53 protein-coding genes and 1 pseudogene (2 of these 54 running past the window's edge) are annotated in these 57054 nt (G+C 71.2%); 26 read left to right on the top strand and 28 right to left on the bottom strand.

Features of this window, described 5'->3' with window-relative positions:
- From ACH4FH_RS18600 to ACH4FH_RS18590, 3 genes are all read left to right on the top strand, one after another.
- A protein-coding gene (locus tag ACH4FH_RS18600) for a glycosyl hydrolase (protein ID WP_398556929.1) crosses the window boundary here: on the top strand, positions 1-408 show its final stretch. Its footprint begins 897 nt before the window's first position; the window shows 408 of its 1305 coding nt (coding positions 898-1305); the start codon falls outside the window, past its left edge; its stop codon occupies positions 406-408.
- A 277-nt stretch (positions 409-685) separates the two neighbouring features.
- Complete coding sequence (locus tag ACH4FH_RS18595; protein WP_398556928.1) at positions 686-967, top strand: hypothetical protein; 282 nt, start codon at positions 686-688, stop codon at positions 965-967.
- 63 nt (positions 968-1030) lie between these two features.
- Positions 1031-4081 (top strand): alpha-mannosidase, encoded by a 3051-nt coding sequence (locus ACH4FH_RS18590; protein ID WP_398556927.1) that lies wholly within the window; start codon positions 1031-1033, stop codon positions 4079-4081.
- 70 nt (positions 4082-4151) lie between these two features.
- Here ACH4FH_RS18590 and ACH4FH_RS18585 read toward each other — a convergent pair whose 3' ends face one another.
- A complete protein-coding gene (locus ACH4FH_RS18585; RefSeq protein WP_398556926.1) occupies positions 4152-4430 on the bottom strand; it encodes a hypothetical protein in 279 nt (92 codons plus the stop codon).
- 320 nt (positions 4431-4750) lie between these two features.
- Between ACH4FH_RS18585 and ACH4FH_RS18580 the strand changes: the two genes are divergently transcribed.
- Together ACH4FH_RS18580 and ACH4FH_RS18575 are read left to right on the top strand one after the other, a co-directional pair.
- Positions 4751-4945 (top strand): antitoxin, encoded by a 195-nt coding sequence (locus tag ACH4FH_RS18580; RefSeq protein WP_398556925.1) that lies wholly within the window; start codon positions 4751-4753, stop codon positions 4943-4945.
- A gap of 135 nt (positions 4946-5080) precedes the next feature.
- A complete protein-coding gene (locus ACH4FH_RS18575) occupies positions 5081-5656 on the top strand; it encodes a GNAT family N-acetyltransferase (protein ID WP_398556924.1) in 576 nt (191 codons plus the stop codon).
- A gap of 90 nt (positions 5657-5746) precedes the next feature.
- Here the strand turns inward: ACH4FH_RS18575 and ACH4FH_RS18570 are convergent, their stop codons facing one another.
- The 5 genes and pseudogenes from ACH4FH_RS18570 to ACH4FH_RS18550 all read right to left on the bottom strand — a co-directional run.
- Positions 5747-5950: a cold-shock protein gene (locus ACH4FH_RS18570; RefSeq protein WP_398556923.1), complete on the bottom strand. Its 204-nt coding sequence runs from the start codon at positions 5948-5950 to the stop codon at positions 5747-5749.
- A gap of 333 nt (positions 5951-6283) precedes the next feature.
- Positions 6284-7534: a D-alanyl-D-alanine carboxypeptidase family protein gene (locus ACH4FH_RS18565; RefSeq protein WP_398556922.1), complete on the bottom strand. Its 1251-nt coding sequence runs from the start codon at positions 7532-7534 to the stop codon at positions 6284-6286.
- 172 nt (positions 7535-7706) lie between these two features.
- Positions 7707-8567, bottom strand: coding sequence for an endonuclease I family protein (locus tag ACH4FH_RS18560; RefSeq protein ID WP_398556921.1), 861 nt, complete (start codon positions 8565-8567; stop codon positions 7707-7709).
- Between the two features lie 377 nt (positions 8568-8944).
- Positions 8945-9097 (bottom strand): hypothetical protein, encoded by a 153-nt coding sequence (locus ACH4FH_RS18555; RefSeq protein ID WP_398557122.1) that lies wholly within the window; start codon positions 9095-9097, stop codon positions 8945-8947.
- Between the two features lie 163 nt (positions 9098-9260).
- Positions 9261-9635 (bottom strand): annotated as a pseudogene (locus ACH4FH_RS18550) (class I SAM-dependent methyltransferase); the annotation flags it as partial.
- Positions 9636-9898: 263 nt separating this feature from the next.
- Here ACH4FH_RS18550 and ACH4FH_RS18545 point away from each other — a divergent pair.
- A complete protein-coding gene (locus ACH4FH_RS18545; protein WP_398556920.1) occupies positions 9899-10483 on the top strand; it encodes a hypothetical protein in 585 nt (194 codons plus the stop codon).
- A gap of 15 nt (positions 10484-10498) precedes the next feature.
- On the opposite strand, the gene murJ is transcribed toward ACH4FH_RS18545, so the two are convergent.
- Together murJ and ligD are read right to left on the bottom strand one after the other, a co-directional pair.
- Positions 10499-12067 (bottom strand): murein biosynthesis integral membrane protein MurJ, encoded by a 1569-nt coding sequence (murJ, locus tag ACH4FH_RS18540; protein WP_398557111.1) that lies wholly within the window; start codon positions 12065-12067, stop codon positions 10499-10501.
- A 264-nt stretch (positions 12068-12331) separates the two neighbouring features.
- A complete protein-coding gene (ligD, locus tag ACH4FH_RS18535; protein WP_398556919.1) occupies positions 12332-13222 on the bottom strand; it encodes a non-homologous end-joining DNA ligase in 891 nt (296 codons plus the stop codon).
- Between the two features lie 30 nt (positions 13223-13252).
- On the opposite strand from ligD, the gene ACH4FH_RS18530 reads away from it, so the two are divergent.
- A complete protein-coding gene (locus ACH4FH_RS18530) occupies positions 13253-14395 on the top strand; it encodes a Ku protein (RefSeq protein ID WP_398556918.1) in 1143 nt (380 codons plus the stop codon).
- A gap of 50 nt (positions 14396-14445) precedes the next feature.
- Entirely contained in the window at positions 14446-14820 is a 375-nt protein-coding gene (locus tag ACH4FH_RS18525; protein ID WP_398556917.1) for an RNA-binding S4 domain-containing protein, read from the top strand.
- A 40-nt stretch (positions 14821-14860) separates the two neighbouring features.
- Here the strand turns inward: ACH4FH_RS18525 and ACH4FH_RS18520 are convergent, their stop codons facing one another.
- Entirely contained in the window at positions 14861-15283 is a 423-nt protein-coding gene (locus ACH4FH_RS18520; protein WP_398556916.1) for a YchJ family protein, read from the bottom strand.
- Positions 15284-15479: 196 nt separating this feature from the next.
- On the opposite strand from ACH4FH_RS18520, the gene ACH4FH_RS18515 reads away from it, so the two are divergent.
- Positions 15480-15674 (top strand): hypothetical protein, encoded by a 195-nt coding sequence (locus ACH4FH_RS18515; RefSeq protein WP_393896812.1) that lies wholly within the window; start codon positions 15480-15482, stop codon positions 15672-15674.
- A gap of 131 nt (positions 15675-15805) precedes the next feature.
- A complete protein-coding gene (locus ACH4FH_RS18510) occupies positions 15806-17419 on the top strand; it encodes a hypothetical protein (protein WP_398556915.1) in 1614 nt (537 codons plus the stop codon).
- Between the two features lie 94 nt (positions 17420-17513).
- On the opposite strand, the gene ACH4FH_RS18505 is transcribed toward ACH4FH_RS18510, so the two are convergent.
- Positions 17514-19019: a PLP-dependent aminotransferase family protein gene (locus tag ACH4FH_RS18505; RefSeq protein WP_398556914.1), complete on the bottom strand. Its 1506-nt coding sequence runs from the start codon at positions 19017-19019 to the stop codon at positions 17514-17516.
- 194 nt (positions 19020-19213) lie between these two features.
- Between ACH4FH_RS18505 and ACH4FH_RS18500 the strand changes: the two genes are divergently transcribed.
- The 4 genes from ACH4FH_RS18500 (at position 19214) to ACH4FH_RS18485 (ending at position 22723) form a co-directional block, all read left to right on the top strand.
- On the top strand, positions 19214-19804 hold the full coding sequence (locus ACH4FH_RS18500; RefSeq protein WP_398557110.1) for a YitT family protein: 591 nt from the start codon (positions 19214-19216) through the stop codon (positions 19802-19804).
- A complete protein-coding gene (locus ACH4FH_RS18495; protein ID WP_398556913.1) occupies positions 19801-20601 on the top strand; it encodes a glycerophosphodiester phosphodiesterase in 801 nt (266 codons plus the stop codon). Before ACH4FH_RS18500 ends, ACH4FH_RS18495 begins: the two co-directional genes overlap by 4 nt.
- A gap of 52 nt (positions 20602-20653) precedes the next feature.
- Complete coding sequence (locus ACH4FH_RS18490; protein ID WP_398556912.1) at positions 20654-22042, top strand: MFS transporter; 1389 nt, start codon at positions 20654-20656, stop codon at positions 22040-22042.
- Between the two features lie 303 nt (positions 22043-22345).
- Positions 22346-22723 (top strand): RNA polymerase-binding protein RbpA, encoded by a 378-nt coding sequence (locus ACH4FH_RS18485; protein ID WP_026170122.1) that lies wholly within the window; start codon positions 22346-22348, stop codon positions 22721-22723.
- Between the two features lie 87 nt (positions 22724-22810).
- On the opposite strand, the gene fxsA is transcribed toward ACH4FH_RS18485, so the two are convergent.
- From fxsA to ACH4FH_RS18460, 5 genes are all read right to left on the bottom strand, one after another.
- A complete protein-coding gene (gene fxsA / locus ACH4FH_RS18480) occupies positions 22811-23383 on the bottom strand; it encodes an FxsA family membrane protein (RefSeq protein ID WP_398556911.1) in 573 nt (190 codons plus the stop codon).
- A 113-nt stretch (positions 23384-23496) separates the two neighbouring features.
- The gene (locus tag ACH4FH_RS18475) at positions 23497-24255 is read right to left on the bottom strand and encodes a polyprenol monophosphomannose synthase (RefSeq protein ID WP_398556910.1); all 759 of its coding nucleotides are present in this window, start codon (positions 24253-24255) and stop codon (positions 23497-23499) included.
- Complete coding sequence (lnt, locus tag ACH4FH_RS18470) at positions 24252-25925, bottom strand: apolipoprotein N-acyltransferase (RefSeq protein WP_398556909.1); 1674 nt, start codon at positions 25923-25925, stop codon at positions 24252-24254. The genes ACH4FH_RS18475 and lnt overlap by 4 nt, the downstream gene beginning before the upstream one ends.
- Positions 25926-26487: 562 nt before the next feature.
- Entirely contained in the window at positions 26488-28128 is a 1641-nt protein-coding gene (locus ACH4FH_RS18465) for an amidohydrolase (RefSeq protein WP_398556908.1), read from the bottom strand.
- A 56-nt stretch (positions 28129-28184) separates the two neighbouring features.
- Complete coding sequence (locus tag ACH4FH_RS18460) at positions 28185-28625, bottom strand: Lrp/AsnC family transcriptional regulator (RefSeq protein ID WP_026170119.1); 441 nt, start codon at positions 28623-28625, stop codon at positions 28185-28187.
- Positions 28626-28833: 208 nt separating this feature from the next.
- Between ACH4FH_RS18460 and ACH4FH_RS18455 the strand changes: the two genes are divergently transcribed.
- A complete protein-coding gene (locus ACH4FH_RS18455) occupies positions 28834-29262 on the top strand; it encodes a hypothetical protein (RefSeq protein ID WP_398556907.1) in 429 nt (142 codons plus the stop codon).
- 39 nt (positions 29263-29301) lie between these two features.
- On the opposite strand, the gene ACH4FH_RS18450 is transcribed toward ACH4FH_RS18455, so the two are convergent.
- The 3 genes from ACH4FH_RS18450 to ACH4FH_RS18440 form a co-directional block, all read right to left on the bottom strand.
- The gene (locus ACH4FH_RS18450) at positions 29302-30393 is read right to left on the bottom strand and encodes a phosphotransferase family protein (RefSeq protein WP_398556906.1); all 1092 of its coding nucleotides are present in this window, start codon (positions 30391-30393) and stop codon (positions 29302-29304) included.
- On the bottom strand, positions 30390-31562 hold the full coding sequence (locus tag ACH4FH_RS18445) for a hypothetical protein (protein WP_398556905.1): 1173 nt from the start codon (positions 31560-31562) through the stop codon (positions 30390-30392). Before ACH4FH_RS18445 ends, ACH4FH_RS18450 begins: the two co-directional genes overlap by 4 nt.
- 346 nt (positions 31563-31908) lie before the next feature.
- The gene (locus ACH4FH_RS18440) at positions 31909-33081 is read right to left on the bottom strand and encodes an acyl-CoA dehydrogenase family protein (RefSeq protein WP_398556904.1); all 1173 of its coding nucleotides are present in this window, start codon (positions 33079-33081) and stop codon (positions 31909-31911) included.
- Between the two features lie 345 nt (positions 33082-33426).
- Here ACH4FH_RS18440 and ACH4FH_RS18435 point away from each other — a divergent pair, with 345 nt between their 5' ends.
- Positions 33427-34704, top strand: a complete 1278-nt coding sequence (locus ACH4FH_RS18435; RefSeq protein WP_398556903.1) for a glycoside hydrolase family 18 protein — start codon at positions 33427-33429, stop codon at positions 34702-34704.
- A 124-nt stretch (positions 34705-34828) separates the two neighbouring features.
- Here the strand turns inward: ACH4FH_RS18435 and ACH4FH_RS18430 are convergent, their stop codons facing one another.
- Positions 34829-35479 (bottom strand): TetR/AcrR family transcriptional regulator, encoded by a 651-nt coding sequence (locus ACH4FH_RS18430; protein WP_398556902.1) that lies wholly within the window; start codon positions 35477-35479, stop codon positions 34829-34831.
- A 315-nt stretch (positions 35480-35794) separates the two neighbouring features.
- Between ACH4FH_RS18430 and ACH4FH_RS18425 the strand changes: the two genes are divergently transcribed.
- The 6 genes from ACH4FH_RS18425 to ACH4FH_RS18400 all read left to right on the top strand — a co-directional run bounded on the left by ACH4FH_RS18425 (position 35795) and on the right by ACH4FH_RS18400 (position 42013).
- Entirely contained in the window at positions 35795-36304 is a 510-nt protein-coding gene (locus ACH4FH_RS18425; RefSeq protein ID WP_398557109.1) for a DUF6230 family protein, read from the top strand.
- The gene (locus tag ACH4FH_RS18420; RefSeq protein WP_398556901.1) at positions 36295-37305 is read left to right on the top strand and encodes a DUF6114 domain-containing protein; all 1011 of its coding nucleotides are present in this window, start codon (positions 36295-36297) and stop codon (positions 37303-37305) included. The genes ACH4FH_RS18425 and ACH4FH_RS18420 overlap by 10 nt, the downstream gene beginning before the upstream one ends.
- 43 nt (positions 37306-37348) lie before the next feature.
- Positions 37349-37900, top strand: coding sequence for a putative immunity protein (locus tag ACH4FH_RS18415; RefSeq protein WP_398556900.1), 552 nt, complete (start codon positions 37349-37351; stop codon positions 37898-37900).
- A 124-nt stretch (positions 37901-38024) separates the two neighbouring features.
- Positions 38025-39341, top strand: a complete 1317-nt coding sequence (locus ACH4FH_RS18410; protein ID WP_398556899.1) for a GAF domain-containing protein — start codon at positions 38025-38027, stop codon at positions 39339-39341.
- Positions 39342-39409: 68 nt separating this feature from the next.
- Positions 39410-40933: an aldehyde dehydrogenase family protein gene (locus ACH4FH_RS18405; RefSeq protein ID WP_398556898.1), complete on the top strand. Its 1524-nt coding sequence runs from the start codon at positions 39410-39412 to the stop codon at positions 40931-40933.
- Between the two features lie 429 nt (positions 40934-41362).
- Positions 41363-42013, top strand: a complete 651-nt coding sequence (locus tag ACH4FH_RS18400; protein WP_398556897.1) for a hypothetical protein — start codon at positions 41363-41365, stop codon at positions 42011-42013.
- A gap of 37 nt (positions 42014-42050) precedes the next feature.
- Here the strand turns inward: ACH4FH_RS18400 and ACH4FH_RS18395 are convergent, their stop codons facing one another.
- From ACH4FH_RS18395 to ACH4FH_RS18380, 4 genes are all read right to left on the bottom strand, one after another.
- Entirely contained in the window at positions 42051-44894 is a 2844-nt protein-coding gene (locus ACH4FH_RS18395; RefSeq protein ID WP_398556896.1) for a SpoIIE family protein phosphatase, read from the bottom strand.
- Positions 44895-45322: 428 nt separating this feature from the next.
- On the bottom strand, positions 45323-45616 hold the full coding sequence (locus ACH4FH_RS18390) for a putative quinol monooxygenase (protein ID WP_398556895.1): 294 nt from the start codon (positions 45614-45616) through the stop codon (positions 45323-45325).
- A 396-nt stretch (positions 45617-46012) separates the two neighbouring features.
- A complete protein-coding gene (locus ACH4FH_RS18385) occupies positions 46013-46690 on the bottom strand; it encodes a class F sortase (RefSeq protein ID WP_398556894.1) in 678 nt (225 codons plus the stop codon).
- Between the two features lie 20 nt (positions 46691-46710).
- The gene (locus ACH4FH_RS18380) at positions 46711-47535 is read right to left on the bottom strand and encodes a hypothetical protein (protein WP_398556893.1); all 825 of its coding nucleotides are present in this window, start codon (positions 47533-47535) and stop codon (positions 46711-46713) included.
- Between the two features lie 648 nt (positions 47536-48183).
- On the opposite strand from ACH4FH_RS18380, the gene ACH4FH_RS18375 reads away from it, so the two are divergent.
- Positions 48184-48630, top strand: a complete 447-nt coding sequence (locus ACH4FH_RS18375; RefSeq protein ID WP_398556892.1) for a GNAT family N-acetyltransferase — start codon at positions 48184-48186, stop codon at positions 48628-48630.
- A 157-nt stretch (positions 48631-48787) separates the two neighbouring features.
- On the opposite strand, the gene ACH4FH_RS18370 is transcribed toward ACH4FH_RS18375, so the two are convergent.
- The 4 genes from ACH4FH_RS18370 to ACH4FH_RS18355 form a co-directional block, all read right to left on the bottom strand.
- On the bottom strand, positions 48788-49330 hold the full coding sequence (locus ACH4FH_RS18370) for a PE-PPE domain-containing protein (RefSeq protein WP_398556891.1): 543 nt from the start codon (positions 49328-49330) through the stop codon (positions 48788-48790).
- A 36-nt stretch (positions 49331-49366) separates the two neighbouring features.
- A complete protein-coding gene (locus ACH4FH_RS18365; RefSeq protein WP_398556890.1) occupies positions 49367-49543 on the bottom strand; it encodes a hypothetical protein in 177 nt (58 codons plus the stop codon).
- 181 nt (positions 49544-49724) lie between these two features.
- Positions 49725-50462 (bottom strand): DUF6585 family protein, encoded by a 738-nt coding sequence (locus tag ACH4FH_RS18360; RefSeq protein WP_398556889.1) that lies wholly within the window; start codon positions 50460-50462, stop codon positions 49725-49727.
- Positions 50459-51526 carry a BTAD domain-containing putative transcriptional regulator gene (locus ACH4FH_RS18355; protein WP_398556888.1) on the bottom strand — a complete coding sequence of 356 codons (1068 nt, stop codon included), beginning with the start codon at positions 51524-51526 and terminating at the stop codon, positions 50459-50461. Before ACH4FH_RS18355 ends, ACH4FH_RS18360 begins: the two co-directional genes overlap by 4 nt.
- Positions 51527-51740: 214 nt before the next feature.
- On the opposite strand from ACH4FH_RS18355, the gene ACH4FH_RS18350 reads away from it, so the two are divergent.
- On the top strand, positions 51741-54071 hold the full coding sequence (locus ACH4FH_RS18350) for an NACHT domain-containing protein (RefSeq protein WP_398557108.1): 2331 nt from the start codon (positions 51741-51743) through the stop codon (positions 54069-54071).
- A gap of 341 nt (positions 54072-54412) precedes the next feature.
- Here ACH4FH_RS18350 and ACH4FH_RS18345 read toward each other — a convergent pair whose 3' ends face one another.
- Complete coding sequence (locus ACH4FH_RS18345) at positions 54413-54868, bottom strand: MarR family winged helix-turn-helix transcriptional regulator (RefSeq protein ID WP_398556887.1); 456 nt, start codon at positions 54866-54868, stop codon at positions 54413-54415.
- A 227-nt stretch (positions 54869-55095) separates the two neighbouring features.
- Here ACH4FH_RS18345 and ACH4FH_RS18340 point away from each other — a divergent pair, with 227 nt between their 5' ends.
- A complete protein-coding gene (locus ACH4FH_RS18340) occupies positions 55096-56937 on the top strand; it encodes a flavin-containing monooxygenase (protein ID WP_398556886.1) in 1842 nt (613 codons plus the stop codon).
- Between the two features lie 32 nt (positions 56938-56969).
- Positions 56970-57054, top strand: the 5' end (the start) of a protein-coding gene (locus ACH4FH_RS18335; protein ID WP_398556885.1) for a hypothetical protein. The gene runs 1649 nt beyond the window's last position; only the first 85 of its 1734 coding nucleotides appear in the window; the start codon lies at positions 56970-56972; its stop codon lies off the right edge, out of view.

Genomic DNA, 57054 nt, shown 5'->3' with positions numbered 1-57054 from the left:
TGGTGGTGTTCGCACGATGTCTCGCGGTCCCTCGCCGACTTCCCCGAGCTGGAGTACGGGCTGGGCCTGCTCGGCAACGACCGTACGCTCAAGCCCGCGGGAAAGGCGATCGCGGCGCTGGTCGAGGAGTGGCGCGGCCGCGAGCACCGGCCACCGGTACGCAGTACCGCGCTGGTCGTCGACACCGGTGGCGCGGAGGACGCACCACGCCGTTCGGTGTGCGCGCCCGGTGGCGCGGTCTTCGAAGCGTGGGCGCGGCTCACCGCCCAGGGGGCGCGTCCGACCCTCGTGCTGGCCGAACTCGCGCAGGACGCGGCCCACTTGACGTCCCGCGGGATCACCGAGGTCCATAAGGCCGACGAGGTGTGCCAGGGCCTGCCGTCGGGGCCGGGGCCGGGCGCCTTGTAGAAGCCGTCGGCACTCGCGCCCCCACCGTCCGTCATCGGAGGAGCACCTCAATGCCCCCACCACCCCGCCCGCTGTCCCGCCGCCGTGTGGTGCTCGCCGGGGCGGGCGCCGCGGCCGCCCTGCTCGGCCCGGCGGCCGGAGCCGGCCGGGAGTCCGGCGCCGCCCCGACCGGGCCGCGTGCCCCCGGCCCCTTGCAGCCCTGTGCGTCGTACTGGTTCCCCGACTCGCTGCCGTCGGGCGAACCCGGGAACGGGATCACCTGGCGGAGCCTGGCCGCGTGGACACCGGAGAACGACCGGGATCTGGCGTTCAACAGGGCGACGGCACCGCCGCTCTGCGACAGAACTGGCGGCCCGCTCCCGGCGCGGTGCGGCACTACACGCTGCACCGCCGGCTCCCGGACGGCGGACGGCGCCATCTCGGCGGCACCTGCGGAACGGCGTTCTACCTTCCCGAGCTGCGCCGCGAGCAGAACGAGAAGGCGGCCGCGCTCGAAGTCCGTGCGGTGGACGAGCTGTTCACCGCCTCGGAGCCCGCCCTGACACAGCACCACTGGTAACGCAGCACCGGACGGCCCCTGTTGCCGCCCGCCACCCTCCCCGATCCGACGGAGCGACCTTTCATGCATGACGATCGCGCACTGGTCGAGGCCCGCCTCCAGCGTGTGCTGGACGAGCGCATCCGGCCCGCCCTCTACCCCCGATCGGTTCCCCTGGAGGTCGCGGCGTGGGTCGCGCCCGGTGAACCGGTGTCCGTCGCCGAGGGCCTGGCCGCCCGGCACACCCCCGTCGCGGTGGGTGACGCCTGGGGCGCTCCCTGGGCGACCACCTGGTTCAAGGTGGTGGGGACGGTGCCGGAGGAATGGGCCGGCCGCACCGTGGAGGCGGTGCTCGACCTCGGTTTCGACGAGCGGATGCCGGGCTTCCAGTGCGAGGCGCTGGTCTACACGCCCGACGGCACGCCCGTGAAGGCCATCAACCCACGCAACCAGTGGGTACGGGTGGGCGCGCCGGTCAAGGGCGGTGAGCAGGTCACCTGGCACGTGGAGGCCGCGTCCAACCCCGTCATCCTGGATGTGCATCCGTTCCTGCCGACGCCATTGGGCGACCGCGAGACCGCGGGCAGCGAGCCGCGCTACCGCCTGGCCAGGATGGACCTGGCGGTGTTCGACACCACGGTCTGGGAACTCATCCAGGACCTTGAGGTGCTGGGCGAGCTGATGGCGGAGCTCCCGGTGGACGCCCCGCGGCGCTGGGAGGTGCTGCGGGCGGTGGGCCGGGCGCTGGACGCGGTCGATCTCCAGGACGTCAACGGCACGGCGGAGGCGGCCCGTTCGCAGCTGCGGGCGGTGCTGGCGTCGCCCGCCGGAGCGTCCGCGCACCGGATCAGCGCGGTGGGGCACGCGCATATCGACTCGGCATGGCTGTGGCCGCTGCGCGAGACCGTCCGCAAGGTCGCCAGGACGGCATCGAACATGACGGCGCTGTTGGAGGACGAGCCGGACTTCGTCTTCGCGATGTCGCAGGCGCAGCAGTACGCCTGGCTCAAGGAGCACCGGCCGGAGGTCTACGCCAAGGTCAAGAAGGCCGTCGCGGACGGGCGGTTCGTGCCGGCGGGCGGTATGTGGGTGGAGTCGGACACCAACATGCCCGGCTCGGAGGCGATGGCCCGGCAGTTCGTGCACGGCAAGCGGTTCTTCCTGGAGGAGTTCGGCGTCGAGAACGACGAGGCGTGGCTGCCGGACACCTTCGGGTTCGCCGCCGGCCTGCCGCAGATCATCAAGGCCGCGGGCGCGAAGTGGCTGCTGACGCAGAAGATCTCCTGGAGCCAGATCAACGCGTTCCCGCACCACACCTTCCGCTGGGAGGGCATCGACGGGACTCGGATCTTCACCCACTTCCCGCCGGTGGACACCTACAACTGCCAGATGGCCGGGCGGGAGATCGCCCATGCGGCACGGAACTTCAAGGACAAGGGGGTGGCGCGGCATTCGCTGGCGCCGACCGGCTGGGGCGACGGCGGGGGTGGCACCACCCGCGAGATGATCGCCAAGGCCCGCCGGCTGCGTGACCTGGACGGCTCGCCGGTGGTGGTCTGGGAGAAACCCGCCGACTTCTTCGCCAAGGCCGAGGCGGAGTATCCGCAGGCACCGGTGTGGGTGGGCGAGTTGTATCTGGAGCTGCACCGCGCGACGCTCACCAGCCAGGCGAGGACCAAGCGCGGCAACCGCCGCAGCGAGCAGTTGCTGCGGGAGGCCGAACTCTGGTCGGCGACGGCAGCCGTGGCGGCCGGGCACCCGTATCCGTACGCCGCGCTCGACCGCATCTGGAAGACGGTGCTCCTGCACCAGTTCCATGACATCCTGCCCGGCTCCTCCATCGCCTGGGTGCACCGCGAGGCGGAGAAGACCTACGCCACGGTGGCCGCGGAACTCGAAGACCTCATCGCCGCCGCGCTCACCGCGCTCGCCGGCAGCGGGGACACCGAGCTGGTGGCGAACTCCGCGCCGCACACCCGCGAGGGAGTGGCCGCGGGCGCCGTCGCCACCGTGTCGCGGGAGGGCGCGGCGGTACGCGCCGAGGACCGTGACGGCGGCGGATTCGTCCTCACCAACGGCCTGTTGCGCATCGAGATCGACGAGCGCGGTCTGGTCGTCTCCGCGTACGACCTCGCGGTCGAGCGGGAGACCGTCGCGCCCGGCGGAGCGGCGAACCTGCTGCAGATCCACCCGGACTTCCCGAACATGTGGGACGCCTGGGACGTGGACTCCTTCTACCGCAACGTCGTGACCGACCTGACCGCGGCGGACGAGGTGGCGCTCGGCGAGGTCTCGCAGGGCGCGGCGACGGTGCGCGTCACCCGCTCCTTCGGCGATTCACAGGTGGTCCAGTCGCTGACCCTGGCGCGGGGGCAGCGACGCCTGGACATCGACACCGAGGTCGACTGGCACGAGACGGAGAAGTTCCTGAAGGTCGCGTTTCCCCTGGACATTCACGCCGAACGGTACGCCGCGGAAACCCAGTTCGGGCACCTGTACCGGCCCACCCACACCAACACCAGCTGGGAGGCCGCCAAGTTCGAGGCCTGCGCGCACCGGTTCGTGCACGTCGAGGAGCCGGGCTGGGGCGTCGCGCTGGTCAACGACGCCACCTACGGCCATGACGTCACCCGCACCGTCCGGGAGGAGGGCGACCGCGGCACCACCACGACCGTCCGGCTCTCCCTTCTGCGCGCCCCGCGCTTCCCCGACCCGCAGACCGACCAGGGGCTGCACCGCTTCCGCTACGCGCTCGCGCCGGGCGCCGCGATCGGCGACGCCGTCCGCGAGGGGCACCGCATCAACCTGCCGGAGCGCCGGATCACCGGGACCGGCGCGGTGGCGCCGCTGGTCACGGTCGACAACGACGCGACGGTGGTCACCGCGGTCAAGCTCGCCGACGACGGGAGCGGCGATGTGGTCGTCCGCCTTCACGAGGCACACGGAGGGCGGGCCAGGACCACCCTGACCGCGGAGTTCGACCTGGCCGGCGCCCACGCCACCGACCTCCTGGAACGGGCGACGGCTGACGGCCCGGTGATCGAGCGGCACGGCAACACCGTACGGATGGCGCTGCGCCCCTTCCAGATCGTCACTCTGCGGCTGGCCGTGGCGGGAAGCCGCACGGACGGCTAGGGGTGCCGGGCCGTGTCGGTCGGAGGCGTCCGACACGGCCCGGCATGCGCGGCCGGGGTGGGGTGCGGCGTCAGCCTGGCCCCGGTGACCACGAGCGCGCGTCGCGGCAGGTGTCGCGGCGCGACTCGTGCCGGCGCTCGCGACCGCCGCCGCGCCCGGCGTCGTGGCCGCGCGCCGCTTCGTGGCGGGCGTCCTGCGACGGATCCAGGTCCAGCATGTCCATCAGCAAGGAGAGTTCTTCGGCGTTCCGCGCCCGGCCTGCCAGCGCCTTTCTGGCAAGCCTTCGCTCCTCGTCACACGGCGGGGGGCGCGGCGTGTTGTCGTCGGCACTGCGTTGGTCATCGCTCACCGCTGCATTCTCGGCCGGACCACCGCACCCTGCCCGTCGAGCGGGCCTGCGGGCGCCCGCAGCGGCGCGGACACTGATCCGAACGGGTGAGCGCCGTGGACCGCCCGGCTTTCCGCGCCGGTGGCTGCGGCAGGCGAATTCCTGACTCTGCGGCCGCTTCGGCGTCGAGGCCCGCGGACCGCCTCCGCGGGCGCCCGGATTCCGTACGGGCGGACGCGGCGGAAGCGGTGCCGGGGCGGCCGTCCCGACGCGCGGATGCACATCGTGCGACCAGGGGCGATGCTGGATGGTGCGGGGGAACCCGGCGAGGAGGATGACCTATGTCCATGATGGACAAGCTCAAGAACATGCTGAAGGGCCACGAAGCCCAGACCTCCAAGGGCATCGACAAGGCCGGCGACTTCGTCGACAGCAAGACCCAGGGCAAGTACAAGGGTCAGGTCGACTCGGCCCAGGAAAAGCTCAGGCAGCAGTACGGGACGCCGGGCGACCAGGACCAGCCGCCGCAGTCCTGACGGTCGAGCCGCCGGGTGCGGCGGAGTGGCTTACCCGCCGTCCGTCTCCGCGCGGGCGCAGCCGAGGGAGCCCACGCGAAGCTGCGACCCGCAGCTTCAGCACCCGCCCCGGCCCCCCGTCCTTAGGCTGAGCGGATGACCCGCGCGCCCTTCCAGATCACCCCCGACGTCTCGCTGCGGCCCCCGACACCGGAGGACGCGGCCGGCCTCGCCCGGGCCTACCTGCGCAGCCGTGAACATCTCCGGCCGTGGGAGCCGGACCGGGACGAGGCTTTCTTCACGCCCGCCGGGCAGTCGGCGCGCTTGCGCATGCAGTTGGCCGAGAAGAGCGCCGGGCGTCTGATGCCGTTGCTCATGGTCCGCGAGAGCCAGGACGCCGCCGGGTCGTCCGACGTCGTCGGAGCGATCAACCTCACCAACATCACGCTGGGACCGTTGCGGAGTGCCACCGTCGGCTACTGGATCGACGCGAGCCACCTCGGCCGCGGGCTCGCCACGGCCGCGCTGAAGGCGGTGTGCACGGCGGCCGACGCGCAGCTGGGTCTGCACCGGCTGGAGGCGGGCACCCTCCTGGAGAACGCGGCCTCGCAGCGGGTGCTGATCAAGTGCGGTTTCGTGCCCTTCGGCGTCGCCGAGAAATACCTGCACATCCACGGTGCCTGGCGCGATCACCGGCTCTTCCAGAAGATCCTCAACGACCGTCGCCCCTGAGCGGCGGACGAGTGCCTCGTACTCGGCACGGGCGCCCTCGCACGCGACGGCGCCCGCCCCCGTCGGGAGCGGGCGCCGTGTGGGCGGCGATCAAGCCGGGCGGATGTTCTCCGCCTGGGGGCCCTTCTGGCCCTGGGTGACCTCGAAGCTCACCTTCTGGCCCTCCTGCAGCTCACGGAAGCCCTGGGCGTCGATGTTCGAGTAGTGCGCGAAGACGTCGGCGCCGCCGCCGTCCTGCGCGATGAAACCGAAACCCTTTTCCGCGTTGAACCACTTCACCGTGCCGGTAGCCATACCTGTCTCCTTCGTTCAATGGGCTTGAATCGGCTTCCGCGTACTGCGGAACCCGGAGGTGATCGCCCTGGTCCGGAGAGGCACAGCACAGCAAGGACGCCCGTGAATGCGACACGGGCGCCCGGCACTTCGGAACCACGACAGCTGATCAGGACGCTACACCGAGCGACGCCCGGCAGTCACCACAACTGCGACAGACGCGTCGCCCTTCACCGGGCGGGGTCGTCGCGCCGTCCCCGGTTTCCGGACCGTTCATACAGATGTGCGACGGACGACCCGCTCCGGTCGCGCCGACGCCTCCGGGGGCGCCGGCGCGGGCGGAGCCCCTCCGGCTCAGATCAGCGGCGCAGGCGGGGTGTTGCGCTGCTTGCGGCGGCGCCACCACAGTCCGGCACCTGCGAGGGCGGACGCCCCGACCGCGGACAGGGACCACACGTACACCGTGCGCCGTTGGGCGTCCCGCTCTCCGGCCAGGGCCATTCCGTGCGCCGCGTCGGCTTTTGCCGGCTTGTTCAGCAGGGCGGCGGGCTGGGACTTGCGCACCGCGCTGTGGGTGTCGCCATCCAGCTCGATGGGGCCCGTCGCCGGCAGGGTGCCCACCCCCGCGGCCCGGGGCGCCGCGGAGAACCCCCAGTCCAGCAGGGTGCGTGTCTCCTCGTACACGGCGTTGTCGGAGCTGGTCTGCGGGTTCATGACGGTGACCAGCAGGGTCCGCCCGTTGCGCTTGGCGGCGGCGACCAAGGTGTTGCCCGCCTGGCTCGTGTAGCCGTTCTTCACCCCGATCAGGCCGGGGTACGGGACCACGCCGTGCGAGCCGACCAGCAACCGGTTGGTGTTCTGGATGCCGAAGGCTCGCGTGCCCCCGGACTCGGGGAATTTCGCCGTCTTCGTCGAGGCGAGCCGGGCGAAGTCGGGGTTGGCCAGACCGGCCCGGCCGAAGACGGACAGGTCGAAGGCGGAGGAGAACTGCCCCTCGCTGTCGAAACCGTCCGCGGAGCGCACCGTGGTGTCGTTGGCGCCGAGGCGGCGCGCCACCGCACCCATGTCGGCGACGGTCTTCTCCCAGCCGCCGTTCATCGCGGCAAGGGTGCGCACCGCGTCACTGCCCGAGCTGAGGAAGACGCCGCGCCAGAGGTCGGCGACGCTGTAGCGCACATCCTCCTTGATGCCGACGAGCGCGCTGCCCGGCAGGATGCCGGCCAGTTCGGCATCGGTGACGGTGTGCGCTGCCTGCTGCGGGAACTTCGGGAGCACCGTCAGCGCGAACAGCGTCTTGAGGGTACTGGCGGGAGGCAGACGGCGGTGGGCGTCCTTCGCCGCGAGGATCCTTCCGCTCTGCGCGTCCGTCACGGCCCAGGACAGTGCCGTGACGGCGGGTGGACTGGGTACGCCCGGTCTGGGGAGGAACTGCACTCCGGGCTGGTGCAGCCGGCTTCCGGTGGCGGGGCCCGAGCGGACGCTTCGCGCGTCGTCGATGCCGTGCGGACCATCGGCGACGGCCGGTCCGCACGCGACCAGCAGGCTCGCGGCACAAACCACCAAGGCGGTACCGACTCTGACGGGGGGCCAACTTGCTGACGACATGCGTCCACGCTAAAAACGACCGCGCCGGCTCGCCGGTTGACCTACTCCATCCGGTGTGTCCGCCGTCCCGCAGCCGTCATGGGCACCCGGCCGCCCGCCCGCACGCGGACGGCCCGGGCCCGCTTCGGGCCGGGCGCGACACGCGCGCCGACCCGACCTGAGCAGGCGTCAGCTACCAGATCTCGTTGACCCATTCGGGGTGGTCGATGAACGGGTTCCGGTTGTGCTGGTACTTGTCGAAGATCACCTGGTTGCGGTGCTGCTCGAAGGTGTCCGGCGCGTCCTCCTCGCTCCACTGCTTCAGGACGGAGAGCCGGCCGATGTTCGGCTGGGAGCCGTTGTCGACGTTGTCGTTGGGCTCCAGGTCGGCGAAGCCGTCGTCGCCGTCGTAGCGGACGGCCATGTAAAGGATCATGCGGGCGACGTCGCCCTTGACCGCGTCGCGGGGCTCGAAGGAGTCATCGTCGGTGTAGTTGCCGGGCGCCTCGCCGACCTCCGTGCCGCCCTTGTCGAAGTCCTTGTTGCCGCGGGTGCTGTTGACGGACACGTCCGTCGGACGGAGGTGGTGGATGTCCGTGCCGGGCCCGGTGGCGGTGCCGAAATCGCCGTGGGATTTCGCCCAGACGTGCTCACGATTCCAGTCGTCCGGATTGCCGCCGTTGGTGTTCTTGCTCTGCGAACGCCCCGTGTAGAGCAGGAGGACGTTCGCGCTGTTGGCCGGGTCCTCGTCGGTCTCCTTGAGGGCGTCCCAGACCTGGTCGTAGGAGAGTTTTCCGGTCTGGGTGGTGCTGATGATCCGGTGCAGCGAATCCTTCAGCTCCTGACCGGTCTTGCCGATGGCGTCCTTGTAATACGTGTCGTCGTACGCGCCGACGGACGGGTGCCGGGCGGCCGACGCGGCACCGGATCCGGAGTGGGCGGCAGGGGCGGTCGTGGCGGTCGCCGGGATCTGTGCGCCGACGGCGACCAGAATCGTTCCTGCGGCCACGGCCAGCGCGGTCCTGCCGCGACGGGTCACGCGGGTGTTGTCCACGGATGGTGTCCTCTCCCCGAAATGTGGCACTCGACCGCGAGATGTGGGGCACGGCCGGTACCGGCCGTTGGGTGTACGGCCGCAGGCAGCTTTCCACCGCGGTAATCACCACAGTGTGAACGTCGGGAAACGATTGTGTGTTTACCCCGTGACGGCACCCGAATCAGCGCCCGGAAACCGCCTCCCGGCCCACCTCTTGCCCGCTCCTTTCCAGTATTTCCAGCCCAATCCCCGTTATGCGATACCAGGTGCATCTAAAGGCATTGAAGGTCCGTCAGAAGGCGCGAGAGTTCCGCGAGAGCGGCTAATCGGCAAGAAGGGGATGGAATATGGGATTCCTTTTCGCCGGTCGTGTGCGCTGCGCATGCGTCGTTCCGTCAGCCCACCCGTTCGCAGTCCCCGCCGCGCGGTTTGTCCCACACCACTGAGTAGCGCCACAACAGGTGACGGCGGAAACGGCAGCCCGGCAGCCGGTCCCGGGCGGCGCGCCGCACCTCGCCCCAGTCCATGTCGGGGTCCCGCACGGGCATCCCCGACGGGTCGTGCTTGCCCCCGTACCGCAGGGCGAGGAAGCGGGCCGCGGGTACGCCTGCGCCCGCTGAGGAGCCAGTCCCAGGGTGTCCGGTTGTTCGCCAGTCCGACGAGGACGAGGCGGCCACCGGGCGCGAGCAGCCCGGCCATCCGGTCCACCGCGGCGGCGAAGTCCAGGTGGTGGACGACGGCCACCGCGCTGAGGAAGTCGTACCCGCCCGCAGAGGTGACCGCTCGGGGCCCGCCGGCTTCGCCGCCGCGGCCGGCCCCGTCGTCCACCGCCATGAAGTCCGCCTCGACGAAGTCGACGTTCCGGATCCCGGCACTCTGCTCGCGCGCCACGGCGACCATCTCGGACGACCGGTCCACCCCGGTCACCGTGCCCGCGCGTCCGGCCAGTTTGCGGACCAGCAGCCCGTCACCACAGCCGACGTCCAGCGCCCGGCCGCACCCTTCCGGCACCGATTCGAGCACCAGTCGGTGGTGGTGCACATTGTGATTCCAGTACGGATCCGCAGGGCGGCCGGAGTGCGACATCGGGTCACCGTAGCGAACCGCCGTATGCCCGGGGCGGGCCGTACCGATGGCCGCCGGCAGCGGAGGAGTGGCCGGAGCCGACCGTCCGCCTCCCTACGGCCGCAACGGGCCTGCCGATGCTCCCTTCGGGTGAACCCCCACAGTTCACGCAACCGCGAGGGGCCCGCCGCGCTTCCGAACAAGCGAGACCGAATGCGGGTGTTGCGACCGCTCCGGATCTTCGGATCTTTCGGATTCCCCGATCACGTGTGGTGGAGGCCCTGATGTCGACGTACTGCGAGCAGACCCCTTTGGGCGCGGCCCCCTGGACGGACGGCGCTCCCGCTCGCCCCGCATCCACGGCATACCGCGCCACGACGGACTACACCCTCGCTCCCCCGCGCGCCGAGGACCGCCTCGCCACGGCCTCGTTCCCGGCCGGATACCTCGTGCCGGCCGTGTACCCGAGTCGCCTGCTTTCGCCGCCGCGTCCCGAGGACCGCGTGGCGGCCGGCCCGCACACGGGGGACATCGGACGGGCTTCCCGCCCGGAGACGTGCCGGCCGAGCACCCCGCCGCCGGCCGACCACCGGTACGCGTATCCGGAGCACCGGCAGCAGCCGCCGCGCCGCGACGACCTCGCTCCCCCGCACCCCGAAGCCCGGCGCCAACCCCCCGTGAGCACGCCCGATCGCCGACGGCTGGAGATGCAGGCCGCCCTCACGGCGGCAGGTGTCGCCCCGATGGCGGGGGACGGCGCCGCCGTCCACAGGCTCGCCCAGCTCGACGACGCGACGGTCGGCGCGGTCATCCGCTGGATCGGCGCCGCCGCGCAGCGACCCTCGTGGCCCCGCCCGCAGGCGGTGTGACCCGCGGCCCCACCGTCATCGCAGACCGGGCAGGCTCCGCAGTTCCCCGATCTTCAGGAGGCGGGCGGACAGCACGAAGACCAGCGCCATGGTGAGTCCGCCCGCGGACAGGGTCAGGGCCGGGGTCCGCAGCGCCGCGGCGGGCACGTCGGAGCAGACGCGTGCGACGGCCCAGCCGAGGGTGCCGGCCGTGGCGGCGGCCGCGGTCAGCTTGCCGTAGGTGCGGCACAGCCGACGGCCGTCGAGCCTCCCGGCGAGCCGGCGGCGCAGCAGCAACGCGGTGGCGAGCAGTCCGATGCCGTACGCGACGGTGTAGGCGGCGGCCATGCCGGTGACCGACCAGCGCGCGGGCAGCAGGAGATGGCACGCGGTGGCGAGGGCGACATTGACGGCGGCGATCGCGCCGGCCATCCAGAACGGCGTACGGGTGTCCTCGAAGGCGTAGAAGCCCCGCAGCAGGAGGTACTGCGCGGAGAACGGGATGAGGCCGAGGCCGAACGCCTGGAGCATGTGCCCGGCGGGTTCGGCCGACGCGGCGTCGACCGTGCCGTGGGCGAAGAGCAGTTGTGCGGTCTGCGGGCCGAAGACGAGGAAGAAGAATGCGGCCGGGACGATGACGACGCCGCTGACGCGCAGCGCGCGGGAGAGGTCGGCACGTAGGTCGTCCAGACGGTGGGCGGCAGCCGCCCGGCTCATCCTCGGCAGCAGGGCCGTCACCAGGGAGACGGTGACGATCGACTGCGGAAGCATCCAGATCGTCTGGGCGTAGGAGTAGGCGGTGTATCCGACGCCTGCCGTGGGGAGTCGCTGGTCCGCGGCGTTGGCGTAGTGCGTGACGACGGTCATCGCGGCCAGGTTGGCGACGACGAAGAGCAGGGTCCAGCGGGCTGCCGCGATGCTCTTGCGCAGGCCGGTGCCGCGCCAGTCGAAACGGGGCCGGAAGCGGAAGCCGGCGGCGCGGACGAACGGGATGAGCGCGACGCCCTGGAGGACGATGCCCAGGGTGGTGGTGAGACCCAGCAGGTGAATCTGTCCGCGAGTGATGTCCTCGATCCGGTCGGGGCCGGTCAGCAGGCCGACGTAGACGCCGAACATCGCTATCAGTACGAGGTTGTTGAGGACGGGGGTCCACATCATCGCGCCGAACTTGCCGCGTGCGTTGAGGACTTGTCCGAGGACGAAGAACAGGCCGTAGAAGAAGATCTGCGGGAGGAGGAAGCGGGCGAAGACCACGGTGAGTTCGAAGGCTGCGTGCGTGCGCGGGGTGTCCGGCGTGTAGACGGCGACGATCTGCGGCGCTGCCCACACCGCGAGCAGCGTGCCGGCCGCGAGCACGCTCAGAACAAGGGTGACGAGCCGCTGTTCGTAGGCGCGTCCGCCGTCCGCGTGCTCCGCCCTGGCCCGGACGAGCTGCGGCACCAGCACCGAGTTGAGCGCGCCGCCGATCAGCAGGGTATAGAGGCTCATCGGGACGACGTTGGCGGTGTTGTACGTACTCGCCAGCAGGCCGGTGCCCAGCGCGCCGGCCTGGAGCACCTGCCGGATGAGCCCGGTTCCCCGGGAGGCGACGGTGCCCAGCGCCATCAGCAACGAGGCACGCAGCAGGCCGCCCTTGCGGCCGCCCTTCGGCGCGGCATGCCGGCGCCGCCGTGCGCCCGGTCCGCCGTCCGGCGGCTCGACGCGGCCGGCAGCCTCCCCGGATAAGCGCCGGTCCGGCGATCGCAGCGGCATCGTGTCGTCCGTTGTTCTCTCCACCATGGTGGTCAACCTATGACGCGTCCCGGCGAGGTTCGGGCCCCTCGGACGACGCTCCGGTGCGGGAAAGATCACGCCTCTGGGACGGAACGCTCAGGCCGTCGGGAGCGGGCGGGCCCGTCGGGCGTCGAGGAGCGGCGCCAGCAGATCGCCGTGGCGCTCGTGCCGGGGAGCGATGTCGCTGAACAGGAAGGACAGTTGATCAGGTGCGGTGCAGTCGGCGACCTCGTCCCAGGTGACGGGGGTGGAGACAGTGGGCGTGGCGCGGGCCCGCAGTGTGTAGGCGACCGCGGTCGTCTTGGCGGCGGCGTTCTGGGAGAAGTCGATGAAGACCTTGCCGGGGCGCAGCGCCTTGGTCATCTTGTGCACGACGAGATCCGGCAGCGCCGTCTGCGCCTCGACGGCGAGCGTCTTGGCGTAGGCGGTGGCGTGTTCCGAGGACGTGTGCTCGATGGGGACGACGAGGTGCAGGCCCTTGGACCCGCTGGTCTTGGCGTACGCGTGCAAGCCGTCGGCCGCCAGCCGGTCGCGCAGCCACCGGGCGGCGGCGCAGCACTCGACGATGGTGGCCGGTTCACCGGGGTCCAGGTCGAAGACGAGCCGGTCCGCGGAGCCCGGGGCGTCGCAGGTCCATTGGGGTGCGTGCAATTCGACCATCAGGTTCGCCGCCCAGACCAGCGAGGAGAGGTCCGGCAGCAGGACCTGCTGGGTGGACTCCCCACTCGTATGGGGCACCTCGCAGGTCTTCACCCAGGAGGGCGTCCCGGGCGGCAGGTTCTTGGTGAAGAAACGGAGGCCGTCGGGCCCGTCGGGGAAGCGCAGGAAGGACAGCGGCCGGTCGCGGAGGTGCGGGAGGATCACGTCTGCGGTGGTGGTCCAGTAGTGCAGCACCTCGCCCTTGGTGGTGCCGGTCTCGGGATAGAGGACCTTGTCCAGATTGGTCAGCGAGAGGCGCCGCCCCTCCACGACGGTGATCGGCGACATACGATGAGAATCCCACACAAGGGATGAAGTATGCGATCTATCTGGAATGGGTCCATCTCGTTCGGCCTGGTCACCATCCCCGTCAAGACCTACAGCGCCACCGACCGCACATCGTCGGTGTCCTTCGTGCGCATCCACGAGAAGGACGGCGCGCAGGTCCAGTACCGGAAGATCTGTGAGCTGGACGGGAACGAGGTCCTCAACGAGGAGGTCGGCAAGGGCTACCAGGTCCCCGGGGACGACACCATCGTGCCCATCACCGACGAGGACCTGTCCCGGCTGCCGCTGCCGAGCTCGAAGACGCTGACGATCCTGTCGTTCGCCGACCCCGACGAAGTCGATCCCCTCCAGATGGACAAGTCCTACTACCTGGGCCCCAACGGCGCGGCCGCGGCCAAGCCGTACACGCTGCTGCGGGAGGCGCTGGAGCAGCACGGGAAGGTCGCGATCGGCAAGGTGGCGATGCGGGGGCGGGAGACGCTGGCGATGCTGCGTCCGCACGACGGGGCACTCGTGATGCACGCACTGCTGTGGCCCGACCAGATCCGGCCCGCGACCGGGATCGCGCCCGAGGACGTCGCGATCCGGGAGAACGAGCTAAAGCTCGCCGAGACCCTGATGGACTCCCTGGGTGAGCTGGACCCCGCCGAACTCCACGACGACTACCGCGAGGCCGTCGAGCAGCTGGTCAGCGCGAAGCTGGAGGGCGGTGAGCCGGTCGCGCCCGAGAAACCGGCCGGTGGGCAGGTCATCGACCTGATGGCGGCCCTGGAGAAGAGCGTGCGGGCGGCCCAGGGCGGGGCGGATGGCGATGAGGCCGCATCCTCCGCCGGGGGCGGGGAGGCGGCGTCGGCCTCGGTGACATCCCTTCGGGGCCGCAAGACGGCGAAGAAGAGCCCGGCGGACACGGCCGGGAAGAGCGGGGCGAAGAAGTCCGCGGCGAAGCGGACGACAGCGGATGCGGGACCGGCCCGCAAGACCACCGGCTCCACGGCGAAGAAGACGGCGTCCGCCCCCAAGGCGTCCGGCGGCCGGGCGAAGGCCACGTCCTCCGCGGGCGGCGCCGCGTCCGGGACATCCGGCGCCAAGAAGAGCACGGCCAAGAGCACCGGCAAGAAAACAGCGGCGAAGAAGACCACGCCCAAGAAGTCCGGAAAGAAGACATCCGCCTGAGAACATCCGCCGGAGCCACCGGCGCCGCCGCGAGGTTCTAGAGTTTTGTCATGGCTTCAGACGAGGGCACCACCCGCATCGACAGCTGGATCTGGTCGGTGCGGCTCACCAAGACGCGCTCGGCAGCCGCCACGGCCTGTCGCGGGGGGCACGTACGCGTCAACGGCGAGCGGGTGAAGCCGGCCCACGGGGTGCGCATCGGCGACGAGGTCCGGCTGCGGCACGCCGGTCGGGAGCGGATCGTGGTCGTCTCTCGCCTTGTGCGCAAGCGGGTGGGCGCGCCGGTCGCCGCCGAGTGCTTCGTCGACAACAGTCCGCCGCCCCCGCCGCGCGAGGAGGTGCCGGTCATCGCGCACCGCGATCGTGGCGCGGGCCGCCCGACCAAGCGGGACCGGCGCGAGATCGAGCAGTTGCGCGGCCGGTAGCGGGCCTGGCACGGCCGGGCCGCCGACGCTCCAGCGACCGCTAGGCCCCCGGCAGCGCGTCCACGTACACCCACCGCCCGTCCTCACGGACGAAGCGGCTGTTCTCGTGCTGGCTGCCGGTGTCACCGTGCAGCGAGTAGTGCGCGCGGAATTCCACGGTGCCCTCGGCGTGGAAGGCGCTGCCGCCCGTCGTGCCGAGGATGTCCAGTCCGGTCCACCGCTGCGCGGGCTCGAAGTCGAGGCCCTCAGGGCGGGTCGAGGGGTGCCAGGTGCGCAGCAGGTATCCGGCGTCCCCCACGGCGAAGGCGCTGTAGCGCGAGCGCATCAGGCGCTCCGCGGTCGGTGCCGCGGCGCTTCCCCGGTGGAAGGGGGCGCAGCACTCGCGGTAGGTCTCCGCGCGTCCGCAGGGGCAGGGCGAGGCGGGTGTGACAGCGGCTGAGCGGCGCGTTTTCTTCTTCGACACCCCACGATTGTGCCGGGTCGGCGGGGTGGGGCCGCGACACGCGGAGCACAAGGGGACGACAGGGTGCCTCACCACAGCGCCCGTTTGGGGGGTTTCAACGATAAATCACCCAAACGCAGCTTTTGCGGGCTTGATACTTGCTGTGAGGCTGGAAGAACTCATGGTGACCGTCCCCACCACCCAGGAGAGAACCCCCATGATTCTGTCCATTTCCGGCGTGATCCTGCTCGGCGTCATCGTCTTCCTGTTCTTCCGCAAAGACGGCCTCAAGATGTCCCACGCGCTCGTCTGCGCGCTCTTCGGCTTCTACCTCGCCGGCTCGGCGATCGCGCCCAGCATCAAGGCCGGCGGCGCGAGTCTGGCGAGCCTCCTAGGAGGACTGAAGATCTAGCTCGGTGTGGGGGTAACGGCCGACCGGGCCACGCCATGTCCCGTCCGGCCCGTTCCCTCAGCCGCATGTTCCCCGGCTCGCATCCCACGCCGAGCCGCTCACGACCACCGCACGAACAACAGGAGACAGATGTGGCTCGGCGCCCCCTGCCCCGCATCCTGACCAACAGCGCACCGCTCACGCGCGGCCGCGAATTCGCGCGTACCGCCGCCGACAGCGCCTCCGACGTCTTCCACCCGCTGATCACGATCAGCCGTGGAGTGCGCCGGCTGGCCGTCGCCGCCGGGCGGCGCTGGTCCGAGACGCCCAAGGAACGTCGCGGACCGCTGTTGTTCTTCGTCGCCGCGTGCGTCCTGGTCGTGGCCCTCGCGCCCTTCGGGCCGCTGCTCGCACTCATCGCGGTGATGGGAGCGGCGGCCTGGGCGGGGCGGGACCGCAATCCCGCCCCTACGGGTCCCACGGAGGCGGAGACGAACCGGCTGCGTGCCCTCTACGAAGCGCTGGTGCCGTACTTCACCGTCGAAGGCGACCCGGTCCCCCTCTACACCCACAACGGCGAGTGGGAGCAGGTCTTCACCGAGTACAGCTTCGACGACGACGGGCGGCTCGCCCGCCTCCAGCTGAAGTACCCGACGTACTTCACCGATGGCGAGGAGCGGTCCCGGGCTCGCATCGAGCAGGTCCTGCACGCGAAGTCCGGCCGCGGCCGGGAATACCACTTCGCCTGGGACGAGGAGGCCAACCAGCTCGTCCTGACCGTCCTGGGCGCGCTGCCCACCGATATCGCGGCGCAGCTCTTCGTCACCTCACCCGGCGAGACCGTTCTCGGCTTCACCGACCCCGACACCGTGCGGCGGACCCTGCCCGTCACCGCCGCGGCGGAGACGCGGGATGTGCCGCCGGTGGTCTGGCGCACCGGCCGGCGGTCCACCGAACCGCATCTGCTCGCCCTGGGGCAGCCCGGGTCGGGGACCACCACCCTGCTGCGCTCGCTGGCGCTCCAGGCCCTGGAGGACGGCGATGTGCTGATCATCGACGGCACCGGGACCGGCGAGTACGCCTGCCTGGCCGGGCGCAGCGGAGTGCTGGGCGTCGAGAGCGGTCTCTCGGGCGCGACGGCGACGCTGCAGTGGGCCTCGCACGAGACCGAGCGCCGGCTGATCTCGGCGAACCGGGCGCGGCAGGCCGGCCGGTCCGCGCCGGAGGACACCCGGCGTCCGCTGTGGATCATCGCGGACCGCCCCACGGCGCTGACGCATCTCGCGACCGCGGAAGGGCGCGACGATCCGCAGCGCCTGCTCCAGGTACCGCTGCGGCACGGCCGGGCGGCCTGCGTCACGGTGATCGTGGCCGATCAGTTCGAGGGCGCGGAACTGCTGAGCGAGCCGGTACGGGCGCACACCAAGGCTCGTGTGGTGCTCGGCCCCGCCACGGCAGAAGAGGTGCGTGCGGTGCTCGGGGCGCCGCCGCACACCACACCCACCGCCGAGGTGCCGCCGGGCCGGGGTTACGCGCGGCTCGGCACGGGTCCGGTCCTGCGGCTGCAAGTACCGGCCACGCCCGACCCGTTCGACGAGGCCACGAGCGAGGCACACCGGCAGGCCGTCATGGCGCTGCTGCCCGAGCACACCGTTCCGGCCGGCGGGATCACACCCGGCGCCGTAGCCGTCTCCAAGCCCGCCGCCCCCGCGGAACAGACGACGTTCGGCGAGCCGGCCCCCCTCCCGGGAGCAGGCCACCGCTGATCGGACGCGGACGGCCGGCCCCCGGTGGGCGCGACCACGCGCGCCACGCGACCAGCCACCCGCGCCGCAGGGTGCCCCGGCGGACCGCTGTCCCTCAGGCGACGAACGGGTGCCGCACCTCGGCCTCGACCGGGGCGCCCGTCGCGACCAGGCGGGCGGCGCCGGCCAGTCGGACAGCCGCCTCGTCGGCGACCGCGCCGCTGACCGTGAACGGCAGCCGCACGAAGCCCTCGAAGGCACCGTCGACCCCGAACCGCGGGCCGGACGGGACCCGTACGCCGAGCCGTTCCCCCGCCTCGGCGATACGGGAACCGGAGAGTCCGCCCGTACGGGCCCAGAGGGTCAGTCCGCCGCGGGGGACGCTGAACTCCCAGTCGGGCAGGTGCCGGTGCAGGGCCGCGACGATCGCGTCGCGGTTCTCCCGGGCCTGCTCCCGGCGGATCTCGACGGCCTGCTCCCAGCCGCCGGTCTCCAGGAGCGAGGCGATGGCGAGCTGTTCGAGCACCGGCGAGCCGAGGTCGGAGTAGGCGCGGGCGGCGACCAGGCTGCGGATGATGTCCGGTGCGGCCCGCACCCAGCCGATCCGCATCCCGGCCCAGAACGCCTTGCTGGCCGAGCCGACGGTGATGACGGCGCTGCCCGCCGGGTCGAACGCGCAGACGGGGCGGGGCGGGTCGGGCTCGGCGTCCAGCTGGAGTTCGGTCATCGTCTCGTCGACGACGAGCAGCGTGCCGGCCGAGCGCGCGGCATCGACGAGGCGGCGGCGCTGGTCCTCGGTGGCGAGGGTGCCGGTGGGGTTGTGGAAGTCGGCGACGACGTACGCCATGCGAGGGGCCGCGTCGCGCATCACCTGACGCCAGACGGGGATGTCCCAGCCGGCCAGCCGCTCACCGAGCGCCACCGGGACGAGCCGGGCGCCGGCGTCCCGCATCAGCTGGAGGATGTTGGCGTAGGACGGGGAGTCGACGGCCACCCGCTCGCCGGGGCTCGTACACAGCCGGCAGATCGCGGCGACCGCGCCCATCGCCCCGGTCGTGACCATGATCTGTTCGGGCATGGTGGGGATGCCGCGGGCGGAATAGCGATCGGCGAGGGCCTGGCGCAGGACGGGGAGGCCGGCCGGGTAGTCGCCGTGGGTGTGGGCGTAGAGCGGCAGGTCGGCCATGGCGCCCTGGACGGCGCGGGTCAGCCAGGGCTCGGGTGCCGGAAGGGCGGCACAGCCGAGGTCGATCATGGAGCCGGCGGCCTCCGGCGGCAGCGGCTCCAGGCCCCGGGTGGGCAGGGGGTTCCCGGCCGGGACGGCGGTCCAACTTCCGGAGCCGCGCCGGGACTCCAGGAACCCTTCGGCGCGCAGGGCTTCGTAGGCGGCGGCGACGGTGGTACGGCTGACCCCGAACGCGGCGGCCAGCTCCCGCTCGGCGGGCAGCCGCGCCGCGACCGGCACCCGGCCCTCCAGGACGAGCAGGCGGACGCCGTCGGCGAGGCTGCGGTAGGCGGGCAACCGCCGCCCCCCGCCGAGGGCTTCGGCGTCCCGCGGGTCCTGTGACCGGAGCAGTCGGGCGAGTTGGGGCGCGCCTACCGCCGAAGTCCACTGAGCCATGAAGATCAGTCCACCTTCCCCGAATTGGCTCTACTTCGTAAGCCTGAACATGCCACATGGTGTCATGCGTCAGTCCAATCGTGCCAGGAGGGGGACGCGTCGTGTCCATCACCGAGGAATCCGTCGCTCGACGCCGGCTGCTGCCGCGTCGGCTGATCCAGCTCTATCTGGGGCTGGTGCTCTACGGGGTCAGCATGGGGCTGATGCTCAGGGCCGAGCTGGGGCTGGAGCCCTGGAGCGTGCTGAACCAGGGCATATCCCGTCATACGGGGTTGTCGATCGGCATGGTGACCGTGGTGTCCGGCGCACTGATCCTGCTGCTCTGGATCCCGCTGCGCCAGCGTCCCGGGCTCGGCACCGTCTCCAACGTGGTGATCCTCGGGGTGGTGATGGACGCGACGCTGGCCGTGGTGCCCGAGCTGCACGGACTCGGCGCCCGAATCCCGCTGCTGGCGTTCGCCGTCCTCCTCAACGGCGCCGCGACCGGCCTGTACATCTCCACCCGCTTCGGCCCCGGCCCGCGCGACGGCCTGATGACCGGACTGCACCTGCGCACCGGCCGCCCGGTGCGGCTGGTGCGGACCCTGATCGAGGTGGCGGTGCTCGCGGCCGGATTCCTGCTCGGCGGTTCCGTGGGGGTGGGGACGGTGGTCTACGCGCTGGCCATCGGGCCGCTCGCCCAGTTCTTCCTCCGCCACTTCGCGATCAAGGGCCTGCCCGGTCCGCCGTCACCCGTGGTGGCCCGTGCTCCGGCGCGCAAGGAGCACGCGATACTTCCCGAGTGATCCGGAAGCCAGGCATACGCCACCCCTACCTCGACCACCCCGCCCCGCTCCCCTTCGCCCACCGGGGCGGGGCGGCGGACGGCCTGGAGAACACCGCCGTCGCCTTCCGGCGGGCGGTGGACCGCGGCTACCGCTACCTGGAGACCGATGTGCACGCCACCTCGGACGGGAAGCTGGTCGCCTTCCACGACACGACCCTGGACCGGGTCACCGACAGTCGCGGCGAGATCCGCGCGCTGCCCTGGCGTGCGGTGCGCCGGGCCCGGGTGGCGGGCCGGGAGCCGCTGCCGCTGTTCGAGGACCTCCTGGAGGAGTTCCCGCAAGCTCGCTGGAACGTCGACCTCAAGGCCGAGGCCGCTCTCGTCCCCCTCCTCGACCTGCTGCGCCGCACCGACGCCTGGGACCGTGTGTGCGTCGGGTCGTTCTCCGAGGCCCGGGTGGGCCGGGCACAGCGGCTGGCGGGCCGGCGGATGGCGACCTCCCTCGGCACGGGCGGCGTGGCCGGCCTGCGCATGCGGTCCTACGGCCGCGGATCGCTGCCACTGGACCGGCTTCTCGGTGCGGCGGTGCGGCGCAGCGCCGTGTGCGTACAGGTCCCCGAACGACATTCCGGCATCCCCGTCGTCGACCGGCTGTTCCTGCGCGCCGCGCACGCGCTCGGCATGCAGGTCCATGTGTGGACGGTCAATGACGCCGATCGGATGGCGGCCCTTCTGGACCTCGGGGTGGATGGCATCATGACCGATCAGATCGACACCCTGCGCACGGTGCTCGCCGGGCGGGGCTGCTGGGTCTGAGGACCGGCGGCTGTCCGCCGTGCCACGGGGAGAGGGATACGGGGGTGTGCCGGTGAGCGCGCAGACTGTGGCCGGGGGCGTGGCGGAGGCGGACGACCGGCGCCGCGAACAACGCGGCTGGTATTGGTACGACTGGGCCAACAGCGTCTACTCGACGAGCGTCCTGACGGTCTTCCTCGGGCCCTATCTGACGTCGGTGGCGAAGGCCGCGGCGGACGCCCACGGTTTCGTGCACCCACTGGGTGTGCCGGTGCGCGCGGGCTCGTTCTTCGCCTACGCGGTCTCGGCGTCGTTGCTGGTGGCCGTGCTCGCGATGCCGCTCGCCGCGGCGCTGGTCGACCGCACCGGCCGGAAGAAGCCGCTGCTGGGTTTCTGCGCGTACGCGGGCGCGGCGGCGACCACCGGGATGTTCTTCCTGGGCGGTGAGCGCTATCTGCTCGGCGGAGCGCTGCTGATCATCGCGAATGTCGGGTTCGTGGTGGCGATGATGCTCTACAACTCCTTCCTGCCGCAGATAGCCGAGCCCGAGGAACGCGACGCGGTGTCCTCCCGGGGCTGGGCGTTCGGCTACGCGTCCGGGGCGCTGGTGCTCGTCGTCGATCTGGTGCTGTTCGCCGGGCACGACTCCTTCGGCGTCTCCGAGGGGACCGCGGTGCGCATCTGCCTGGCCACCGCGGGCCTGTGGTGGGGCATCTTCACCGTGATACCGCTGCGCCGCCTGCGTGACCGGTACGCGGTGGGCAGTGGCCTGCCGAGCGAGGTGGGCACGGCCATCGCGGCGGGATCGGCGTCGCCGGGCGGCCGGAGCCGACAGCAGCTCCGGGAGACGCTGCGCGACATGCGCCGCCATCCCCTCACGCTGTCCTTCCTCCTGGCCTATCTCGTCTACAACGACGGGGTGCAGACGGTGATCACCCAGGCGTCGGTGTACGGCTCCGAGGAGCTGCGTCTGGACCAGACGACGCTGATCGTGGCGATCCTGCTGGTGCAGGTGCTGGCCGCGGCGGGTGCGCTGGTGATGGGTCGGTTCGCCCGACGGTACGGCGCCCGGCGGACGATTCTGGGCTCTCTGGTGGCCTGGACGCTCACGATCGCGGCGGGCTACTTTCTGCCCGCGAGGGCGCCCGGCTGGTTCTTCGCGCTGGCGGTCGGGATCGGCCTGGTGCTGGGCGGCAGCCAGGCGCTGTCGCGGTCGCTGTTCTCCCATCTGATCCCGCGCGGCAAGGAGGCGGAGTACTTCTCCGCGTACGAGATCAGCGATCGGGGTGTGAGCTGGCTGGGGCCCCTGGTGTTCGGGGTGGCCTATCAGCTGACCGGAAGCTACCGGGTGGCCATTCTGTCCCTGGTGGCGTTCTTCGCGATCGGCTTCGTTCTGCTGGCGAGAGTGCCGCTGCGCCGGGCGATCGCCGAGGCGGGGAATCCTGTCCCGGACCGGATTTAGGTTCGGGGCGCGCGGGGCGGTAGTGTACGCCTTTGGCTCACCAGGCGGACCGTTACTGCGCGCTCAACGAAACAAGGCGCTGGGTGACATCTGCTGCCAGATGTGACAAACCGGGCGCTGGTGGGTACAACAAGGGGCGGCACGAAGGAAGGCAGCGGCGCACAGCGCCTCCGTCACGGGCGGTGGTGGGCGACGGGTGGGCGCATCCCGTTTACGGGAATCTTCACCGCCGACCGGACGTTGACCGGATGACGACGACAGCGACACCTGTCCTGTGGGCGACAAGCCCGGGAGGCACGATTCATGAGTGAGCGAGCTCTTCGCGGCACGCGACTCGTGGTGACCAGCTACGAGACCGACCGCGGCATCGACCTGGCTCCGCGCCAGGCGGTGGAGTACGCATGCCAGAACGGCCATCGATTTGAGATGCCGTTCTCGGTTGAGGCCGAGATTCCGCCGGAGTGGGAGTGCAAGGTTTGCGGTGCACCCTCCCTCCTGGTGGATGGCGATGGCCCTGAGGAAAAGAAGGGTAAGCCCGCGCGTACGCACTGGGACATGCTCATGGAGCGGCGCACCCGCGAGGAGCTGGAGGAGGTGCTGGCCGAAAGGCTGGCCGTCCTGCGCTCCGGCACCATGAACATTGCCGTGCATCCGCGCGACAGCAACCGCAAGTCCGCCTGACAACCGGACTTCCTTAGGCACGACAGCACGTACAAGGGCCGGGCCACCGCACAGCGCGGTGGCCCGGCCTTTGCCTGTTCGCGGCCCTCAGCCCGTCAGCGGCGGGTCCTGGCGCCGGGGGGCAGGCGGTTCGTCGTCGTGGATGACCTCGCCCTGGACGACCTTGCCGTCCGGGCGGCGCATGCGGGCCTGCTGAAAGGCGTCACCGAATGTCCCCGGGGCGTAGGCCGCCCGCCGGTTCAGCACCTTCTCCGCGCGGTGGTGGAGCAGCTTCCCCGTCGGTGGGAAGAGGCAGAGCAGGCCCAGCACGTCGGACACCAGGCCCGGCACCATCAGCAGCAGACCGCCGAGCATCGGCAGGGTGTTGCCACTGCCGCCGGTCGCCGGGTCCTTGGGCGCCGCGGGATCACGGCCTGCTTGCAGGCTCTCGGTGAGGTTCTTCCAGGCGCGGCGGCCGGCCCGCTTGATCACATAGGCCCCGGCGATCACGCCGGCCAGCAGCAGCAGGAAGACCGTCAGGCCGTTCGTGGCTCCGGCGACCACGATCAGCAGCCAGATCTCCAGCACCATCCAGGCGGCGATGCCCAACGGGACGAACCTGCGGGCGCGTGAACGCTTGGGCGGGCGGGGACTCGGCGATGGCGTGGCTCCGAACGTCATGCCTCAAGTGTGCCTGGCCCCGCGCGCGCAGACCCCTAAGGGTCACGCGTTGTCGACCGTCCGCCCACGCGTCGCTGCTCGGTCCCCGACCGAAAGGGCAGGGAGAGCTGTCGTCAGCGGCCGCGGATCTTGCCCACGCGGGACCCGACGCCCCAGGCCGTGACCCGCCACAGCGCCTCGACGACGATGTCACGGCTCATCTTGCTGTCGCCCAGCTCCCGCTCGACGAAGGTGATCGGCACCTCGACGACGTGGTAGCCGGCCCGGACGGCACGGCGGGCGAGGTCGACCTGGAAGCAGTAGCCCTGGGAGGCGACCTCGTCCAGGCCGAGGCCCTCGAGGCTCTCCGCGCGAAAGGCACGGAAGCCGCCGGTCACATCGCGGATGGGGACGTCCAGCAGGATGCGGGAGTAGGTGCTGCCGCCGCGGGAGAGCATCTCGCGGGTCTTGGGCCAGTTCACGACGCGGCCGCCGGGCACCCAGCGGGAGCCGAGGACGAGGTCGGCGCCTTTGAGTGCGGTGAGCAGCCGGGGCAGCTCCTCGGGCTGGTGGGAGCCGTCGGCGTCCATCTCCACCAGCACGCCGTAGCCGTTGTCGATGCCCCATCGGAAGCCCGCGAGGTAGGCGGCGCCGAGCCCTTCCTTGCCCTTGCGGTGCAGGACGTGAACCTGCTCGTCGGAGGCGGCCAGTTCGTCGGCGAACTTGCCGGTGCCGTCGGGGCTGTTGTCGTCGGCGACGAGCACGTGGGCCTCGGGGACGGCGGACCGCACCCGCGAGACGATCGGCTTGATGTTCTCCGCCTCGTTGTACGTCGGAATGATCACCAAGGTGGTGCCGAGCGGACCGTACTGCCGCTGACCGCCGTCTGTCACTGCTGCCCCTTCTCGTCCTTCGAACGCCCGCGCCGGCCGATGACTGTCGCGGCGGCACAGGACAGAAGACCAACGATAGCGAGCGCCCACTCGGGAGCGGCACCGACGCGGTCGGCGAGCGTCGTTTCGTCGCGCAGCGGGATGCGCGCGGACACCACGCCCCGGGTGAACTCCGGGATCTGGTGGGTGACGGTGCCGTCCGGGGCGACGACGGCGCTGATCCCGCTGGTGGCCGCGGTGACGACGGCCCGGCCGTGCTCGACGGCGCGGAGCTTGGACATGGCCAGCTGCTGTTCCGGCTGGCCGGTACGGCCGTAGGTGGCGTTGTTGGTCTGGATGACCAGGGCGCGGGCTCCGGCGTCGACGGTCTCGTGGACGATCTCGTCGTAGGCGACCTCGAAGCAGATGACATCACCGAGCTTGGCGGGGCCGATGTTCAGCACGCCGGTGTGGTCGCCCGGGTAGAAGTCGCGCGGCACGCGCTGAAAACGAGTGATGATCTTGCTGAGCTGCTCCCGGAACGGCACGTACTCGCCGAACGGCACCGGGTGCTGCTTGGTGTACGAGGCGCCGGGGCCCTTCTTCGGGTCCCAGACGATGCCCTCGTTGAAGACATAGCCCTGCCGGGACGGGTGGTCGACGAGGGCGCCGACGAGCACGGGGACGCCGATCGCCTTCACGGCCTCGTCGATCCGGTCGTATGCCTGCGGGTACTGGAACGGGTCGAGGTCGGAGGAGTTCTCCGGCCAGATGACCAGGTCGGGCTTCTTCGCCTTGCCCGCCTTGATGTCGGCGGCGAGCTTCTCGGTGGCCGTGGCGTGGTTGTCGAGGATCTTCATCGGGCGGCCCAGGAAGTCCATCCCGGCCTGCTGGACGTTGCCCTGGACGACGGCGATGTCGACGGTGTCGTCGGCCTTGGTGGGGACGGGCACGGCCGCGCCGGCCACGGTGAGGGCGGCGGCCAGTCCGAACGCCTCGAAGGCCGGGATCGCCCGGCGCAGGGTGCCCGAGCTCCGCAGCCCCCACAGGGTGGCGGCACAGGCGGCCAGCAGGGCGCCGGCCAGGGCGACCGCGAAGGTCACCAGCGGGGCGCCGCCCAGCGCGGCGAGCGGCGTGAAGGGCGAGGCGGTGTTGGCGAAGGCGAGCCGTCCCCAGGGGAAGCCGCCGAACGGAAGGCGGTCGCGGGCCCACTCCTCCGCGACCCACAGGCAGGCGGCCCACAGCGGCCAGGCCGGCAGCCGCGAGGTGCCGGCCAGCGCGGCGCCCAGGAGCGTCACGAAAAGCGCCTGGACGACGGAGAGTCCCACCACCGCGTCCCAGCCGATGACGTGCAGCCACTTCAGCAGGAGCAGGAAGAACGGCACGCCGAAGGCGAAGCCGGTCCAGGCGCCCTGACGGACGCTCCGGCCACGGGTCAGCAGCGAGAGCGCGGCCACGGCCACGAGGGACAGCGGCCACAGGTCGTACGGCGGGAAGGCGAAGCCCAGCGCGACGCCGGAGACGACGGCGAGGCCGGTGCGCGGTGCCGCACGGCGGGCGAGCGCGAGGAACCGACGGGCGCGGCCGGGACGGCGCTGCGCGTCGGCCGAGCCCGCTTCCGTGGGCGGCACCGGGCCGTCGGACGAGGTGTCGCTGACGGCTTCTACGGTGGTGTCGGAACCCGATGGCACGGTCGCGCCTTCCTTCAGGTCGTGCGGTGGTGAGCTGACCGTACATCGGGTGGCCGCGGTTGCGGGTGCGGGGTGCGCGCGGTAGAGGGCGCAGCGGGAGGGTGCGGACGGGCCGCGCGGTGGTGCGGGATCGGGGCCCGGCGCCCTTCGGGCCGACCTGGGACCCGCTGGCTGCGGGTCGACCGAAAGCCGTTGTCTACTGAGCATCCGGGCCCCACCCGGGTCGCACCTTCCCCCACGCTCTGAAGGGAGCAGGGAGGGACCCCCATCCGGCCGAAACTAATCCGGCGCGTCGGGCCGCTGATGCTGGACCTGGCTCCCAGCGGCGGTGTGCCGGTGTGGCACCCCGCCCCATGGCCCAGCTGCGTTCGACGACTGCGCGGAGGTCTCCCGATCGGACGTCCTGTGGTGGACTCGGCCGAACCTACCGGCCGCCGACCGCCTGCTGTCAACAGGTGCTCCGCCTGCGTCGTTTTCGCGTCGGGCCAGGTCAGTGGCGCGCCTTCGCAGGTCGGGCGAGTAGCCGCAGGCACGTCCTCGGGCGGCACGGAGCCGCGCGATGTCACTCGTTCGGCCGCCCGAAGACCGTCCGGCCGCCGACGACGGTGCGCAGGCACACCGGGAGGGCGCTGCCGGGGGTGAGATCGGGCAGGCCAGGGGTGCCGGAGCGGGGGTCGGTCGACCACCGTTGGACGCGCTCGTCGGGGGCCTGGACGAGGAGGTCTCCGGTGCGCCAGACCGCGTAGTCGGCGGGGGCGCCGGGGACCAGGATGCCCGCGTCGTCGCGGCCGATGGCCCGCCAGCCGCCGCGGGTGTGCGCGGTGAACGCGGCGCGGGCGGAGATGCCGTGGGCGCGGGTGCGGTGGAAGACGGCGGCGCGCAGCGTGCCCCAGGGGTCGAGCGGGGTGACCGGGCTGTCGGAGCCGAGGGCGAGCGCCACGCCGGCCTTGAGCAGGGCGGCGTACGGGTTGAGGGTGCGTGCGCGGTCGGCGCCCAGCCGGGCGGCGTACATGCCGCTTTCGCCGCCCCAGGCCGCGTCGAAGGCGGGTTGGACGGAGGCCGTCAGGGCCAGATCGGCGAAGGCGGAGAGGGTGGCGTCGGTGAGCATCTCGGCGTGTTCGACGCGGTGCCGGGCGGCGCGCACACGGTGCAGGCCGACGCGGTCGGCGGCGGCGCGTACACCGTCGACGACGGTGGTCAGGGCGGCGTCGCCGATGGCGTGGAAACCGGCCTGGAGGCCGGCTTCGGTGCAGGCGGTGACGTGCGCGGCGACCTCCTCGGCGGTGAGGTGCGCGCTGCCGGTGTGCGGGGCGTCGGCGTAGGGGGCGTGCAGGTGGGCGGTGTGCGAGCCGAGGGAGCCGTCGACGAAGAGGTCTCCTGCGGCGCCGACGGCGCCCAGCTCACGGATCCGGTCCGCGTCCTTTGCGGTTGCGATCATTTCGGCCCAGTAGCCGACGACCCGCGGGCCGTTCCCCTCGGCGGCCAGGGCGAGCAGCGCGGTGAGGTCGTCCTCGCCGGAGATGTCCGGGCCGGCGCATTCGTGGAGGGTGCCGATGCCGAGGGAGGCGGCGTGCGCGAGGGCGGCTGTCTGGGCGTCGGCGCGCTGGGCAGGTGCGAGCGTGGCATAGGCCGTCTGTCGCACCGCGTGGTGGGCATCGCCGGTCAGCGGGGCGTCGGGGCGGAATCCGGATCGGTCACGGATGCCCGGCACCAGGTCGAGCAGGGCGGTGGTGACGACGGCGGAGTGCACGTCGACCCGGGTGAGGTAGAGGGGACGGCGGCCGGCGGCGTCGTCCAGTTCGGCGCGGGACGGCGGGCGGCCCTCGGGCCAGGCGGCGGCGTCCCAGCCGTGGCCGAGGAGGATCTTGTCCGCCGGGCGGGCCGTGGCGTACGCGCGGATCCGGGCCAGCGCGTCGGGCAGCGTGGCGGCACCGGAGAGGTCGAGGCCGGTGAGCGCGAGGCCGGTCGCCGTGGTGTGCACGTGTGCGTCCGTGAACGCGGGGGTGACAAGTGCGCCATCGAGGTGAACGACCTCGTCGACGCCGTCGGCGAAGGAGTCGGCGGCACCCTCCTCGCCGACCCAGGCGACACTGTCGCCCTCCACGACCATGGCGGTGGCGAAGGGGTCCGCGGGGCTGTGCACCTCACCGCCGCGCAGCAGGACGGTTCGGGGACGGGCCGGGTCGGGGGTGCGCTCGCTCATACCGGACAGTTTGCCGCCTGCGCGCGCGGGGGCCGCGCGCGGGGTCGGATGCCCGGTCAGATGCGGGGCGGCCGCGCCTCGTACGGAGTGGAGAGCACGACCGTGGTGCGGGTGGAGACCCCGGCCAGGGTGCGGATGCGGGTGAGCAGATGTTCCAGCTCCAGCGGGGTGGCGACCCTGACCTTGAGGATGTAGTTCTCGTCGCCGGCGACGCTGTGGCACGCCTCCAGCTCGGGGACCTCGGCGAGCCGGTCGGCGATGTCGTCCGGCGCGCTCGGGTCGAAGGGTTTGACCGAGATGAAGGCGGTGAGCGGCAGCCCCACGGCCTCGGGGTCCACGATGGCCGCATAGCCCCGGATGACACCGCGCTGTTCAAGGCGGCGCACACGCTGATGCACCGCCGAGGTCGACAGGCCGGTGGCCTTGCCCAGGTCGGTGTAGCTCATCCGCCCGTCCTTGACGAGAAGATCCACGATTTGTCGGTCCAACTCCTCCACCCGCCCAACTTACTGCGCCCGGGCGCGTGCGCGCACCGCGCGCCGGATCGTGGACACCCCACACCGTGCAGTGTGATGAATGCCACACACGCGCCCCCGTGTCCGTGGGGCGGCGGCGATTATGCGCGCGGCATGAGGGGAATTGCTGGTGGTGGCCGGGGCCGCCCGTCACAGGAAGTCAGCGGTCCGACCGGCCCACCCGAGGGGGATGGACATCATGCGACGCCTGAAGCAGGAATCCGCTGCGGCGAACGTCGGCGCCCAGGAGGGCGACAGTCCCGGTTCCACCGGCGACGACGACGCGTACGAAGCATTCGAGACCATTGAGATCTACCGCGTGACCTGCCCGGACTGCGAGCAGCCCATCGCGCTGCTCGCAGACGAGGACACCCTTCCCGAGCACGCGCTCTGCCCCTCGCCGTGGAACCCGTTCGGCCTGACGGTGTGCCAGGGGTCGGGGCGGCCGGTGGCCGAGGCCCCGTCGACCGACGACACCCTGGACGCCCAGGAGCAGGACGCGGCCATGCTGCTGACGCTCCCGGAGGGCCTGGACTGGCGTCGGCAGCCCTTCTCGCACGTCGGAGGGCCCGGTACGCGGCCGACCCGGATCGAGCCGCAGGTGCCCCGCCAGGTCTGATCCGGTCCGGCGTCCCCGGCGGGTCACCCGTAGCAGCGTTCACCAGTAGCGGCCGGCGAGCATCGCTTCCAGCGTGTCCCGGTGCAGGATCAGTGCATCGGGCTCGTCGGGGGCGACCGCCTCGCCGAAGTGGATCCGCCGGTAGGCCACCCGCAGCATGACGACCGCGTGCCGCAGCGCCGCGTAAAGGGTGTGGAATTCCATGTCGCGGGGCGAATGCCCGGTGAGCCGGGCGTAGCGCCCCTCGATGCTGTCGCGCCGCAGGAAGGTGGGCAGCCCGCGCCGGCCTCCGGCGACGGCGAGGTCCTGGAAGAAGCGGTGCAGATACACCATCCAGCCCAGGTCCAGTTCGCGCGGCCCGAGGGCGGCCATCTCCCAGTCCAGTACGGCCGCCGGCGTGAAACCGTCGTAGACGATATTGCCGATCCTGGCGTCTCCCCAGGTCAGCACCGTCTCGCCGGGGTCGGACGGCCAGTGGTCCGCGAGCCATCGGAAGCCGCGCTCGATCAGCGGTGAGCGGGGACGCCCTTGGACGACCCAGGCGTAGTAGGCGTGTTGGGCCTCGACGTGACGGTGCAGAGCGGATCCCGGGCCGGGCGTGGCGAGGAAGTCGGCTGCTCCGGAGGGCACTTGGTCGTGCAGGCGGGCGAGCACCGAGACGCTGGCGGCTTCGAGGTGCTCCCGTTCGGCGTCGGTGGCCGCATGCAGCCAACTCCCCTCGTACGTATAGGGCATGACGTCCGGCGGGACACGTCCTGCGGCCCGCGCCATGACGAAGAACGGCGCGCCGAGGTGCGCCGGGTCCTCCTCCAGCCAGAAGGTGCGGGGCACCGGGAGGTCGGTGTGCTCGGCGACCAGGCGCATGGTGCGGTACTGCCCGGCCATGTCGTAGCGGGGGAAGACCGTGTACGCCGTGGGGTCCGCGGCCAGCCGTAGGACGCAGGAGCGGACCGGCGGGCGGGGATGGTCGATGTCGAAGAGCAGCGTTTCGCTGGACATGCCGTTGGAGTCGGGGACGGTCGCCCCGATGGCGCGGGCGCCGGGGAGTCGGGTTTCGAGCCAGGCGGTGAGGCGGCGGGTGAGCGCCTCGGGGTCGCGGGTGGTGGTCCGGGGGCGGGGCGCGGTGGTCATCGGCCGGCTTCCTCCTGCCCGGCGGGCCGCGGTGCGGCGGGAGCGGCTTCAGGGGCCACGGAGTCGTAGCCGGTGAAGCCGCTGGGGTCGTGCCGCCCGAAGCTGCCGTGCTCGAAGATGCCGTACCCGGTACGGCCGTCGAGGGTGAAGCGGGCAGCGTGGTCGGTGACGCCGTAGGCCGCGAGCGGGTGGGCCGCGGGGTCGGAGAGGTCGTAGACGCGGCGGTCGGTCCAGTCGCGCCCTCGCCAGGTGCCGTGCTGCCAGTCGTCGGCCGGCAGGTAGCCGGCGCCGACCGCGAGGGGCGAGGAGGTGAGGATCTCCGCGGTGAGGGCGAGGGGTTTGCGGTCCCGGTCGGTGAGGTGGATGACGGCACGCTCGGGGTGACGGGTGCCCGGCCGGTAGGTGATGTCCGTGTGCGGCCAGCCGAGTTGGGTGTCGAGCGCGCCCGCGCGGACCGACGTGGCTTCGTTGAGCGTGCGGTGGCCGTCGGCGTCCTCCTGGACGATGACCATGAGGAAGCGGTCGTCGAAGCGCACCGGGCACCACACCCAGTGAAAGCCCTCGGGCCGCAGCTCCTCCGCGGCGCGCCCGCCGTCCTCGCCGGGGATCGGGCGCACACCCCAGCTGCGGTCCCGGGTGCCCGTCCACTCCCCCGTCGTGACGGCGATCTCCTGTCCGCCGACGCGGATCGTGCCGGCGCAGGTGCCCGCCTGCACGAAGCGGCGCCCTTCGAGCATCAGGCGGTCGCCGCGGTACTGGGTGTGGTGGGGCTCCCAGGTGGCGGGGAAGGCCGCGGTCCACGTCAGGTCGTAGGCGAGACCGTCCGGGTCGTCCGGGTCCGCGGCGCAGGTGAGGCGCAGCCGCTCGAGCGGTTCCTCGACGGTGATGCCGAGCGGGCCGACGGTGAGTGCCATGCGGTCGTCGGTGAGCGCGTCGGAGGCGCGCACGGCGTGCAACCGGTCGCCGAGACGGAGGGTGGCGTAGGCGTCGATGACACCGGTGTTGGGGTAGACGCCGAGGCCGGCGATGAGCAGGGCGCGGCCCGAGTGGTCCATGACGTGGAAGATGCACCGGTCGTAGGCGTTGCGGTCGCCGGTGGCGACATGCCGCATGGACAGCGGGGCCTGGTGGATCGGGTATTCGTCGAGCGCGATCGGGCGGTCGGACACGGTCTCCTCCTGGACGCGCGGTCGGCACGGTCGAGGCCCGGAGTGTGCTCCGGGCAACGGCAGTTGACGGTACGTCAGGAACCGGCGGGCGGCCATAGCCGCGGAGGGAGCCGGGGATGCCGCGCGTCGGCGCCCCCGCCACTTGGCGGGTTGTGGCGGAAGAATGGCGAAAAGTACGCCCGGCTCCCCCCACGGGAGCCGGGCGTACGTCTATGGGGCGCAGACCGGAAGCCAGACGCCTGCCCCGGCCCGGACGGCACGAGTGGGCCAGGGCGGCGGCGTGCGCCGCCCGGCCTCCGTCAGCGCGATTCCGTCAGCGCGAGCCCGGTCGGCTCGCTCAGCTCTGTCAGCGGGATTCGGGGCCCGCCAGATGGCGGGCGATGACCATCCGCTGGATCTGATTGGTGCCCTCGACGATCTGCAGGACCTTGGCCTCGCGCATATAGCGCTCGGCGGGAAAGTCCAGGGTGTAGCCGTATCCACCGAGGAGCTGGACCGCGTCCGTGGTCACCCGCATCGCGGTGTCGGTGCAGAAGAGCTTGGCCATCGCCGCCTCCTTGGAGAACGGCAGTCCGGCATCGCGCAGCCGGGCGGCGCTGAGATAGAGCGCCCGGCCGGCCTCCACCTGGGTGGCCATATCGGCCAGCATGAAGCGCAGGCCCTGGAAGTCGGCGATCGGGCGGCCGAACTGCCGGCGCGTGGCGGCGTAGCCCAGCGCTTCGTCCAGCGCCGCCTGGGCGACGCCGATGGCGCATGCCGCGATCCCCAGCCGGCCGGACTCCAGGGCCGAGAGGGCGATGGCGAACCCCTGCCCCTCGTCGCCGAGGCGGCGGGTGTCGGGGACGCGCACGCCGTCGAAGTGCAGCTGAGCGGTCGGCGAGCCCTTCATGCCCATCTTCCGCTCGGGCTGGGCGGCGCTCAGCCCCTCGGCGTCGCCGGGGACCAGGAACGCCGTGATGCCGTGGGCGCCGCTGCCGCCGGTGCGGGCCAGGACGGTATAGAAATCGGCCACGCCGCCGTGGGTGATCCACGCCTTGGTGCCGTTCAGCGTCCAGGTGTCGCCGTCCCGGGTGGCGCGCGTGGTCAGGGAGGCCGCGTCGGAGCCCGACGCGGGCTCGGAGAGGCAGTACGCGCCGAGGAGACCGCCACCGAGCATGGCCGGAAGGTGCTCGGCACGCTGTTCCTTGCTGCCGTATCCGGCCAGCGCGTGGCAGGAGAGCGTGTGCACGCTGACGCCGAGGCCGACGGTGAGGCGGGCGGCCGCAAGCTCCTCCAGGACCTGGAGGTACACCTCGTAGGGCTGATCGCCGCCGCCGAATTCCTCGGCGAACGGGAGGGACAGCAGGCCGGCTTCCGACAGCAGCCGGAAGGTCTCGCGCGGGAAGTGCCCGGCGTCCTCCTCCTCGGCGGCCATGGGCCGGATCTCGCGCTCGATGAGCTCGCGTACGAGCGTCATCAGGTCGCGGGCTTCCTCCGTGGGCAGCCGGCGGTCCACCGGCTGGGGGCCGTACTCGGTCATGGCGGCGCTCTCCTCCCTGTCGGGCGCTGCGGCGACGCTCGCGCGGGGTGAGGCGGCGACGCCGGGTTTCCGTGGTGCCGAGCCCGATGATCGCCTTCCGGGTCTCGGATGGCGGTGACCTGCAGCTGTGGCGCTAGGAGTATGCCCGATCGGCGGCCCCACGTCACGGGTTGATCTTCAGCCGTCGGCCGTTGGCCACCACGCGCACGTCCGTCACCAAATTGGTCCGAACCATTGACCTCAGTGGTCTAGTCCTTCTACCTTCTGCTCCAACGTTCAACGCGTTCATGCCAATTCGGAACGCAGGTCAGGCTCCACCCCTCGATCCCCCTCCGAGGAGACGACATGCTCAGACCGCACCGGATGCGATCGCCGCGCAGGCTGATCGCCGCCGCCACCACTCTGTGTACGGCGGCGCTGGCCGGCGCCCTGCTCGCCGGATCGGCCACCGCCCTCCCGGCCGGCGCCCCCACCGCCACGCAACCCGCCGCCGCGACCACGACGCAGTCGACCGCCGCGGGCAGCAAGGTCGTCGGATACTTCACCAACTGGGGTGTCTACGACCGCAATTACCACGTCAAGAACATCGAGACGTCGGGGTCCGCCGCCAAGCTGACCCACATCAACTACGCCTTCGGCAACGTCCAGGGCGGCAAGTGCGCGATCGGCGACTCCTACGCCGACTACGACAAGGCGTACACCGCCGACCAGAGTGTCGACGGCAAGGCGGACACCTGGGACGCCGGTGCGCTGCGCGGCAACTTCAACCAGCTGCGCAAGCTCAAGAAGCTGCACCCCGACCTCAAGGTGATCTGGTCGTTCGGCGGCTGGACCTGGTCCGGCGGGTTCACGGAGGCGGCCAAGAACCCCGACGCGTTCGCCCAGTCCTGCCTGGACCTGGTCGAGGACAAGCGCTGGGCGGATGTCTTCGACGGCATCGACATCGACTGGGAGTACCCCAACGCCTGCGGTCTGACCTGCGACACCAGCGGCAGGGACGCCTTCACCAAGGTCATGAAGTCGCTGCGCGCGAAGTTCGGGACGGGCAACCTCGTGACCGCGGCGATCACCGCGGACGCCTCGGCCGGCGGCAAGATCGAGGCCACCGACTACGCGGGCGCCGCGCAGTACGTCGACTGGTACAACCCGATGACGTACGACTACTTCGGTGCGTGGGACGCCAAGGGGCCGACGGCGCCGCATTCCCCGCTGACGTCGTACACCGGCATCCCCAAGGCCGGGTTCAACACCACCGACACCACCAAGAAGCTCACGTCCCTCGGCATTCCGGCCGGAAAGCTGCTCTTGGGCGTCGGCTTCTACGGCCGCGGCTGGTCCGGGGTGACCCAGTCCGAGCCCGGCGGCACCGCCACCGGCGCGGCGCCGGGCAAGTACGAGGCCGGCATCGAGGACTACAAGGACCTCAAGGGGCGCTGCCCGGCCACCGGCAAGGTGGGCGGCACCGCCTACGCCAAGTGCGGTGACCAGTGGTGGAGTTACGACACCCCCGAGACCATCGGCACGAAGATGGCCTTCAAGGACGCGCAGGGCATGGGCGGCACGTTCTTCTGGGAGCTGAGCGGTGACACCTCCAACGGCGAGCTGATCAAGGCGATCCGCTAGCCGCGGCGGTACGTGCGTGGTGAGGGCGGGAGGCTGCGGCCTCCCGCCCTTGCGTCTGCCCACCGGACCGAGGGGCCGCCGCCCCCTTTTGCTTTCGTCTCACAGCTGCGGGGTCGTCTCACAGCTACGGGCGGGGCGGCGCCGGCCAGCTCGGCTCGTACTCCTCGACGAGCCGGAGCGTGTCCCCCAGGCCGCGCACCAGCAGCGCCACCACCGTCTCGCGCGGCACCTTCCGTTCGGTGATCCAGTCGAGGGTGGCGCCCTCGACGCCGGCCAGCCAGCCGACCAGCGCGGTGCGGGCCAGCGGCGGGATGTCCTCCCGCCCCCAGGCGCCCCGCGCGATGGTCGCGAGCAGCTCGGCACGAACGGTGTCCCGGATCGCCAGCACCTCCGCGTCGAAACCCACGCCGCCGCTGACGATGGCGCGGTAGGCCGCCTGGTGATGCTCGGCGTAGCGCAGATAGCCGTCGACGGTGCGCTGGACGCGTTCCACGGGCGGCAGGTCGTGGGTGCCGCCCGCCCGCTCGACCAGCTCGGCCACCGCGTCCTCGATGATGGCGAGGTAGTAGCCGCGCTTGTTGCTGAAGTAGTAGTAGATCAAGCCCTTGGCGACCCCGGCCTGCCGCGCGATGTCGTCCATGGAGAGCGCGTCGTAGGACGTGTCGGCGAACAACTTCCGTCCGGTGGCTATCAGTTCGGCGCGCCGCGCCTGGGAGCGTTCGGTGGCGCGAGCGCCTCGCGGAGCGGTCGTCCCGCGCTGTTGACTATTATTCAAAATTCGCCCTAGTCTCCAACTGCCAAGAGTTTCGCGCAGTATGACAGGCCATCACACCTGCGGGAGTACGTACCGCAGGGTCTCGATGAAGCACTTCCCTCGCGCACCCGCACGTGTCCACGGCTGCGCGTGCCCCACGGATCGCGGCGGCCTTCCGCCATGGCTGTCGGGGCACGCCCTGAGCCGGTCGATCGCTGCCCCGGGGAGGACGCAGTGAGCAGGGATCCCGCAACGCCCGAAGGCGGAACCGCCTGGAAGAAGAGCGCCGTGGTGGCGCTGCCCGCCGTGCTCGCCGTGGGCGCGCTGGCGACGGTGATGGCACAGGGCGCTCTGGCCGCCTCCTTCGCCGTGTCCGGCACCCACTTCCAGGTCTCCTCGCAGAAGCTGACCAGCAGCGGCCTCTCCTCCTACGTCCATACCGACCGTGACGCCGACGGCCGCGGCCACCCCGTCGCCCTGCTCGGCATCGGCAAGGCCACGCTCACCGATATCTGTCAGTCCGCCCAGGTCAGGACACCGGTGGGCACCGTTGTGTTCAAACTGACCGCGGGCGGTAGGGCAGGTGCGGTGACCGCCGACAGCCTGGTCATCGACGGCGAGGACCTGGTGGGCGACGCCCGCTTCGGCACCGCACAGATCGGCCGCGACGCCGCCTCGCTCGACGCCGTACCGGGAGTCAGCGGCCCGAAGGGCGCGTTCGGTCTGCAGGCCGGGGACATCGAGGTCGCCGGCGTCAAGTCGCACGCCTGGTCCGCCACCGGAGGCAACTTCCGCCTCAAGGGGCTCCGGGTGAGCGTGCGCCTGGACGGCTCGAAGTGCTTCTGAGCGCCGGGCGTGCCCGGTGGGGCGCCCGGCTCGAACGGCAGCTGCCGTGGCCGCAACGACGCGCGGTTTTCCGGCATTGGCGGCGGACCCGGCCGTTCTGGGCCGGGCTCCTGCTGGTGCTCGGCGGTGCGGAGCTGCTGCTGGTCCCGCTGTCGCCGCTGACCGTACTGGTGAGTCTGGGCCTCGGCGGGCTCGCCGCCCTCGGCATCGGGTCGGCGCTGATGGTGGCGGGAGTGTTCCTGTGGTGCACCCCGTCCGCCCACCACTACGTCAGCATCAACGCACTGATCCTGTCGGTGATCTCCTTCGCCGCGACCAACCTCGGTGGCTTCCTGGTGGGGATGGGGCTGGGGATCGCAGGCAGCGCCATGGGGTTCGGCTGGACACCGGGACGTACCCCCGACCACGCCACACCCGCACACCGGCCTGCCACCCGCGACGGCACAGGCAGCAAGGCGCTCGCCGTCGCGCTGCCCCTCGCGCTGCTCACCTCCCTCGGAGGCCCGGCCCCGAGGGCAGCGGCGGCCGGGATTCCCGCGCCACCGACACCACCGACCGTGCGCACGACGCTGTTCGCACCGAAGGGCTTCCTGCTGGCCGGCGTCACCACCGTGCCGACGGCCGAAGGGCCGCTCACCGCGATGGTGCTGAGGATGAAGGCCGCCTCGCTCACCGACTACCGCCTCACCACGAGGGACGGCGGACCCCAACTGCACCTGAGTGCCGACGCGTTGAACCTGAGCGGTGAGGTGACGCTCTACCTCACCAAGTTCAGCGGCTGCCTGGAGGGGGTGATCTGCCTGACCTTCACCCCGGACACCCTTCCGGTGCCACCGGTCGTGCCCCCCTTCGTCTTCATGACGGACGTGCAGGCGGAACAGGCGCTCGTGACCTCGGACCTGATCACCGCGGACGGGCTGCGGCTGCAGGCCGGGGGCCGGCTGCGCCGTCCTGACGGCCACCGGCGCGGTGCAGCGCGCGCCGGAGCCGAACGGGGGTGAGAGCGGCTCCGCGGCGATCGGCGACCTGCGGCAAGATGGAGCCGTGCCCACCGAGTCGGAAAAAATTGAGCTGAGCGAACACGAACTTCGTGAGATCACGGGCTACGCGGCTGACTGTGCCCGCAGGGCGCTGTCGATCTACGAACACCACCTTCCTGCTGACACGCGCCCTCGCGACGCCCTCGATGCGGCAGACACTTTCGCCGGGGGCGGGCGGCGCACGGGCGCGCTGCGGCAGATCGCCTGGGCGGCATTCCGAGCGGCACGAGAAGCCGCTTCCCCCGCAGCGGGCGACGCGGCACGAGCGGCGAGCCACGCGGCTGCCGCTGCGTACCTTCATCCCCTGGCAGACGCACATCAGGTGAAGCACATTCTCGGTGCGGCAGCGCATGCCGCACGAGCGGAAGAGCTGTCACGAGCGGAGGAGTGGGCATCCGGGGAAGGCCAGGATGTTTCTGCGGGAACCCTTGAATGGGCGCGTCATCACGCGCCGGCAGCGGTCACCGCGGTGCTCGGCCGCATGCCCGCCGCACCTCCCGGAGGCGGGCGCGTGGGCGAGTTCCTTCGCGATCTCGACACCGCCCTGCGCGCCTGAGGCCACAACCGTCCCACCGCTCCCAGGGGCATCGACCGGTTGAGACCGGCGGGGTTTACGGGCCCGCCCCCTGCGAGCACCATCGGGCGGTACGGGGCAGTCAGCAGCATCGGAGAGGTGACACGTGGTCAACCCTTGGCTGGCGATGGAGGCGGGCGCCGACCCCGCCGAGCGCACGCGGACGGTACGGCGTGCACATGAGGCGTTCCTGGCCGGCGAGGCGGTCGCACCACCGATCCGACCGGTGGTCGCCGAGTCCTGGCGCCGGTCAGCCGACGCCCGGGCCACCTCGGACGGCGCCGCCCCCATCGAGCTGGACGGAACCACGCTGCGCGGCTACCGCGACGCGCACCCGCTCGCCCGCGCGATGCCCGTCTTCCGCGAACTGCTCGGAGCCATCGCCGAGGACGGCGCGCATCTGCTGGCCGTCTGCGACCCGCTGGGCCGCCTGCTGTGGGTCGAGGGACACCGGGGGGTTCTGCGCAAGGCGGAGCGGATGAACTTCGTCGTCGGCGCCCGCTGGGACGAGCGACACGCCGGCACCAACGCGCCGGGCACCGCGCTCGCCGCCGATCACGCCGTACAGATCTTCGCGGCGGAGCACTACAACCGGCAGGTCCAGCGCTGGACCTGCGCCGCAGCGCCCCTGCACGACCTGCGGACCGGGCGCCTGCTGGGTGCCGTGGACATCACCGGCGGCAACCATCTGGCGAGCCCGCACAGCCTGGCCCTGGTGCAGGCCACCGCGCGCGCCGCGGAGGCCCACCTCGCCGCCTCGGCACGTGAGCCGGGCGTCTTCCTGACGGCGCTGGGGCGGGACGAGGCACTGCTGGTCGTCGACGGAGAACAGCTGCGGCTCGGCCGCCGGCACAGCGAGATCATGGTGCTGCTGTCCCAGCACCCCGAGGGACTGACGGGAGATCAGCTCTCGGTCTGTCTGTACGGCGAGCGCGAGATGCGGCCGGTGACGCTGCGGGCCGAGATGTCCCGGCTCCGGCACCTGGTGGGCCCGCTGATCGACTCCCGCCCCTACCGCCTCAGCCGACCCGTCGAGACCGATCTCGCCGCGGCCGAGCGGGAAGTGGCCGACGGGCGGCTCGACGCCGCCCTGGACACCTATCGCGGCCCGTTGCTGCCGCTGTCCGAGGCACCTGGCGTGCGGCGGCTGCGAGACGGACTGGCCGACCGGATGCGGCGCGCGCTGCTCGGCGCCCGCGACCCCGGCCAGCTGCGCCAGTGGTCCCATACTCCCTGGGGCGAGGATGACTTGGAGGTCTGGGAGGCCCTCGTCGACGCTCTCCCGGAGCGCTCGCCGGCCCGCTCCGCCCCGAGCGCCACTGCCGGCAGGCTGCGCGCCGCGTACGGCCTGACCGACGGCCGGGCCACCCCGCGGACGCCGCGCGCCCGGCGCGCAACGTTCCCGCAACCTCCCCCGCCCTAGCGTGCCGCGCAACGCCCGCCGCACGGGAGCGGCGGACACCGCGTCGATTGCGATTGGGAGGCCGCCCCATGGCCCGCTACGCCAGCCCGGGTTCCGCCGATGCCGTGATGAGTTACCAGGCCCGCTACGACCACTGGATCGGCGGCGAGTACGTGGCGCCCGCACTGGGCCGGTACTTCGAGAACCCGACCCCGGTAAACGGCCGGCCGTTCACCGAGATCGCGCGCGGCACGGCGGAGGACGTCGAACGCGCGCTGGACGCGGCGCACGCGGCCGCACCCGGCTGGGCCCGCACCGCGGCGGCCGAGCGGGCGGCCGTCCTCAACAAGATCGCGGACCGCATGGAGCAGAATCTCGAAGCGCTGGCGGTCGCGGAGAGCTGGGAGAACGGCAAGCCCGTACGGGAGACCCTGGCGGCCGATCTCCCGCTCGCCATCGACCACTTCCGGTACTTCGCGGGTGCCGTGCGCGCCCAGGAGGGCACTCTCTCGGAGATCGACGAGGACACCGTCGCGTACCACTTCCACGAACCGCTGGGCGTCGTCGCACAGATCATCCCCTGGAACTTCCCCATCCTCATGGCGACGTGGAAGCTCGCCCCGGCGCTGGCCGCAGGCAACGCGGTGGTCCTCAAACCGGCCGAACAGACCCCGGCGTCGGTGCATTTCCTGATGAGCCTGATCGCGGACCTGCTGCCGCCCGGCGTGGTCAACATCGTCAACGGCTTCGGCGCCGAGGCGGGCAAGCCCCTGGCCTCCAGCCCGCGCGTCGCCAAGGTCGCCTTCACCGGAGAGACCACCACCGGCCGCCTGATCATGCAGTACGCCTCCGAGCACCTGCGGCCGGTCACGCTCGAACTCGGCGGCAAGAGCCCCAACATCTTCTTCGACGACGTCTCGTCGTCGGTGGACGACTTCCACGACAAGGCGCTGGAAGGCTTCACGATGTTCGCCCTCAACCAGGGCGAGGTCTGCACCTGCCCGTCGCGTGCCCTGATCCAGCGCGGGCACTACCGGGACTTCCTGGCGGCGGGAGTCGCCCGTACCGAGAAGATCGTCCAAGGCCATCCGCTGGACACCGACACCATGATCGGCGCCCAGGCCTCCAACGACCAGCTGGAGAAGATCCTCTCCTACCTCGACATCGGCCAGAAGGAGGGCGCCCGCATCCTCACCGGCGGCTCCCGGGCCGAGCTGGGCGGCGAACTGGAGGGCGGCTACTACGTCCGGCCCACGATCTTCGAAGGCAGCAACGACATGCGGGTCTTCCAGGAGGAGATCTTCGGCCCCGTGGTGGCCGTCGCACCGTTCACCGACTTCGACGACGCGATCAGCATCGCCAACGACACGCTGTACGGACTGGGCGCCGGCGTGTGGACCAGGGACGGCTCCACCGCCTACCGCGCCGGCCGCGCCATCCAGGCGGGCCGCGTCTGGACCAACTGCTACCACGCCTATCCGGCCCACGCCGCGTTCGGCGGCTACAAGCAGTCCGGTATCGGCCGGGAGAACCACAAGATGATGCTGGATCACTACCAGCAGACGAAGAACCTGTTGGTGAGCTACTCGGCCAAGAAGCTGGGATTCTTCTAGACACACGGAAAAGAGGCGTCTGAACTGGTCATTGGCCTGTCAGGCGCCTCTCATTCGAACCGCATACAGCGGATCCCTGGATTGTGCACTACATCCCAGTTCCCCCCCCGGAAATCCCGCGGGGCCGTCGAAACGGGGCCTGGCCGGCGTGCCGCACGACCATGCCACCGGCCGGTCCTGCGACGGACTGACCACAATGATCTACCGCGCCTCGGACGCCGCTGTCCGGCCTTCGATCTTCGTTCTCACCGCCGGCAAGCCTGGCGCCGCGCCGGAAGCGCGGTACCGCGAGCCTCCACCCACCCGAGATCCGTCTCGCGACGAAGGCATACGATCTGATCTGCCTCGCGTAGCGGCCCATCAGAACCTGATGGCAAGTCATTTGAGTACGGTAAATCGGTAGTTGGAGCGTTTTCGGGTGAGGGTTTCATGGAGCCGATGAACCAGCAAAAGGCACCTGATATCGAGCAGGTCCTGAAGCGCAACACCAAGGCGCTGAAGCAGCATGTCGCCGGACGCCTCGCCCTCGGCATCTCGCTGATGGCGCTGCCGGTGGTGGCGTACCAGCTAGGTGCGCCGAACACCGTCTTCCTGGTGCTGCCCGTCCCGTTCGGCATGTGGGTGCTCATCTTTCTGGCACTCAGGGTCGGCCATGGGCGGCGCTTGAACGTGTGCAGAAAGATTCTGCACACCTATCCGCTCGAATACCGAACGCGCGTGGACAGGAAGGATGGAGACAGGAACGGGGACGAGTGGAAATACCTAGGCACTATTCACACGATCAAACTCTCCAGCCGCGGCCGGCACGGCGCGCCCCGTATGCGGGCCGTCAACGCCACGACGGTGCGGCGCTGGCCCAAGGGCGCCGAGGACGGCGGCGCCTGGTTCGCCGGTGATCCGCTCTTCGGCGGCGTCATGGTCGTCCCCGGCAGCAACGCCATGATGTTCATGCAGCCCGCGAACTGGGAGAAGTTTGCCCAGGAGCGTAGGCAAGCCGATGCCGCCCGGATCGCACGGGCGCGGGAGGCGGGCATCACCGAGCTGGTCGAGCGCGACCCGAACCTCACTGGCTGGGTGTAACGCAAGCCGCGCTTGCCACAGCACCCAGGCCGCCTGGTCACCACTCTTCGTCGGTCCACTGGTCCAGCAGTTCGTCCGCGGTGGCGTCGGGTTCGGTCGCGGTGTCGTGCAGGGACTGTTCGGTCCAGATGACCTTGCCCTGCGGTGTGTACCGGGTGCCCCAACGCCGGGCGTACTGGGCCACCAGGAACAGGCCGCGTCCGCCTTCGTCGGTGGTGGCCGCACGGCGCAGATGGGGGGAGGTGCTGCTGGCGTCCGAGACCTCGCAGATCAGGTTGTCGGTGTCGCGCAGCAGCCGCAGCCGGATGGGCGAGGTGCCGTAACGGATGGCGTTGGTGACCAGTTCGCTGACGATCAGCTCGGTGCCGAACGCGCTCTCCTCCAAGCCCCAGGTCGCAAGCTGCCGGGTGGCTTCGGCCCGGACGCGGGAGACGGCGGCGGGGTCGACCGGCACGTCCCAGTCGGCGACGTGGTCCGGGTCGAGCAGGCGGGTACGGGCCACCAGTAGCGCGATGTCGTCGCCAGGGCGCTCGGGCAGCAGCGCCTCGATGACGGCGTCGCAGGTCTCCTCGGGGGCCCTGCCGGGGTGGTCCGCCAGGACTCCGCGCAGGAGAGCGAGGCCGGTGTCGAGGTCGCGGTCGCGGTTGCCGATGAGTCCGTTGGTGAACAGGACCAGGCGGCTGTCGGCGGGCAGTTGCAGGGTTGCGGTCTCTATGGGGAGGCCGGCGCCCAGGCCCAGTGGCGGTGAGACCGGGACGTCGGGGAAGGTGACGGCGCCATCGGGGTGGACCAGGGCCGGGCCGAGGTGTCCGGCGCGGGCGATGGTGCACACCCCGCCGGCCGGGTCGTAGATCGCATAGAGGCAGGTGGCGCCGGTGATGCCCATCCCGTCGGCGTCCGTGGCCTCCCCCGCGTCGATGGTGGCCACCAGTTCATCGACACGGGTCAGGAGTTCGTCGGGGGGCAGGTCCAGGGCGGAGAAGTTGTGTACCGCGGTGCGTAGCCGTCCCATGGTGGCCGCCGCGTGCAGACCATGGCCGACCACATCGCCCACGACCAGGGCGACACGCGCGCCCGGCAGCGGGATGACGTCGAACCAGTCCCCGCCCACCCCGGCCTGCGCGGGCAGGTAGCGCTGAGCCACGTCAAGGGCGGACTGCTCGGGCAAGGCGTGGGGCAGCAGGCTGCGCTGCAGGGTGACGGCCAGGGTGTGCTCGCGGGTGTAGCGGCGGGCGTTGTCGATGCACACCGCTGCCCGGGCGGCCAGCTCCTCGGCGAAGGACTTGTCGTCCTCCTCGAACGGTGGGGAAGCACCTCTCCGCCAGAAGTTCGCCACCCCCAGCACGACCCCCCGGGCCCACAACGGAACAGCGACCCACGAATGGAAGCCGTGGTCCAGGATCTTCTGCGCGCGTTCCGGGGCCTGTGCGCGCCAGCCGTCGGAGGCGCCCAGGTCCGGCTCCAGGGCGGCATGTCCGTGAGTGAAGCCGGCGGCCGCGGGGGTGGGGACAAAGGGGATCAGTTCGCCCACGGGGTGGAGGAGTTGGTCCCCCTCCAGGCCGACCATGGCCGTGCGGCGCATCGCGGTACTCGCACCGTCCGGCTCCTCGCCGCGCAGGACCGGCTCCAGCAGCTCCACGGTGACGACGTCGGCGAACCGGGGTACCGCCATCTGTGCCAGCTCCTCGGCGGTGCGCACCACATCCAGTGTGGTGCCGACCCGCACCCCGGCGTCGTAGAGCAGTTGCAGCCGCTCGCGGGCCATTTCGGCCCGCCCCGCCAGCGCCCGCAGCTCGGTGGTGTCCCGCAGGGTCGCCACACTGCCGGGCGGGCCCCCGGGCCGGTCGACGGATCGTACGTTGACGGCCAGCAGCCGGTCCCCGGCCAGGTACACCTCGTCGGTGACCGTTCGCCCACCGGCCAGCAGCTCGCCGATGCCGGGGGCCAGGTCGAGGTCGGTGACCGGCTGCTGCTCCGCGTCCTCGGGCAGGTCCAGCAGCCGCCGCGCCTCATCGTTGGCCAGCAGCAGCCGCCCGTCGCCCCCGATGATGAGCACCCCTTCGCGGACGGCGTGCAGCACCGCGTCGTGGTGCTCGTACATCCGGGTCATCTCGGCCGGGCCGAGGCCCCCGGTCTGGCGCCGCAGCCGCCGGCTCACCAGTGCCGATCCACCCCCGGCCAGCACGAGGGCGCCGCCGGCGGCACCGAAGAGCATCGGCAGCTGCTCTTCCACCGTTTCGTTCACGTTCGTGACCGCGACCTCCGGGTACACGATCCCGGCGACCGAGCCGTCGGGCCGGAAGACGGGCACCGCCGCGTACACGGCCAGGCCCACAGGGTCCTTGACGATTTCCGTGAAGGACTTGCCGCGCGCCGCCTCCTTGTAAGGACCGATGACGTGCTTCCCGATCAGGCCCGGGTCGCGGTGGGTGAGACGGATTCCGGCCGGTGTCGACACCACGATGTTGTCGATGCCGGACCGCTTCCGGGCCGCTTCGGTGCGCGGCTGCAGCGCCGCGGTCGGGTCGGGGCCGTCGAGTGCTTCCACCACGCCCGGGGCGTTCGCGAACGCCTCACCGGCGATCAGCATCTCGTCGCGGGCCGATTCCGTGCCCTGGTGCCGAGCCTGCAGCACCAGCGCCACCACCGTCACGACGACGAGCAGCACGACCACCGCCAGCTGCAGGAGGAACACCTGACCGGCGACGCTCCGCCGGCTCAGCAGGGAGCGCACCCGCTGCCCCGGCGAGTGCTGCGGGGCGTCGGGGCCGTCCTCGGGCCGAGTCGGTTGCCCGGGGCCCGGGCGCGGATCCTCCCGCCGGTTCCGCAGACGGAACAGGCGGGAGGCACGGGCGGCCGAGGATCGGCGGAGAGGTCTCATCCTCGCCATTTTCCCACTTGGCGGTGACGGGAGCCGAACCGCTACGACGTGGCGCGGCAGCGCCGGTCCCGCGGTGGCGGAGGCGGTCGACCATCGCCAGGTGAACACGCCGCGCTCCACCCGCCGTTCGCGAGGTCTCGGACAACCGCCCGGTCACCCTCGCTGTCCATGGCCCCGCGGCCCTTGCGCCTCCGACTCTCCCGGCGACGGTGACCGAGGCGGCTACGCCTGGGTCAAGCTCCCTTTGGACCCCCAGCAGCCCATTCGTCCGTAATGCCAGAAGGTCTTCGAAGCGGAAGCGGAAGTGGGGGTCGGCGAGCCGGATTGCCCTGCCTTGAGGCATGCCCGCGAAGGCGCCCGGCACGCGCCGCCCGAGGAGACGCCCGACCGGCTGATACCGGCCCGATCCGGTGGTCACGCGGATCCGGTCAGTCGAAGGGCGGCCCTGACCGGGAGACCTCGTGCTTGAGCACCTGCTGGTCCTTGATCTCGGCGGAGACCGAGGGGCGCGGCGCGATCGCGCGCCAGGCGTCCAACGTCTCTTGGGACTCCCAGTACTCGAAGATATTGATACGTCCCGCCTCGAAGGAATCGGGAGAGATCGACAGATCGAGACACCCGGGCTGCCGACGGCACTGCTCCACGAGGTCGCGAAATCCCTCGACGTACCGATCCCGCTCCCCGGGCTCGACGTACACCTTCCCAGCGACGATCACCGTCACGGTGCTCTCCTCTCCCTCGGGCCTCCGCAGCCACTGCCGAGGCCGGCTGAACGGTCTTCCTCTTACGACTCCTCACGAAGCGGGAACTCATCGGCCCGGGCCCCGCCGACCGGCCGCGTCCCGGAAACCGGCGACCGCCAAGTCACCCAACGAGGGAGAATGACCCACTGGCCTTCCGACAGCGTTTCATCGGCACGTTCAGCGAGGACGCCGACACCATCACCGGCGCCTGGGAGACCGGCCGCGACGGCGGCACGTGGGAGCACGACTCCCCCCCTCACCTACCGCAGGATGGGCTGAGACGGGCATGGTGGTCCGCGACTCCGGGAGGGGCGGCGAGCGGCCCGGTCGCCGCAGGGGCCACCGGGCCGCCGCTCCCGTTCTCACGTATTCGGCTTACGCACTGCCCGTGAGACTGGCGAACACCACCACGTTGTCCGGGTAGTAGTGCTTGCCCTCGTCGTACTCGCCGCCGCAGGTGATCAGGCGGAGACCGGCGTGGTCGAGGTTCTTGTACACCTCGACCGTGGGGAATTTGTTCTTCGGATACTGGGCGACGCGGTCGACGGTGAACTTCGCGGTCTTCCCGTCCTGCCGGGCCACCTCGATGGTGTCACCTGTCTTCATCGTCGACAGCTTCTCGAACACCGAAGGCGCGCCGTTCCAGGAGACATGGCCTGCGATCACGGCCGGCCCCTGCGAGCCGGGCGTCGGCCCCGGCCGGTACCAGCCCGCCTTGTCCGGATCCCGCGGTGTCTCCATGACGCCGTTCTTGCCCTGTCCCAGCGTCTCCAGCGTGGAGGAGACCTGAAGCGAAGGGATGGAGAGCCGTTCCGGGACCGACTTCGGCAGGTCTGCCGCAGCTCCGGCCCCGGAGTCTCCGTCCGGCGCCCCGTCCTGGGCTCCGTCCTGGGCCCCGTCACCGCCCTGCGCCGGCGACTGCCCTGCTGGGAGCGACTGAGGCGGTGCCGTTTCCTGCCCTCCGCACCCGGCGACGAGCACGGTGGCCAGTGCCGCGGCGACCGCGCAGCCGAGGGCGCGGCGGCCCCGGCGACTGCGACGTACGGTGATCACGCTGTCTGCACTCCGGCGGCTCACGCGGCGGCCCCGTTTCCCCTGCTCCGCCCGGCGGCGAGCACGCCCCTCCGCCGCCGCGCGACGGCCAGTGCGCCGGTCACCGCCACGAAGCCGGCGCCGCCCGCGCCCAGTGCCGCGACAGGGACCCCTTCCTCCTCGGAGGGCCCGGTTCCGGTCTCCACCCCGCCGACCGGTATGGATCCCACCGCGGCACCTTGGACCTCGCCGCAGTTGGTCGGAGCGGTGGCCTCCTGGGGCAGCTTGGGATCGAGTTCGCTCTTGCCCGCGCCGTCGAAGTCGTACTTCTTGTTGCTGTTGCGGTCGATGCCGTGCTGCACGATGTGCAGGTCCTTGATGTGGTCGACCACCGCCTGGGAGACGGTGAGCGTGCGCTGGTAGGAAAGCTTGCCCTCCGCGTCCGCCACGGGCATCCGGTCGACGGCGAGGCCGCTCGCCATGTCCGTGGGCCCCTTGGTGGTGAGGGAGATATTGATGTCGCCGTAGTCGACCGTGGCTTCGGTGTTGTTGAGGACGCCGTCGCCGTTCGTGTCGTCGCTCGCGTCCGGGCAGTGGAAGTCATGGCCATCGGTGGAGCCGTGAAGGTGCTGCGCGGAGGGCTGTCCGGGTACGAGCCCCTCGGACTCGATCTTCACGGTCAGCCGGTTGCCCTGGAGACTGAGCATCGCCGTGCCCTTGGAACCGGAGTCGTTCAGCTGGTCCAGGTTGATCTGGAAGGCTCCGGTGCCCTCGGCGACGGCCAGGGACGAGACGCCCACGGTGAGGGCGAGGGCGGCGGGCAGAGCGACGAGTACGGCGAGGCGGCTGGTGCGCTTGGCTATCACGTTCGTTCCTTTTCCGGCGGCCTCCGCGGGGGGAGAGGGGACCGCACGTCGTCCGGCTTCGAGAGCAGCACCTCGGCGAGGTACCGACGGTGATTCGGAGCCGCAACGCCCGCGGATGGGTGGTGCGTTGAAAAAATTCTGCGGCCGTCCATACCGAGCACTCCCGCAGCGCCCTCTGCCCGGCCGGCCGTGCCCGATACACCGGCGCACCGGGCTGATGGCCCAACCGGCCCAGGGCGGGCGCCGCACGGTGACGCCACTGTCGTCGGCTCGTTGGCACGACATGACAAACATGCGACGTGCACTCGCCGGTCTCGCGCTCACGACTGTGCTCCTTGGCCTTGCGTCAGCCCAGGCTGTGGCCGCTCCCACGGACGAGGCCCCACTCACGCCCCACCTCCAGACGCCGCTGAACGGCCTCCTCACGGGCCGTGGAACCCCGGTTAACTGGAGCGTCCTCGACGTCGGTCTCTGACGCGAGGGACGCACCTCGGTCGAGCCGCGCGCGGCACCGGCCAAGTCGCCGAGCGGAACGCCCCTACCGCACCCGCGTCGCCCCCAGCTTCGGTTGGGGGCGACGCCGCGTTCGCTTGGTTTTCCCAAGAAATCACTTGGGAAAACCAAGTAGCGTCGCTACCATGCCTCAACATGATCACAACCAGAGAAGACGGTTACGAGCTCTCGACAGACCCCGAGCGTCTCGACATCGCGCTGGTACACCACTGGCTGTCGACCGACGCGTTCTGGGCGCTGGGTCGCAGCCGGGAAACCGTCGAGCAGTCGGTACGCGCCTCCCTCAACTTCGCCGTGCACAACGCCGGCGGGTCCCAGGTCGCTTACGCGCGTGTCGTCACCGACTGGGCAACCTTCGCCTGGCTGTGTGATGTCTACGTCGCTCCTGCACACCGCGGCAAGGGGCTCGGTACGTGGCTGGCCGGCGCTGTGCGCGATCACCTGGCCCCCTACAAGATCAAGCGCGTCCTGCTCTCCACTCTCGACGCTCACGGCATCTACGCGAAGGTCGGCTTCGCCCCCCATCCCAAGCCGGAACACCTGATGATTCTGAACCCGGAGCAACGCGTCGAACGGGCATGAGAGGGCCGATCCCTCCGGCCGGCGGCTGCACCGCCTCATCTCGCACTTCTCACTGTTGTCGACGTGCGGACGTTCCCGCACGCGAGTGGTCCGACCGGTTTGTGCCGGTCGGACCACGGCACCGCATCACCGCGCTACGAAACCGCTCGGCAGGCCGTCAGGCGTCGTACCAGACGACGCCGTCACCGCCGTCGTTGCCGATGGTCTGCGCCATGACGTTGCCCTCCTGCCAGTACTTCGGGTGCTGCTTCAGGAACCCTCCGACGGACTGGAGTGAGGTGGCATCGCACACCCCGTCGGTGCGGATGCAGAATCGCTGCACCGGAACGCCATCGAACTTCGCCGGGCCGGCGCCGGGAGAGGTGAATCCGAGCGCGCTCCAACCCTTGGGAATCCGGGCCCAGATGCCGGTGTCGGGCTGGAACGGGTCGGAATACAGCATGCCGTTCACCTGCGAACGGGGAATGTCGGTATCGCCCTTGGCGATCGTCTGGAGCACCAGGTCGGCCACGTGCGCGCCTTGGGAGTAGCCGACGATCGTGAAGCGGGCGCCCGGGTCGCGGCGGTAGGTGTCCTCGGCCGCGGCCAGCAGATTGCGGTACCCCTCGCGCACGCTGGCGTCAAAGCTCGGTGCGTTGACGTCCGGAGCGTTCTGGCCGTTGAGCCAGGGGCCGGCGCTCGCCGGGTAGCAGACCGGCACCGGGATGCCACCGTTGAGGTGTTTGTTGGCGAAGGTTTACGTGGAGGTGCAGTCGGGCGCGGGCGCCGCCGAGCCCGTGCCGCCGACCTCCAGGTAGTAGTGGTGCACCGGTTCGGCGTGGGCAACGGCGGGTGCGGCGGTGGTGACGGCCACCATGGCTGCCGTCGCGCCGGCAGCGCCGATCGCCTTCTTCCATCTGCGGGACAGGGACATCGCTCTGCTTCTCCTCAAGGTGAAAAGTCGTACGGAACTGCTGTGTTCGGCGCTGACGCTAGCCACGGGCGCTGGATTTGCGATGAAACGCATGCGTGCTGGGTCCACACGGAGGCGCCGATGTGATGGCCTGCGGATCTCCGGAGGTCAGCGGCGGATGGGGCGCGGGGCCGGCTCATCGTCATCCGTGCACGCCGCCGGTTCGGAAGTGCTCGACGAGGGTGTGGAAGACGAAGAGATTGGGGATCGTGGCCGCGGTGGGGGCCAGGGTGTGCCAATTGCCGTCGATGTTGAGCCTGATGGTCCCGTATGTGGTCTCCATCTGCCGCACCTGCGGCCACCGGGCGGACACCTCTCCGGACCCGACCTCCTCCCTGGTCAGCCAGACGTCTCCAAAAGTGAGTCGTTCGCCCGCGTCGAGGGCGGCCAACGCTCGGGGTAATTGAGCCCGAGTGACGGCACGTTGGACCTCGGGCACCCACTCCCCCGCGTCGCTGTCCCCCAGCTCCCCGTACAGCTCGACCTGCTTCCCTTCGATGTCGGTGAGCGTGTAGAGGCGAGTGGGGCCGGCGCCGGCCGAGTCGTGCGGGAGCCGGGCGCCCTTGTGGAAGACGGAGGTGGTGTCGTACCGGATGAGGTGGATCCGCCGCCTGACGGCGACCGTCATCCCGTGCTCGTACAAGTCCAGTCGCGCTTCCGCCCGCGCCTTCGTCGCGGAAGGTCGGCCGTACCGGGCGAAGGCCAACAGGCACCGAATCACCCGGGCCGGACCGGCAGGGGGACGGGTCGGGTGCGCGGCTCCCGCGTAAGTGGCGCGTCGCTTGCCGAGGTGCGCACGGCCGGCGGCTGCGGAGATCCTCGCCAGGAGCAGCTCCTCACCGCGCGAATGCGGCGTCGGTCCGGTCGCCGGTCCGGTCATCGCGTGGTTCGGGTGAGGCCGAGTTCCGCTTCGTGCCCCCGCAGGATCATCTGGTGCGTCCGCCTCAGCAGGGGGCCCGGCGGCACCCCCAGGTCGTCGGCCAGACGACGGCGGGTGCGGTCGAACACGCTCAACGCGTCGGCCTGCCGGCCGCTGCGGCACAGCGCACGCATCAGCATCGCGGCGACAGGTTCGTTGAGGGGCTGCGCCATGGCCAGGGCCCACAGCTCGGCGATCGCCTCCGAGTACCGGCCCAGCCTCAGCTGCAAGTCCACTTTCCGCTGTACGAGGGCGATCCGGCGCTCGGTGAGCCGCAGCCGCTCCAACTCGGCGAGTGGCCCGGGCAGACCGGCCAGGAGTTCCCCGCGGAACAGGTCCAGCGCCTGGGAGCAGATGCGGACCGCCTCGGCCAGTTCGCCCGCTCGCTCGGCCGCCGCGGTGGCGGTGACCAGCCCCTCCATGTGCGTCACGTCCACTTCGACGGCGCCGCGTGCCAGCCGGTAGCCGCAGCGATCGCGTTCGATCACCGAGTCCGGACTGTCCTCGACGCGCAGGATCTTCCGCAGCCGGTAGATGTACACCGGCACCACCTTCGTGATCGGCGGCTCCATCCCCCACACTCCGTCGAGCAGTTCCTGCTGGCTGACCGTCCGGTCCGGGCACAGGGCCAGCGCCGCCAGCACGGCTTGCTGGCGCAGATGCCCGAGGTCCACGGGCTGTCGGTCGCGCCATGCCCGCAGCGGTCCGAGCACGGAGATCCGTATCTGCGGTGCGCGCGCCGGGCGGGCGACGGCCCGGGGCCGCGTGTTCGTGGCCTCGCGGGGGCCGTGGCCGGGAATGACCAGGCCGCAGTCGAAGGCGTGGACGATGGCGGCGGCTCGGTCGCGCAGCCCGAGTGCGGCGAGGATCCGGGCGAGGTGTCCGGCCACGGCGTCCTTGGGGAGTGCGAGGGCGGAGGCGATCTCGGCGTCTCTCAGGCCACAGCCGACCGCGTAGAGCACCTCGCGCTCCTGTGGTGTGAGCGTGGTGACGGTCGGTGGGACGGCGGTTGCGGTCGTCGGCATCGCGAGCCTCCCCTGGCTCCGGGTGTCGGTCTGGTGGATGCCGTCGACGCTGGTCCCGGCGCCGGAGAACGGACAGGCCAACAGACCGGCCGTATCCGGCCGGTGGCCGCGCTAGAGTCCCTCACCTGGGGAAATCGCCGTGCCGGGGGAAAGGCCATGACCTGTGACCAGTGAGTTCAGCACGCTGTTACGCCGGCTGCGGCGCGCGGCGGGGATGACTCAGGAAGCCTTGGCAGAGCGCGCCGGAGTGGGCGTGCGGACCATCCGCGGGTTGGAGACCGGCGAGCGCGCCGACCCCAGGGTGACCACGGTCAGGCTGCTGGCCGACGCGCTCCGGCTGAGCCCGGAGGAACGCGAGGAGCTGCTGGCGGCCGCCGTCCGCCGGACCGGGGACGGCGGGCGGCCGGAGGACCCGACCGGGGACGGGAGCCGACCGGGTGCCGCGGACGACCGCGCCGAGCCGGTCACGGGCGGCCGGCCGGCATCGGCGTTGAACGAGACCCTGGCCGACGTATCCGAGCAGCTCGCCCAGGCGGTGGCCGCCCGCTGGCGGCGCGAGGAGGAGCAGCGGCAGGTCCACGATCCCTATCCGCTGCCGGTGCGTTGGCGGCCGGTTGACGAGCAGCTGACCGATCACTGGGCCAACATCCGCCGGGAGCCCGCCGGGGGTACGCACGGCCCGCTGGATCTGAGCGGGCAACTGGACGAGATCGTGGGCGTGTACCGGCGAATACCCTCCGGGCGCCTCGTGGTGCTGGGGCGCTCGGGCTCCGGGAAGACGATTCTCGCCGTGCGGTTCGTCCTGGACCACCTGCGGTCGAGGGGCCGCACGGAAGCCGTACCGGTGATCTTCAGCATCGGCTCGTGGGATCCGACCGCCATCACCTTCCGGGACTGGCTGGCCGCGCAGCTGACGCGTGATCACCCCGGCCTCGCCGCCCCCGGCCCCGGCGGGCCGAGCCTGGCCGCCGCTCTGGTCGAGACCGGCCGGGTGCTCCCCGTGCTGGACGGCTTCGACGAGATAGCCGACGGCCTGCGGCGGCCCGCGCTGGAAGCGCTCAACGCCACCTCTCTCCCCCTGCTGCTGACGAGCCGTCCTGCCGAGTACACCGCAGCGGTGGCGGAGACCGACGTGCTCACCTCCGCCGCCGCGGTGGATCTGGCCGATCTCACCCTGAACGATCTGGCCGACTACCTGCCGCGCACCACACGCAAAGCCCGCGGCGGGGTCGTCCCGGCGACCGCCTGGGATCCCGTGCTGAGCGAGTTACGCGAGCAGCCGCTCACCCGGGCAGGTGCCAATCTCGCCGCGGTGCTGACCACTCCGCTGATGGTCACGCTCGCCCGCGCCGTCTACAGCGACACCCCCGAGAATGACCCGGCCGCGCTCCTGGACACCCGGCGCTTCGGCAGCCCCGAGCAGTTGGAGGACCACCTCCTCGACAACTTCACCACCACCGTCTACCGCTCGTTGCCCGAACACCGCCCGGGCAGCGAGCGACGCCGCACCTTCGACCCGGAACGCGCCCAGTACTGGCTCGGCTACCTGGCCCACCACCTGACCCGGCTCGACACCCCCAACCTGGAGTGGTGGCGGCTCGGTCACGGGCTGCACCGCACCACACGCACGCTGGTGACCGCGCTGGTGATCTGTGTGTCCATCGGGCTCGTCGACGGTGTCGTCGGCACCCTCTTCGACCCCCTCGAATTCCAGGTCGCGGACGGCCTGGTGGTGGGGCTCCTCGCCGGTCTCCTGTTCGGGATGGCGTACTGGCTCATGGTCGCGGCCAAGGACGCGGCCGTGGAGCCGTCCGGCGTGCGCATGAAGATCTTCGGCAGGGAGGGGAAGACCAGGCGGAGATCCCTGCGCCGACTGGCGATCGGGGTGCTGTGCGGGCTCATCTTCGGCGCCTGCTACGGCTTCGTGCACGGAGTGTTCAACGGCGTCCTCGCCCACATAGACGTCCCGACCATGCTGGCCGCCGGCCTCGGCGACGGCATCATCTACGGCCTCGTGTTCGCGCTGGGTGCCGGCCCCACCCTCGGCCTCCTGACCCTCTTCGAGACCCCGCTCGACATCCGGTCCGCCGTCAACCCGGTCAGCCTCCTGCGCACGAACCACCGGACGGTCGTGACTCAACTCCTCGTCTGGGCACCCACCTTCGGGATCCTGGTCGGCGTCGGGTTCGTGGTGGTGATCAAGCCTCTGCCGGCGATCCTGGGCCCGTTCGTCTGGAGTCTCACGACCGCGCTCAAGCTCGGCGTCATCAGCGGGCTCGGCGGCGCCCTCGGCTACGCGCTCAGTCTGACCGCGTGGGGCCAGTGGGCGGTCTTCGCCCGGATCTGGCTGCCGCTGACCGGCCGACTGCCCTGGGCCGTCGTCGCCTTCCTCGAAGACGCCTACCAGCGGGGCGTACTCCGCCAGGCCGGCGCGGTATACCAGTTCCGCCACGCCCGCCTGCAACACCACCTCGCCCACGCCTACCGGTCACCCCGTGTCCCTCCACAGCCGACCGGACCGGGGAACCACACGCCCACCCGATAGCAGCGATCACGACCGGCGGTGCGCCATCCCCCGACAGCGCCTTACGGCGTCATGACTTCCCCGTGCCGAGTTCATTCCGTCCCGCCGCTTCCCGCGTTACCGCACGGCCTCGGTGGCGACTCGCCCACCATGGTGGAATGCGCTGAAAGGGCGATGAAATCTCGCTGATGCGCGAGAGAGCGGGGACTTCGCGACGAACGGGGCGCCCCCTTCCCGGATCGCGGCGTCACCAAAAAGGGTGCCTGACCGAGCTGTTGCCCGTTTCAGGCGCCTTCGCTCGGCCGGCTCACCGCAGAATCCGGCGTGCGCCGTGCCTGTTTACCGTGCTGCCCCGACAGGGCTCACCGGCGCGGCCACGGGCGTCCGCCGATGCGTTCGATGTCGGTGTTGAAGCGCCTCAGGAAGGAGGCGAAGGCGGCGATGTCCTCGTCCGGCCAGTCCACCAGGATCTGATCCAGGGAACGGACGATGCCCTCGCGTTCCTCGTCGAGAATGTCCGCGCCCTTGTCGGTGATGCGGAATTTGCGGGCCATGCCCCCGTCGGGGTCGGGAATGCGTTCCGCGAGTCCGGCGCGCACCGCCGCGGCGGTCTGCCGGTTGAGGGTGGAGGCGTCGAGCCCGAAGGCCTCACTCAGCTCACCGATCGACATCGGTCCCTGCATGCGGATGCGGCTGAGGAGGATGTAGGCGCTGCGCTCCAAGGTGCCGTCCTTACGGCGCCCGCCTCGCTGGTGCAAGAACGTGTGACGGCTGAGCAGCATCTGCTCGTACTCGACCTCGTGCGTCGGCCTCACCATGCCTCCCACCGCCTCCCACTCCCCTGACCTCTACCCCATCGTCTCGCCATCTTCTCACGCGGATGTATCAACCACACGATGTGCTTGATACATGCAATGTGTACGATGCACACTCCTGCTCAAGTCCGCCCTCGGAGAGGTGTGTTGCCCACCGGAAGCTTCGCGCCGGCGCAGCGGCTCGGCCCACGAGGGACGCACGAAGGACGCACGAAGGAAGAGGGACATCCATGCCCGGCCCCCACGGTTCCCCCGATGCCACCCCTGCCGACTCTCAGGAACTCGGCTTCGACCCGGCTGTTCTCCGGGCCCGTTACCGGGCCGAGCGGGACCGCAGGATCCGGCCGGAGGGCGGCAGCCAGTACCAGCGCGTCACCGGCCGGTTCGGCTACTACGACGAGGACCCGTACACCGAGGCCGCGCCCCCGCGTGAGCCGCTGCACGACCAGGTCGAGGTGGTCGTCATCGGGGGCGGGTTCGGCGGCCTGCTCGCGGGCGCGCGCCTGCGGCAGGCCGGTGTGGACTCGATCCGGGTGATCGAGAAGGGCGGGGACTTCGGGGGCACCTGGTACTGGAACCGGTATCCGGGCATCCACTGCGACATCGAGTCGTACATCTACCTGCCGCTGCTGGAAGAGGTCGGCTACGTCCCGCAGTGGAAGTACGCGCCGGGTGAGGAGATCCGGCAGCACGCGAAGGCCATCGGGCGGACCTTCGACCTCTACCGCGACGCCGTCTTCCAGACGCGGGTCACCGCGCTGCACTGGGACGAGGACGCGTCGGAGTGGCTCGTGAGTACCGACCGGGGCGACCGGATGCGCGCCCGGTACGTGGTGACGGCCAGTGGCACGCTGAGCGAGGCCAAGCTCCCGGGTATCCCGGGAATCGAGACCTTCCAGGGACACACGTTCCACACCAGCCGCTGGGACTACGCCTACACCGGTGGCGACGCGGGCGGGAATCTGCACAAGCTCGCCGACAAACGCGTCGCTTTGATCGGCACGGGCGCGACAGCCATCCAGTGCGTACCCCACCTCGGCGCGGACGCCCAGCAGTTGTACGTGTTCCAGCGCACGCCGTCCTCGGTCGACGTACGCGGCAATCGCCCCACGGACCCCGACTGGGCCGCCGCCCTCTCCCCCGGCTGGCAACAGCGCCGCAGGGACAACTTCCTCACCCTCGTCACCGGCGGCCGGGTGACCGAGGATCTGGTCGACGACGGCTGGACCAGCAGCGCCCGCCTCCAGCAGAAGCTCATCCCGAGCGACGGCTACCGGGCCCTGCCGCCGAAGGAGCGGGAACGTGCCTACGAGATGGCCGACTTCCGGAAGATGAACGAGATCCGCGCCCGGGTCGACGCCCTCGTCACGGATCCGAGCACGGCCGAGCTGCTCAAGCCGTGGTACCGCTACATGTGCAAGCGGCCCACGTTCAGCGACAGTTATCTGGAGACCTTCAACCGCCCCGACGTCACCCTGGTCGACACGGCCGACAGCCACGGCGTGGAGCGGATCACCGAGAACGCCGTCGTGGTCGGCGCTATGGCGTACGAGGTCGACTGCATCATCTTCGGTACCGGGTTCGAGGTCGGCCGCTCGGGGATCACCTCCGGGCGTCTGCCGGTGCACGGCAGAGGGGCCGTCGCCCTGACCGAGGCGTGGAAGGAAGGGCCGCGGACGCTCCACGGCTTCTACAGTCACGGCTTCCCCAATCTCTTCCAGCTCGGCCCGCTGCAGAACGCGAGCGCCGTCAACTTCGTCCACGTCCTCGATGAGCAGGCGACCCACGTCGCCGAGGTCGTCGCCGAGGCACGCGCCAAGCAGGCGAGGTATGTGGATCCGGCCCCGGAGGCCGAGGCCGCGTGGGTCGAGACGATCCGCGAGAAGGCCGCCGACCTGTACGCGTTCCAGGCCGAGTGCACGCCCGGCTACTACAACAACGAAGGCATGCCCAGGAAGCGCAGCGAGAGCTACGGGGACGGGCCGGTCGCCTTCCACGCCCTGCTCCGGGAATGGCGCGCGAACGGCGGCATGAGCGAGGTCCTCGTCGACGCCGAGCAGAACCGGGCCTGAGGGGCCTGAGGGCCTGAGGGTAGGAGGAGACGATGACGGACCGCCCCAGCCGCTACGGCAGGACCGCGTCCGAGCCGAGGTCACGCACCCGTTGGGAAGTGCAGAGGCTCAACACAC

It is taken from the genome of Streptomyces sp. NPDC017993 (assembly GCF_044328065.1).
In the GTDB taxonomy this organism is placed as follows: Bacteria; Actinomycetota; Actinomycetes; order Streptomycetales; family Streptomycetaceae; genus Streptomyces.
The sequence above is the reverse complement of the archived record's forward strand: the minus strand, read 5'-3'. Positions and strand labels throughout refer to the sequence as shown.

Excerpts from the sequence above, each read along its gene's own strand:
- ACH4FH_RS18590 (WP_398556927.1), top strand. The coding sequence starts at position 1,031 with ATGCATGACGATCGCGCACTGGTCGAGGCCCGCCTCCAGCGTGTGCTG.
- ACH4FH_RS18580 (WP_398556925.1), top strand. The coding sequence starts at position 4,751 with ATGTCCATGATGGACAAGCTCAAGAACATGCTGAAGGGCCACGAAGCC.
- ACH4FH_RS18575 (WP_398556924.1), top strand. The coding sequence starts at position 5,081 with ATGACCCGCGCGCCCTTCCAGATCACCCCCGACGTCTCGCTGCGGCCC.
- ACH4FH_RS18570 (WP_398556923.1), bottom strand. The coding sequence starts at position 5,950 with ATGGCTACCGGCACGGTGAAGTGGTTCAACGCGGAAAAGGGTTTCGGT.
- ACH4FH_RS18565 (WP_398556922.1), bottom strand. The coding sequence starts at position 7,534 with ATGTCGTCAGCAAGTTGGCCCCCCGTCAGAGTCGGTACCGCCTTGGTG.
- ACH4FH_RS18555 (WP_398557122.1), bottom strand. The coding sequence starts at position 9,097 with ATGCCCGTGCGGGACCCCGACATGGACTGGGGCGAGGTGCGGCGCGCC.
- ACH4FH_RS18545 (WP_398556920.1), top strand. The coding sequence starts at position 9,899 with ATGTCGACGTACTGCGAGCAGACCCCTTTGGGCGCGGCCCCCTGGACG.
- murJ (WP_398557111.1), bottom strand. The coding sequence starts at position 12,067 with ATGGCGCTGGGCACCGTCGCCTCCCGGGGAACCGGGCTCATCCGGCAG.
- ligD (WP_398556919.1), bottom strand. The coding sequence starts at position 13,222 with ATGTCGCCGATCACCGTCGTGGAGGGGCGGCGCCTCTCGCTGACCAAT.
- ACH4FH_RS18530 (WP_398556918.1), top strand. The coding sequence starts at position 13,253 with ATGCGATCTATCTGGAATGGGTCCATCTCGTTCGGCCTGGTCACCATC.
- ACH4FH_RS18525 (WP_398556917.1), top strand. The coding sequence starts at position 14,446 with ATGGCTTCAGACGAGGGCACCACCCGCATCGACAGCTGGATCTGGTCG.
- ACH4FH_RS18515 (WP_393896812.1), top strand. The coding sequence starts at position 15,480 with ATGATTCTGTCCATTTCCGGCGTGATCCTGCTCGGCGTCATCGTCTTC.
- ACH4FH_RS18505 (WP_398556914.1), bottom strand. The coding sequence starts at position 19,019 with ATGGCTCAGTGGACTTCGGCGGTAGGCGCGCCCCAACTCGCCCGACTG.
- ACH4FH_RS18500 (WP_398557110.1), top strand. The coding sequence starts at position 19,214 with ATGGGGCTGATGCTCAGGGCCGAGCTGGGGCTGGAGCCCTGGAGCGTG.
- ACH4FH_RS18485 (WP_026170122.1), top strand. The coding sequence starts at position 22,346 with ATGAGTGAGCGAGCTCTTCGCGGCACGCGACTCGTGGTGACCAGCTAC.
- fxsA (WP_398556911.1), bottom strand. The coding sequence starts at position 23,383 with ATGACGTTCGGAGCCACGCCATCGCCGAGTCCCCGCCCGCCCAAGCGT.
- ACH4FH_RS18465 (WP_398556908.1), bottom strand. The coding sequence starts at position 28,128 with ATGAGCGAGCGCACCCCCGACCCGGCCCGTCCCCGAACCGTCCTGCTG.
- ACH4FH_RS18455 (WP_398556907.1), top strand. The coding sequence starts at position 28,834 with ATGGACATCATGCGACGCCTGAAGCAGGAATCCGCTGCGGCGAACGTC.
- ACH4FH_RS18450 (WP_398556906.1), bottom strand. The coding sequence starts at position 30,393 with ATGACCACCGCGCCCCGCCCCCGGACCACCACCCGCGACCCCGAGGCG.
- ACH4FH_RS18440 (WP_398556904.1), bottom strand. The coding sequence starts at position 33,081 with ATGACCGAGTACGGCCCCCAGCCGGTGGACCGCCGGCTGCCCACGGAG.
- ACH4FH_RS18435 (WP_398556903.1), top strand. The coding sequence starts at position 33,427 with ATGCTCAGACCGCACCGGATGCGATCGCCGCGCAGGCTGATCGCCGCC.
- ACH4FH_RS18425 (WP_398557109.1), top strand. The coding sequence starts at position 35,795 with ATGGCACAGGGCGCTCTGGCCGCCTCCTTCGCCGTGTCCGGCACCCAC.
- ACH4FH_RS18405 (WP_398556898.1), top strand. The coding sequence starts at position 39,410 with ATGGCCCGCTACGCCAGCCCGGGTTCCGCCGATGCCGTGATGAGTTAC.
- ACH4FH_RS18400 (WP_398556897.1), top strand. The coding sequence starts at position 41,363 with ATGGAGCCGATGAACCAGCAAAAGGCACCTGATATCGAGCAGGTCCTG.
- ACH4FH_RS18395 (WP_398556896.1), bottom strand. The coding sequence starts at position 44,894 with ATGAGACCTCTCCGCCGATCCTCGGCCGCCCGTGCCTCCCGCCTGTTC.
- ACH4FH_RS18375 (WP_398556892.1), top strand. The coding sequence starts at position 48,184 with ATGATCACAACCAGAGAAGACGGTTACGAGCTCTCGACAGACCCCGAG.
- ACH4FH_RS18365 (WP_398556890.1), bottom strand. The coding sequence starts at position 49,543 with ATGTCCCTGTCCCGCAGATGGAAGAAGGCGATCGGCGCTGCCGGCGCG.
- ACH4FH_RS18360 (WP_398556889.1), bottom strand. The coding sequence starts at position 50,462 with ATGACCGGACCGGCGACCGGACCGACGCCGCATTCGCGCGGTGAGGAG.
- ACH4FH_RS18355 (WP_398556888.1), bottom strand. The coding sequence starts at position 51,526 with ATGCCGACGACCGCAACCGCCGTCCCACCGACCGTCACCACGCTCACA.
- ACH4FH_RS18350 (WP_398557108.1), top strand. The coding sequence starts at position 51,741 with ATGACTCAGGAAGCCTTGGCAGAGCGCGCCGGAGTGGGCGTGCGGACC.
- ACH4FH_RS18345 (WP_398556887.1), bottom strand. The coding sequence starts at position 54,868 with ATGGTGAGGCCGACGCACGAGGTCGAGTACGAGCAGATGCTGCTCAGC.
- ACH4FH_RS18340 (WP_398556886.1), top strand. The coding sequence starts at position 55,096 with ATGCCCGGCCCCCACGGTTCCCCCGATGCCACCCCTGCCGACTCTCAG.